57 protein-coding genes and 1 tRNA gene (1 of these 58 cut by a window edge) are annotated in these 55,201 nt (G+C 66.6%); 40 read left to right on the top strand and 18 right to left on the bottom strand.

The genetic code is table 11. The features are described from left to right. The 4 genes from N5K27_RS23210 to N5K27_RS23195 form a co-directional block, all read left to right on the top strand. A protein-coding gene (locus tag N5K27_RS23210) for a 3-oxoacid CoA-transferase subunit B (protein ID WP_087839373.1) crosses the window boundary here: on the top strand, positions 1 to 572 show its 3' portion. Its footprint begins 73 nt before the window's first position; 572 of the gene's 645 nt are visible here — the last part of the coding sequence; its start codon lies off the left edge, out of view; its stop codon occupies positions 570 to 572. 175 nt (positions 573 to 747) lie between these two features. After that, positions 748 to 1,710: a tripartite tricarboxylate transporter substrate binding protein gene (locus N5K27_RS23205; RefSeq protein ID WP_087839374.1), complete on the top strand. Its 963-nt coding sequence runs from the start codon at positions 748 to 750 to the stop codon at positions 1,708 to 1,710. 99 nt (positions 1,711 to 1,809) lie between these two features. Then, a complete protein-coding gene (locus tag N5K27_RS23200) occupies positions 1,810 to 2,694 on the top strand; it encodes a GGDEF domain-containing protein (RefSeq protein ID WP_279819309.1) in 885 nt (294 codons plus the stop codon). A gap of 26 nt (positions 2,695 to 2,720) precedes the next feature. Further along, positions 2,721 to 3,260 carry a DUF488 domain-containing protein gene (locus N5K27_RS23195; protein ID WP_087839376.1) on the top strand — a complete coding sequence of 180 codons (540 nt, stop codon included), beginning with the start codon at positions 2,721 to 2,723 and terminating at the stop codon, positions 3,258 to 3,260. Positions 3,261 to 3,318: 58 nt separating this feature from the next. On the opposite strand, the gene N5K27_RS23190 is transcribed toward N5K27_RS23195, so the two are convergent. After that, positions 3,319 to 4,086, bottom strand: a complete 768-nt coding sequence (locus N5K27_RS23190) for an SDR family oxidoreductase (RefSeq protein WP_279819307.1) — start codon at positions 4,084 to 4,086, stop codon at positions 3,319 to 3,321. A 183-nt stretch (positions 4,087 to 4,269) separates the two neighbouring features. Between N5K27_RS23190 and N5K27_RS23185 the strand changes: the two genes are divergently transcribed. From N5K27_RS23185 to N5K27_RS23170, 4 genes are all read left to right on the top strand, one after another. Next, positions 4,270 to 5,292, top strand: coding sequence for a tripartite tricarboxylate transporter substrate binding protein (locus tag N5K27_RS23185; RefSeq protein WP_087839378.1), 1,023 nt, complete (start codon positions 4,270 to 4,272; stop codon positions 5,290 to 5,292). Positions 5,293 to 5,326: 34 nt separating this feature from the next. Next, positions 5,327 to 6,157 (top strand): phytanoyl-CoA dioxygenase family protein, encoded by an 831-nt coding sequence (locus tag N5K27_RS23180; RefSeq protein WP_279819303.1) that lies wholly within the window; start codon positions 5,327 to 5,329, stop codon positions 6,155 to 6,157. 195 nt (positions 6,158 to 6,352) lie between these two features. Next, positions 6,353 to 7,516 (top strand): GGDEF domain-containing protein, encoded by a 1,164-nt coding sequence (locus N5K27_RS23175; protein ID WP_279819301.1) that lies wholly within the window; start codon positions 6,353 to 6,355, stop codon positions 7,514 to 7,516. A gap of 106 nt (positions 7,517 to 7,622) precedes the next feature. Then, complete coding sequence (locus N5K27_RS23170) at positions 7,623 to 9,728, top strand: EAL domain-containing protein (RefSeq protein ID WP_279819299.1); 2,106 nt, start codon at positions 7,623 to 7,625, stop codon at positions 9,726 to 9,728. Here N5K27_RS23170 and N5K27_RS23165 read toward each other — a convergent pair. Beyond that, complete coding sequence (locus N5K27_RS23165) at positions 9,684 to 10,511, bottom strand: IclR family transcriptional regulator C-terminal domain-containing protein (protein WP_279819297.1); 828 nt, start codon at positions 10,509 to 10,511, stop codon at positions 9,684 to 9,686. The genes N5K27_RS23170 and N5K27_RS23165 overlap by 45 nt on opposite strands. Before the next feature lie 115 nt (positions 10,512 to 10,626). Between N5K27_RS23165 and N5K27_RS23160 the strand changes: the two genes are divergently transcribed. The 4 genes from N5K27_RS23160 to N5K27_RS23145 all read left to right on the top strand — a co-directional run bounded on the left by N5K27_RS23160 (position 10,627) and on the right by N5K27_RS23145 (position 15,297). Continuing rightward, positions 10,627 to 11,613: a tripartite tricarboxylate transporter substrate-binding protein gene (locus tag N5K27_RS23160; protein ID WP_279819295.1), complete on the top strand. Its 987-nt coding sequence runs from the start codon at positions 10,627 to 10,629 to the stop codon at positions 11,611 to 11,613. Between the two features lie 19 nt (positions 11,614 to 11,632). After that, positions 11,633 to 13,390, top strand: a complete 1,758-nt coding sequence (locus N5K27_RS23155; RefSeq protein WP_279819294.1) for an FAD-dependent monooxygenase — start codon at positions 11,633 to 11,635, stop codon at positions 13,388 to 13,390. Beyond that, positions 13,387 to 14,364 (top strand): 3-carboxyethylcatechol 2,3-dioxygenase, encoded by a 978-nt coding sequence (locus tag N5K27_RS23150; RefSeq protein WP_243724557.1) that lies wholly within the window; start codon positions 13,387 to 13,389, stop codon positions 14,362 to 14,364. Before N5K27_RS23155 ends, N5K27_RS23150 begins: the two co-directional genes overlap by 4 nt. Before the next feature lie 63 nt (positions 14,365 to 14,427). After that, positions 14,428 to 15,297, top strand: coding sequence for an alpha/beta fold hydrolase (locus N5K27_RS23145; protein ID WP_279819291.1), 870 nt, complete (start codon positions 14,428 to 14,430; stop codon positions 15,295 to 15,297). 21 nt (positions 15,298 to 15,318) lie between these two features. Here the strand turns inward: N5K27_RS23145 and N5K27_RS23140 are convergent, their stop codons facing one another. From N5K27_RS23140 to N5K27_RS23120, 5 genes are all read right to left on the bottom strand, one after another. Further along, entirely contained in the window at positions 15,319 to 15,999 is a 681-nt protein-coding gene (locus N5K27_RS23140; protein WP_279819289.1) for an isochorismatase family protein, read from the bottom strand. A 137-nt stretch (positions 16,000 to 16,136) separates the two neighbouring features. After that, entirely contained in the window at positions 16,137 to 17,900 is a 1,764-nt protein-coding gene (locus N5K27_RS23135) for an alpha/beta hydrolase (RefSeq protein ID WP_279819286.1), read from the bottom strand. Positions 17,901 to 18,028: 128 nt separating this feature from the next. After that, positions 18,029 to 18,283, bottom strand: a complete 255-nt coding sequence (locus tag N5K27_RS23130) for a GlsB/YeaQ/YmgE family stress response membrane protein (RefSeq protein WP_279819284.1) — start codon at positions 18,281 to 18,283, stop codon at positions 18,029 to 18,031. 95 nt (positions 18,284 to 18,378) lie between these two features. Then, positions 18,379 to 18,663, bottom strand: a complete 285-nt coding sequence (locus N5K27_RS23125; protein WP_132979992.1) for a hypothetical protein — start codon at positions 18,661 to 18,663, stop codon at positions 18,379 to 18,381. Between the two features lie 103 nt (positions 18,664 to 18,766). After that, positions 18,767 to 18,967, bottom strand: coding sequence for a hypothetical protein (locus N5K27_RS23120; RefSeq protein WP_132979993.1), 201 nt, complete (start codon positions 18,965 to 18,967; stop codon positions 18,767 to 18,769). Between the two features lie 166 nt (positions 18,968 to 19,133). Here N5K27_RS23120 and N5K27_RS23115 point away from each other — a divergent pair, with 166 nt between their 5' ends. After that, positions 19,134 to 19,493 carry a hypothetical protein gene (locus N5K27_RS23115; protein ID WP_279819281.1) on the top strand — a complete coding sequence of 120 codons (360 nt, stop codon included), beginning with the start codon at positions 19,134 to 19,136 and terminating at the stop codon, positions 19,491 to 19,493. Between the two features lie 41 nt (positions 19,494 to 19,534). Beyond that, positions 19,535 to 19,924 (top strand): response regulator, encoded by a 390-nt coding sequence (locus N5K27_RS23110; protein WP_132979995.1) that lies wholly within the window; start codon positions 19,535 to 19,537, stop codon positions 19,922 to 19,924. Here the strand turns inward: N5K27_RS23110 and N5K27_RS23105 are convergent. Further along, complete coding sequence (locus N5K27_RS23105) at positions 19,921 to 21,114, bottom strand: MFS transporter (protein ID WP_279819277.1); 1,194 nt, start codon at positions 21,112 to 21,114, stop codon at positions 19,921 to 19,923. The two genes, N5K27_RS23110 and N5K27_RS23105, sit on opposite strands and share 4 nt — an antisense overlap. An 83-nt stretch (positions 21,115 to 21,197) precedes the next feature. Between N5K27_RS23105 and N5K27_RS23100 the strand changes: the two genes are divergently transcribed. After that, on the top strand, positions 21,198 to 21,476 hold the full coding sequence (locus tag N5K27_RS23100) for a hypothetical protein (protein WP_087839392.1): 279 nt from the start codon (positions 21,198 to 21,200) through the stop codon (positions 21,474 to 21,476). Between the two features lie 14 nt (positions 21,477 to 21,490). Here N5K27_RS23100 and N5K27_RS23095 read toward each other — a convergent pair whose 3' ends face one another. Together N5K27_RS23095 and N5K27_RS23090 are read right to left on the bottom strand one after the other, a co-directional pair. Beyond that, positions 21,491 to 21,970, bottom strand: coding sequence for a GNAT family N-acetyltransferase (locus tag N5K27_RS23095; protein ID WP_279819275.1), 480 nt, complete (start codon positions 21,968 to 21,970; stop codon positions 21,491 to 21,493). A 140-nt stretch (positions 21,971 to 22,110) separates the two neighbouring features. Then, positions 22,111 to 23,103: a LysR family transcriptional regulator gene (locus tag N5K27_RS23090; protein WP_087839394.1), complete on the bottom strand. Its 993-nt coding sequence runs from the start codon at positions 23,101 to 23,103 to the stop codon at positions 22,111 to 22,113. A 145-nt stretch (positions 23,104 to 23,248) separates the two neighbouring features. On the opposite strand from N5K27_RS23090, the gene N5K27_RS23085 reads away from it, so the two are divergent. Genes N5K27_RS23085 through N5K27_RS23075 form a run of 3 tightly spaced genes read left to right on the top strand, consistent with a single transcriptional unit; the run spans position 23,249 to position 26,407 of the window. Beyond that, positions 23,249 to 24,289: a 2-oxoglutarate and iron-dependent oxygenase domain-containing protein gene (locus N5K27_RS23085; protein ID WP_279819272.1), complete on the top strand. Its 1,041-nt coding sequence runs from the start codon at positions 23,249 to 23,251 to the stop codon at positions 24,287 to 24,289. 46 nt (positions 24,290 to 24,335) lie between these two features. Further along, entirely contained in the window at positions 24,336 to 25,292 is a 957-nt protein-coding gene (locus N5K27_RS23080; RefSeq protein ID WP_279819270.1) for a tripartite tricarboxylate transporter substrate binding protein, read from the top strand. 53 nt (positions 25,293 to 25,345) lie between these two features. Further along, on the top strand, positions 25,346 to 26,407 hold the full coding sequence (locus N5K27_RS23075; protein WP_279819268.1) for a porin: 1,062 nt from the start codon (positions 25,346 to 25,348) through the stop codon (positions 26,405 to 26,407). Between the two features lie 50 nt (positions 26,408 to 26,457). On the opposite strand, the gene N5K27_RS23070 is transcribed toward N5K27_RS23075, so the two are convergent. Continuing rightward, positions 26,458 to 27,420 (bottom strand): tripartite tricarboxylate transporter substrate binding protein, encoded by a 963-nt coding sequence (locus tag N5K27_RS23070; protein ID WP_087839398.1) that lies wholly within the window; start codon positions 27,418 to 27,420, stop codon positions 26,458 to 26,460. A gap of 38 nt (positions 27,421 to 27,458) precedes the next feature. Continuing rightward, positions 27,459 to 28,448 carry a dihydrodipicolinate synthase family protein gene (locus tag N5K27_RS23065; protein WP_279819264.1) on the bottom strand — a complete coding sequence of 330 codons (990 nt, stop codon included), beginning with the start codon at positions 28,446 to 28,448 and terminating at the stop codon, positions 27,459 to 27,461. A gap of 177 nt (positions 28,449 to 28,625) precedes the next feature. Here N5K27_RS23065 and N5K27_RS23060 point away from each other — a divergent pair, with 177 nt between their 5' ends. Further along, complete coding sequence (locus N5K27_RS23060; protein WP_176400766.1) at positions 28,626 to 29,249, top strand: TetR/AcrR family transcriptional regulator; 624 nt, start codon at positions 28,626 to 28,628, stop codon at positions 29,247 to 29,249. A gap of 110 nt (positions 29,250 to 29,359) precedes the next feature. Here N5K27_RS23060 and N5K27_RS23055 read toward each other — a convergent pair whose 3' ends face one another. Genes N5K27_RS23055 through N5K27_RS23045 form a run of 3 tightly spaced genes read right to left on the bottom strand, consistent with a single transcriptional unit; the run spans position 29,360 to position 31,836 of the window. Beyond that, positions 29,360 to 30,349 carry a tripartite tricarboxylate transporter substrate binding protein gene (locus N5K27_RS23055; RefSeq protein ID WP_279819258.1) on the bottom strand — a complete coding sequence of 330 codons (990 nt, stop codon included), beginning with the start codon at positions 30,347 to 30,349 and terminating at the stop codon, positions 29,360 to 29,362. A gap of 28 nt (positions 30,350 to 30,377) precedes the next feature. Next, positions 30,378 to 31,385, bottom strand: a complete 1,008-nt coding sequence (locus tag N5K27_RS23050; RefSeq protein WP_176400767.1) for an amidohydrolase family protein — start codon at positions 31,383 to 31,385, stop codon at positions 30,378 to 30,380. 34 nt (positions 31,386 to 31,419) lie between these two features. Beyond that, complete coding sequence (locus N5K27_RS23045; protein WP_087839401.1) at positions 31,420 to 31,836, bottom strand: RidA family protein; 417 nt, start codon at positions 31,834 to 31,836, stop codon at positions 31,420 to 31,422. 240 nt (positions 31,837 to 32,076) lie between these two features. Here N5K27_RS23045 and N5K27_RS23040 point away from each other — a divergent pair, with 240 nt between their 5' ends. The 4 genes from N5K27_RS23040 (at position 32,077) to N5K27_RS23025 (ending at position 34,511) form a co-directional block, all read left to right on the top strand. Beyond that, complete coding sequence (locus tag N5K27_RS23040; RefSeq protein ID WP_279819252.1) at positions 32,077 to 33,054, top strand: NAD(P)H-quinone oxidoreductase; 978 nt, start codon at positions 32,077 to 32,079, stop codon at positions 33,052 to 33,054. 124 nt (positions 33,055 to 33,178) lie between these two features. After that, the gene (gene tpiA, locus N5K27_RS23035; RefSeq protein WP_279819249.1) at positions 33,179 to 33,958 is read left to right on the top strand and encodes a triose-phosphate isomerase; all 780 of its coding nucleotides are present in this window, start codon (positions 33,179 to 33,181) and stop codon (positions 33,956 to 33,958) included. Then, on the top strand, positions 33,959 to 34,375 hold the full coding sequence (secG, locus tag N5K27_RS23030; RefSeq protein WP_279819246.1) for a preprotein translocase subunit SecG: 417 nt from the start codon (positions 33,959 to 33,961) through the stop codon (positions 34,373 to 34,375). Between the two features lie 51 nt (positions 34,376 to 34,426). Then, positions 34,427 to 34,511 (top strand) — tRNA-Leu (locus N5K27_RS23025). Between the two features lie 276 nt (positions 34,512 to 34,787). Here the strand turns inward: N5K27_RS23025 and N5K27_RS23020 are convergent. Continuing rightward, a complete protein-coding gene (locus N5K27_RS23020; RefSeq protein ID WP_132979996.1) occupies positions 34,788 to 35,219 on the bottom strand; it encodes an SRPBCC domain-containing protein in 432 nt (143 codons plus the stop codon). After that, positions 35,216 to 35,539 (bottom strand): metalloregulator ArsR/SmtB family transcription factor, encoded by a 324-nt coding sequence (locus N5K27_RS23015; RefSeq protein WP_132979997.1) that lies wholly within the window; start codon positions 35,537 to 35,539, stop codon positions 35,216 to 35,218. The genes N5K27_RS23020 and N5K27_RS23015 overlap by 4 nt, the downstream gene beginning before the upstream one ends. A gap of 128 nt (positions 35,540 to 35,667) precedes the next feature. Between N5K27_RS23015 and N5K27_RS23010 the strand changes: the two genes are divergently transcribed. Next, entirely contained in the window at positions 35,668 to 36,300 is a 633-nt protein-coding gene (locus N5K27_RS23010; RefSeq protein WP_279819325.1) for a UdgX family uracil-DNA binding protein, read from the top strand. A 25-nt stretch (positions 36,301 to 36,325) separates the two neighbouring features. Here the strand turns inward: N5K27_RS23010 and N5K27_RS23005 are convergent, their stop codons facing one another. Continuing rightward, on the bottom strand, positions 36,326 to 37,327 hold the full coding sequence (locus tag N5K27_RS23005) for an SDR family oxidoreductase (protein WP_132979999.1): 1,002 nt from the start codon (positions 37,325 to 37,327) through the stop codon (positions 36,326 to 36,328). A 115-nt stretch (positions 37,328 to 37,442) separates the two neighbouring features. Between N5K27_RS23005 and N5K27_RS23000 the strand changes: the two genes are divergently transcribed. From N5K27_RS23000 to nuoN, 16 genes are all read left to right on the top strand, one after another. Continuing rightward, positions 37,443 to 38,330, top strand: a complete 888-nt coding sequence (locus tag N5K27_RS23000) for an NAD(P)-dependent oxidoreductase (RefSeq protein ID WP_132980000.1) — start codon at positions 37,443 to 37,445, stop codon at positions 38,328 to 38,330. A 146-nt stretch (positions 38,331 to 38,476) separates the two neighbouring features. Beyond that, positions 38,477 to 40,141, top strand: coding sequence for a methyl-accepting chemotaxis protein (locus tag N5K27_RS22995; protein WP_132980001.1), 1,665 nt, complete (start codon positions 38,477 to 38,479; stop codon positions 40,139 to 40,141). Positions 40,142 to 40,518: 377 nt separating this feature from the next. After that, positions 40,519 to 40,878: an NADH-quinone oxidoreductase subunit A gene (locus tag N5K27_RS22990; RefSeq protein WP_087839409.1), complete on the top strand. Its 360-nt coding sequence runs from the start codon at positions 40,519 to 40,521 to the stop codon at positions 40,876 to 40,878. Positions 40,879 to 40,916: 38 nt separating this feature from the next. After that, the gene (locus N5K27_RS22985; protein WP_087779235.1) at positions 40,917 to 41,393 is read left to right on the top strand and encodes an NADH-quinone oxidoreductase subunit B; all 477 of its coding nucleotides are present in this window, start codon (positions 40,917 to 40,919) and stop codon (positions 41,391 to 41,393) included. Between the two features lie 90 nt (positions 41,394 to 41,483). Next, positions 41,484 to 42,077, top strand: coding sequence for an NADH-quinone oxidoreductase subunit C (locus N5K27_RS22980; RefSeq protein ID WP_132980003.1), 594 nt, complete (start codon positions 41,484 to 41,486; stop codon positions 42,075 to 42,077). A 2-nt stretch (positions 42,078 to 42,079) separates the two neighbouring features. Then, positions 42,080 to 43,333: an NADH-quinone oxidoreductase subunit D gene (locus tag N5K27_RS22975; protein ID WP_132980004.1), complete on the top strand. Its 1,254-nt coding sequence runs from the start codon at positions 42,080 to 42,082 to the stop codon at positions 43,331 to 43,333. Between the two features lie 31 nt (positions 43,334 to 43,364). Further along, positions 43,365 to 43,868 carry an NADH-quinone oxidoreductase subunit NuoE gene (nuoE, locus tag N5K27_RS22970; protein WP_132980005.1) on the top strand — a complete coding sequence of 168 codons (504 nt, stop codon included), beginning with the start codon at positions 43,365 to 43,367 and terminating at the stop codon, positions 43,866 to 43,868. Further along, a complete protein-coding gene (nuoF, locus tag N5K27_RS22965) occupies positions 43,865 to 45,184 on the top strand; it encodes an NADH-quinone oxidoreductase subunit NuoF (protein WP_132980006.1) in 1,320 nt (439 codons plus the stop codon). The genes nuoE and nuoF overlap by 4 nt, the downstream gene beginning before the upstream one ends. 76 nt (positions 45,185 to 45,260) lie before the next feature. Beyond that, positions 45,261 to 47,588, top strand: coding sequence for an NADH-quinone oxidoreductase subunit NuoG (gene nuoG, locus N5K27_RS22960; RefSeq protein WP_132980007.1), 2,328 nt, complete (start codon positions 45,261 to 45,263; stop codon positions 47,586 to 47,588). Further along, a complete protein-coding gene (nuoH, locus tag N5K27_RS22955; protein WP_132980008.1) occupies positions 47,588 to 48,661 on the top strand; it encodes an NADH-quinone oxidoreductase subunit NuoH in 1,074 nt (357 codons plus the stop codon). Before nuoG ends, nuoH begins: the two co-directional genes overlap by 1 nt. 41 nt (positions 48,662 to 48,702) lie before the next feature. Beyond that, positions 48,703 to 49,191: an NADH-quinone oxidoreductase subunit NuoI gene (gene nuoI / locus N5K27_RS22950; protein ID WP_132980009.1), complete on the top strand. Its 489-nt coding sequence runs from the start codon at positions 48,703 to 48,705 to the stop codon at positions 49,189 to 49,191. A 14-nt stretch (positions 49,192 to 49,205) separates the two neighbouring features. Beyond that, positions 49,206 to 49,853, top strand: a complete 648-nt coding sequence (locus N5K27_RS22945) for an NADH-quinone oxidoreductase subunit J (RefSeq protein ID WP_132980010.1) — start codon at positions 49,206 to 49,208, stop codon at positions 49,851 to 49,853. Then, positions 49,850 to 50,158, top strand: a complete 309-nt coding sequence (nuoK, locus tag N5K27_RS22940; RefSeq protein ID WP_087779243.1) for an NADH-quinone oxidoreductase subunit NuoK — start codon at positions 49,850 to 49,852, stop codon at positions 50,156 to 50,158. The genes N5K27_RS22945 and nuoK overlap by 4 nt, the downstream gene beginning before the upstream one ends. Before the next feature lie 27 nt (positions 50,159 to 50,185). Beyond that, entirely contained in the window at positions 50,186 to 52,222 is a 2,037-nt protein-coding gene (gene nuoL / locus N5K27_RS22935) for an NADH-quinone oxidoreductase subunit L (protein ID WP_132980011.1), read from the top strand. 11 nt (positions 52,223 to 52,233) lie between these two features. After that, complete coding sequence (locus tag N5K27_RS22930; RefSeq protein WP_165963206.1) at positions 52,234 to 53,721, top strand: NADH-quinone oxidoreductase subunit M; 1,488 nt, start codon at positions 52,234 to 52,236, stop codon at positions 53,719 to 53,721. Positions 53,722 to 53,739: 18 nt separating this feature from the next. Then, positions 53,740 to 55,201: NADH-quinone oxidoreductase subunit NuoN (gene nuoN, locus N5K27_RS22925; RefSeq protein ID WP_279819217.1), on the top strand; the 1,462-nt coding region annotated here is incomplete at its 3' end.

Here is a 55,201-nt window from a genome sequence, read left to right as displayed (position 1 = left end):
GGATCGGCATCCCGACCCTGGTGGCCAACCACGTGCCGGGCGATATCGAGGTCTGGCTGCAGTCCGAGAACGGCATGCTGGGCATCGGCCCGTTCCCGACCGAGGACCAGGTGGATGCGGACCTCATCAACGCGGGCAAGCAGACCGTGACCACGCTGCCGGGATCGTCGATCTTCGGCAGCGACCAGAGCTTCGCGATGATCCGCGGCGGCAAGATCAACCTGTCCATCCTGGGCGCCATGCAGGTCAGCGGGAAGGGCGACCTGGCCAACTGGATGATCCCCGGCAAGATGGTCAAGGGCATGGGGGGAGCGATGGACCTCGTGGCCGGCGTCGAGCGGGTGGTGATCCTGATGGAGCACGTGGCCAGGAAGAAGGATGGCGGCTACGAGCTGAAGATACTGCCCGAGTGCACGCTGCCCCTGACGGGCGTCGGTGTCGTGGACCGCATCATCACCGACCTTGGCGTGATCGATGTGACGGCGGACGGGCTGGTGCTGGTGGAGCTGGCGGAAGGCGTCAGCGCCGAGGAGATCCAGGCCAAGACGGGTGTGCCGTTGAAGATGTCGTAGGGGCCGCGTAGCGCCGGCATGGAAAGGACGGTACCCCCGTCCACAACCGGCCTGGCTGACGGCGAGTCCCCGCATGGCATCCCTTTCTGAAACGATCGTATAAAAAATAAATACGTATCCCAATATTTGGGATAAATTAATAGAAATAAAACGATCGTTTTAGAACGGAGGCGCCATGCGGTACATCACGGCGGTATTCGCGTTGTTGTCGTGCCTGGTCGCCGCCGGCGCCATGGCCCGGGACTATCCGGCGCATCCCATCCGGTGGCTGGTTCCCTATCCGCCAGGGGGCGGCGCCGACAACGTGGCACGTGTCGTCACGCAGCGGCTGTCGCGCACGCTCGGGCAGCCGATCGTGGTGGACAACCGGCCGGGCGGCAACACCATCATCGGCACGCAGGCGCTGCTGTCCGCCGCGCGTGACGGCTACACCGTGATGAACACCGCCGAGCAGATCGCCGTCAATGCCGCGCTGTATCCCGGCCTGAAGTATTCCGCGCAGCGTGACCTCGATTTCGTGGCGCTCCTGGTGCGCACGCCCTTGCTCCTGCTGGCGCGACGGGATCTGCCCGTCTCGGACGCCGCGGGGCTCTTCGCCTACATGAAGGAACGCGGCGACCGGCTCACTTATGGAAGCTGGGGGCAGGGCGGGATGAACCACTTGACCATGGAGGCCCTGGCCGCACGAGTGGGCGTGCATCCGACCCACGTGCCGTTTCCGGGGGCGGCGCCGGCCATGCGCGATCTCCTGGGCGGCCAGATCGACCTCTATTTTTCCGATCCCGCCACGGCGCTGCCCTACCTGCGCACGGGCAAGCTGAAAGTCTTGCTGGTATCCACCCGCGAGCGCCTGCCGTATCTTCCCGACGTGCCCACCGTGCACGAAAGCGGCTATCCCGGGTTCGACATGTACAGTTGGCAAGGCGTGCTGGCCCCCAAGGGTATCCCGCCGCGGGTACTGAAGACCCTGGCCGCCGCGATACGCGAGACGCTGCAACAGCCCGAGGTGGACAAGGAACTGCGCGAGCGCGGCTTCATTCCGGATCCCGGCACGCCCGAGCAGTTCCGGGCGTTCTTCCTGCGCAGCCAGGCGGAGCTGGGAGACATCGTGCGCAGGCGGAACATCCGGATCCAGTGACCGCGGGGCCGGCATGCGCGGCTGCCGCGAGTGCGCTATCTTAGGTCCCTGTCCGTCGACGGCGTGCCGCGTATGAGCCTGATAACAAGAAAACCCGCCATGGCCGGGAGCCTGCCCAGAACGCCCGTGCCGGCGGGGGTCTTCAGGTTTGCGCTGGATGCGCTGCCCGATGGCGTGCTGCTGGTCGATGCCGACAGGCGGGTGATCTATGCCAACAAGGCCTTCATGCTGCTGTGGCAGTTTCCGGAGGAGGCCTGGGAAGGATGGAGCGAAAGCCGGATGCTGGCCCACGCCAGCGACCAGCTTGCCGATCCCGGCCGCTTCCTGGAACACGTCGAGGCCCTTCATCCCACGGATGAGGCCTACCGCGACGAACTGCACTTCAAGGATGGACGCGTCTTCGCCCGCCGCAGCGTGCCCTTCGCTGCGGATGGATCCTTCCGCGCGCGGATCTGGATCTTCACCGACATCACCGACGCCAGGTCCTCGCTGCTGGATCCCTTATCGGGCGTTCCCAACCGCCGCGCCTACACGCTGGAGTTTCCCCCCTTCGTCGAAGCGGCCGACGACGGGTTGTTGAAGTGCGTGGCGATCCTCGACGTCGACAACTTCAAGGCCTACAACGACCGCTATGGCCATGCCGCGGGCGACCGGGTGCTCAAGCGCGTGGGCGGCCTGTTGCGCGGCATGCTGGGCCGGTCCGACGACCGGGTCTTCCGGATAGGCGGCGAAGAGTTCCTGGTGGCCTGCCGCCTGAGAGAGGACGCCGAGGGCGAGTGTTTCTGCGACGGGATGCGCACGGCCATCGCGGGCATGGGGATTGCTCATCGGGGCAATCCGCCGCATGGCGTCGTGACGGCGTCGATGGGGTTCGGCATCTTCCGGGGCGAACGCCGCACGGCCGAGGTCTTCGACCGTGTGGATGCCGCGCTCTACCAGGCCAAGGCCGAGGGGCGCAACACCTTGCGGCGAGCGAGCTTATAGCGCAGACACGCGAAAGGACGAGGAGCATGGCGATGGAAACGGCAGGGCTGGAAGTGTGGACGGTGGGACATTCCACGCATTCCCTGGAAGCGTTCCTGGCGATGCTGGCCGCCCATGACATCGAGGCGATCGCCGACGTGCGGCGGCACGCGGGTTCACGCAAGTATCCTCACTTCAATCCGGATGCGCTGGGCCGCGCGCTGGCGCAGGCCGGGGTGGAGTATGTGCCGCTGCCGGAACTCGGCGGCCGGCGTTCCCCCCTTGCGGATTCCCATAACACCGTATGGCGCAACCCATCGTTCCGCGGGTATGCGGACTACATGGAGACCGAAGACTTTCGCCTGGGCGTCGATCGGCTGCTGGCATTGGCTCGCCGCCGGCGGACCGCCGTCATGTGCGCGGAAGCCGTGTGGTGGCGATGCCACCGGTCGCTGATCGCCGATTACCTGAAGGCGAGGGGCGTCTGTGTCAGGCACATCCTGGGGCCCGGGAAGAGCGAGGTTCATCCGTATACGTCGGCAGCTCGGATCCGGGACGGCGCGTTGACCTACATGCCGGACGCCTGAAACGCCGGCACGCACGGACAGGAGGAACCGCCATGGCGCGGCGCATAAGGGGTCGGCGCTACACCGCCGTATACCCGCCATCGGCCAGCAGGTCCGTGCCCGTGACGAAGGCCGCCGCGTCGCTGGCCAGGAACAGCGCCGCCTCGGCGATCTCGGCAGGGGTGGCGATGCGGCCCATGGGATGGCGGGGCGCCAGTTGGGCGCTCGCGGCCGCTTCGCTGCCGTACCGGCGAGTGAGCCGGCTGGTCATCACCGATCCCGGCGACAGGCTGACGGCGCGGATACCCTGCTGCGCGTAGTCCACGGCGATCGAGCGGGTCAGGCCCAGCAGGGCCGCCTTGCTGGTGCTGTAGGCGCCCGCGCCGGGATTGGTCACGTGGCCGAGCTGGGACGCGACGTTCAGGACGAACGCGCCCGGCGCGCCCAGCAGGTGCGGAATGGCCCACTTGGCCATCAGGAAGGCGCCGGTCACGTTCACGTCCAGCGCCTGTTGCCAGTCGTCCACCCCCAGTTCGGCCAGCGGCAGCCGTGGCGACACGATGGCCGCGTTGTTGACCAGGACGTGCAGCGCGCCGAAATGGGCAACCGCGGCTTCGACCGCCTGGCGCGAAGACCCGGCGTCGGCCACGTCGCAGCCCAGTGCCAGGCTGCGTTCCGGGCAGGGTCCCCGGCCGATGCGCGCCTCCGCCTCGGCCTGGTTCCGATCCAGCCATGCCACGCTGGCGCCGGCCAGCAGGAAGCGGCCGGCGATCGCCGCGCCCAGGTCGCCCGCGGCGCCGGTCACGATCGCGACCCGACCGGACAGCGGGAGGTGGGAAGAGTCCATGGGTTGCTCCGAGCTTTGGTTAATGTCGACACTTTTTCTTGATTGTCGGATATTTCGTCCTGTGGATTGACGTTTTTGGCGATTTTATAGGGGTAAATATCTAGTTATTGGATAAAGTGTTGATAGTTTTGTGAGTCAAGGTTTATCCTGAACCGGAAAATTCACTTTTCCTCAAGGCCGTCCATGGGTACCGCTTCCGATCCGTCTCACGTCAATACGCGCCGGCGCCTGCTGCTGGCAGCGGCGCCCCTTGCCGCTTCGGCCTTTTCGGGCGGCGCGCGCGCCGCCGCGGCCGGGGCGGACTATCCGACGCGCCAGTTGACGCTGGTCTGTCCGTTCCCCGCGGGCGGGTCGGCCGACACGGTCAGCCGCCTGGCGGCGCACGCCCTGGCAGCCGAGCTGGGGCAGTCGGTGGTGGTCGAGAACAAGGCCGGGGCGGGCGGCAACATCGCCGCGGACTATGTCGCGCGGGCGCCGGCCGATGGCTACACCCTGCTGGTGGCGGGGCAGGCCATCCTGGCCATCAACAAGCCGCTCTACCGCAAGCTGCCGTACGACGCGGAAAAGCAGTTCCGCTTCGTGTCCATGATCGCGTCCATGCCGAACGTGCTGGTCATCAATCCCAAGACGGTGCCGGTGGCCGGCATCAAGGAGTTCGTCGCCTATGTGAAGGCCCATCCGGGCGACGTCAGCTACGGCTCGAACGGCGTCGGCTCGCTGTCGCACCTGACGACCGAGATGCTCGCCAAGGCGGGGGGCATGAAGTTCCTGCATGTTCCGTACAAGGGCAGCGCGCCGCTGATGGTGGACCTGGTGGCGGGGCGCCTGGGGTTCTGCTTCACGGGATCGGCGCTGGCGGCGCAGATGGTGAAGGAGGGCAGCGTGAAGGCCCTGGCGGTCACGACGAGCGAACGGATCCGCGCGCTGGCGGACGTGCCCACGCTGGTCGAGTCGGGCTTCCCGGAGCTCAACGCGCCGAGCTGGTTTTCGATCGTGGCGCCCTCGGGCGTCAAGCCCGAGGTTTTCGCGCGGCTGAGCAAGGCCATGGCCCGCGTGACCGCCTCGCCGGACTACATCGCCGCGTTGGACAAGGCGGCCAGCATCGTCGAACCGATGGATCCGGCCGCGGGCGAGGCACGTTTGAAGCGCGAGCGCGCGTTCTGGACCGAAGCGGTGACCATGACGGGGGCGACGGCCCACGATTGATTCCGGGCGGATGCCGGGAACGCAAGGAGCACAGATGGGCAGGATGCTGAGCGCCGGACAGGTCGACGCGTACGCGCGCCAGGGATACGTCAGCCCGGTGGAGGCCTTTTCCCCGCGGCAGGCGCGTGTCTACCGCGACCTGCTGGAGTCCGCCGAGCAGGCAGGCGGAGGGCTGTCCGCGGACCGGCGCCGCAAGATGCATCTCTACCTGAAGTGGGCGGACGAGATCGTCCGCCATCCGCGCGTGCTCGACGCCGTCCAGGACCTGATCGGCCCGGACATCCTGGTCTTCCACCTGACCTGCTGGATCAAGGAACCACGCACCGGCGCGTTCGTCAGCTGGCACCAGGATTCGACCTACTTCGGCCTGGAGCCCGCCCAGCATGTGACCGCATGGGTGGCGTTGTCCCCCAGCAATGAGGAAAGCGGCTGCGTGCAGGTGGTGCCGGGCAGCCACGCGCGAGGACAGCAGCGGCACTCGGCGGGCGGGGATGCCGCCAACATGCTGAATACGGGCCAGCGGATAGACGTGCCCGACGATGCCTGCATCGACCTGATGCAGCTGGAGCCCGGTCAGTTCTCGCTGCACCACACCCATCTTTTCCACAACTCCATGCCCAATCGCTCCGCGGACCGGCGCATCGGCCTGGGCATCAGCTACATACCCACCCACTGCCGGTGCGACAGCCGCCAGCGCCTGTCGGCCAGCCTGGTGCGCGGCGTGGATCGCCACGGTAACTTCGACCTGGACCCGGCGCCTGTCGCCGATTTCGACCCCCAAGGCTTGCGTTGCCATGAAGCGGCGATGCGTCGCTGGCACGCCGCCCGCGCGGAGCTGATTCCGAAGGCGAACGCCGCCGCGTAGCCGCGGCGCGCGCGCCGTGTTCCAGTCGGAGTTTCCCCGGTGTTGCGCCGGGGGTACTGGCTGAACCGCGACCGCCTGGTATCGCTATCATTGTCTTCCTGGAGGCAGGTCGTCGGCCATGGGCACCGACCCGGCCATGCTCCCGGGAGACCGGCGTGGGCCGGTCGGCAGCCGTCCCATACCGAGTGCGGCATCATGAACAACAACGACACCTTGCTTGCCCTCGCCCATCCCCTGATCGCGCTTCTGCTGGCGGCCGTGTTCTACGGCGCCTGGCGCTACGCGCATCGCCAGGCGCAATTCCTGTTCTTCGCGATGGGCTTCGCCTGCTACGCGGGCGGCATCTCCATGCAGATCCTGCTGTGGCCGCCTTGGCTCCTGGCCAACATCGCCTTGACGGGAGTGGCCTACGCGTGCGCGATCTTCTGCTTCGCGCGGGGCCTGACGGCGCTGGAGGACAGGCGGCTGCCCGGGCTGCCGGCCGTGCTCGTGCTGGCGGTCATGCTGGCCATACGCATGGCCAGCGCGCACGACGAGTCGCTGTTCCGGCTGCGCGTGGCCACGACGCACGTTGCCGCCGCCCTGGTGTTCCTGCTGGCGCTGTGGCAGGTCCGCCATATGGCGCGGGGAACCGCCCTGGAGCGGCTGCTGTTCTGGTGTGTCGCGGCCTGCACGGCCAGCCTGCTCCCACGGGCCATGCTGGCCACGCGGCCGGCGGACCGGTACGGCTACGACCACTCGCTTTATTGGGAGGTCATGCAGACCAGCTTCTATTTCTTCGGCATAGGCGTGGCGTTCCTGATGCTGGGCCTGACGTCGGTGCGGACCATCTCCAGCCTGAGCCAGGCCAGCCGCCGGGATCCGCTGACGGGAATGAACAACCGGTCGGGGCTGGGCGAATTCCTGGCGGCGCGCCTGCCGCGGTGCGCGCGCTATGGCCTGATCATGGTGGACGTGGATCATTTCAAGGGGATCAACGACCGCTACGGCCATCCGGCGGGGGATGCGGTGCTGAAGCGGCTGGCGGCGATCATGGAGCAGGGCATACGGGCGGACGACGCGGTGGGCAGGTTCGGGGGCGAGGAGTTCATGGTGGTGCTTCCCGAAGCCTCGGACGACGAGGCGAGGCGGGTGGCCGAGCGGCTGCGTGTCGCGGCGGCCGCCCAGGATTTCTCGGACATCGCGCCGGGATTGCAATGCACCGTGAGCCTGGGCGTGGGCAGCTTCGAGCATGGCGTCTCGTTCGAACTGGCCTATGCGACGGTGGACGAACGGTTGGCCCGGGCCAAGCGCCTGGGCAGGAACCGCGTGGTGGGGAAGGAGCCCGGCTGGGCGGTAAGGCGCAGCTCGGGGGCTTGAATTCCCGCGGCAAAGGCGTGACTGGCCGAGGGATGTTTTGCTATAAGGAGGACGGGTCTCTTCGCCTTCCTGGCAACAAGATAGATACGCATCCGGGAATACGGTCGTGCACGGTGTCTATAACCCCTTGCTGGTATTTCTTTCCCTGGTGGTCGCATCGCTGGCCGCCTACACGGCGCTGGAGCTGACCGGCCGCATCGCGTCGCTGCCGGGATGGAAGCGTCGGCTGCCGTGGCTGATGGGCGGCGCGGTCGCCATGGGGGTGGGCATCTGGTCGATGCACTTCATCGGGATGATGGCTTTTTCCCTGCCCATTCCCCTGGGGTACGCGTTCGGGCCCACGGCGCTGTCCCTGCTGATCGCCATCCTGGTGTCCGGTTTCGCGCTGGCGGTATCGGCCAGCGGCCGTGTCCGGCTCCGTTGCTGCCTGGCGGGCGGGGCGGCCATGGGAGCGGGCATCGCGGGCATGCACTACACGGGGATGGCCGCTCTGGACATGGCGCCCGCGGTGAGCTACGTGCCCTGGATCGTGCTGGCCTCCATCGGCCTGGCCATCGCGGCCTCTGTCGTGGCGCTGTGGCTGGGCGTCGCGCTGCGAGGTTCGGACGAACCCTATATCGCCTTCAAGCGCCTGGGTGCGGCGCTGGTGATGGGGGGCGCCATCACCGGCATGCACTACACCGGCATGAGCGCGGCGCAATTCGCCCCCGGCAGCGTCTGCCTGTCGGCCAGCCAGCTGGATCCCAACTGGCTGGCGATGATGGTGTCCGGCTCGTCGCTGGCCGTGCTGCTGGGGACCCTGCTGGTGCTGGGCTGGCGCGCCAACAGCCTGGCCGACTCGCTGCGGCGGGCCAACCGGCAACTGCAATACCTGAGCATGCACGATGCGCTGACCGGCCTGCCGAACCGGTTGATGCTGGTCGAGCAGATGAACCTGGCGATCCAGGACGCGGTTCGCGACAAGACGGCATTCGCGGTCTTCTTCCTGGACCTGGACGGGTTCAAGACGGTGAACGATTCGCTCGGGCATGCGGTGGGCGACGACCTGCTCAAGGGCTGCGCCCAACTGCTGTCTTCGCACGTGCGCAAGGACGACCTGGTCGCGCGCATAGGCGGCGACGAGTTCGTCATGCTGTTGCGGGGCATATCGGCACCCGGGGATGCGGCGTCCGTCGCCAAGAAGCTGCTGCGGGTGTTGCGGAACGACATGATCGGTTGCCAGGCGCGCCTGCGGATCAGCGCAAGCGTGGGGATAGCCATGTATCCGGGAGACGCCCGGGACGGCGAGGCATTGCTGGACTGCGCCGATGCCGCCATGTACAGCGCCAAGCAGGCGGGCCGGAACACCTATTGTTTCTTCGAGCCGGGCATGCACGCCAACGCCGCCCGCACGCTGATGCTGCAGCAGGACCTGCAGGCCGCGCTCGACGCAGGGCAGTTCAGCCTGGTGTTCCAGCCCAAGTTCAGCGTGGCCACCCGCGCGATCTGCGGCGCGGAGGCGCTGATACGGTGGCATCACCCGACCTTCGGCAGCGTGGCGCCCATGGAGTTCATCACCATCGCCGAGCGCTCGGGCCAGATCGTCCAGATCGGCGACTGGGTGATACGGGAAGTCTGCCGCTGCGTGAGCGACTGGCGGCGGCGCGGGCTGGAGCCGGTCCAGATCTCGATCAACCTGTCGCCCATCCAGTTCAACGTGCCCGACCTGATCGGGCGCGTCGAGGACATCCTGGACGAGATGGACGTGCCGCCCCGTCTGGTGATGTTCGAGATCACCGAGACCGTGGCCATGCTGAACGCGGGCCGTACGGCCGAGATCGTGAACCGCTTCCGCGCCCGCGGCTTCGACATCGCGATCGACGACTTCGGTGCCGGCTATTCGAGCCTGGCCTATCTGCACCGGTTCAAGGTCAAGCAGATCAAGGTCGACCGGCTGTTCACGTCGGAACTGGACCGCAATGAAGCCGAGGCCAGGGCGCTGCTGTCGGCCATCGTGACGCTGTCGCACGCGCTCCACATGGAGGTAGTGGCCGAGGGCGTGGAGAACGAGGCGCAGATGCGTTTCCTGACCGAGCTGGGGTGCGACGAGGCGCAGGGCTTCCTGTTGGCGCATCCGCTGTCCGAAGAAGCCTTCCGCAGCCTGCTGCAGCCCAGGGCGTCGTTCGCGCTAAGACGGATCGCCGCGCTGGGACAGCCGCGTCGCGCCGATTGATATCTCTTCGGCCAGGAGGCGCAGCAGCGGTACGTAGCGGTTCGAGATCTCGCGGTCCGGAACGACGTTGCGCTGCAGGACGAGATTGATGGCACCTATGGCGTGGCCGCGCAGGCGTACAGGGAAGGCGATGGCGGCGACGCTTTCTTCGTTCACCAGTTCTCCCTTGTTGACGGCATAACCGCGGCGCCGGGTCTCGCGCAGCACGCGGCCGACATATGCCTTGTCGCGGGCAACGGCGCCGATGGCATCGCCGCGTTCCCGCAGCAGGGTCAGGGTGGCTTCCCGTTCCTCGTCCGAACAATAGGCCAGCCAGGCACGGCCTATGGCCGAGGTCAGCATCGCGATGCGTGTACCGATGGTGGCCCGGTGCTGGGACAGCAGGCTGGAGCGATGCGTCGATTCCCGCACGATCATGAAGCCGCCGTCGGGCGTGGCGAGATCGCTGGGCCAGGACAGGGCGCTGAGGTGCGCGCTCATGGCGGGCGAGGCGATCCTGTCGATCCAGTCCGCGCCGACATAGCCTTCGGCCAGCCGCCGCACCTCGAAGCTGAGCGCGTACTGCGCGCCGTCGTCCTTGTGGTGGACCAGGCCTTCCTGCCTGAGCGTCTCCAGCAGGCGTTTGACGGTCGTGCGATGCAGGCCGGTCAGCCGGGCCAGCTCGACCACGCCGCCCATGCCCCCGGGCATGCCGTTCAGCGCCCGCAACACCGCCAGCCCCCGGCTTAGTCCACGGACTTCCTTGTAGGCGGAGTCCTCGGGTTTTCCCGTAAGCAGATACATGGTTTTCCGTTCGAAGGTGCACCAGGTGCACCTACTATACAGGGGTATGGGGTGGCATCAGACTTCCTCCCGCATTCGACACGGCGGCATCGCCGGCGAGAACCAAGGAGACGACATGAATGCCATTCGACGTGCGTTCTGCACGATGGCGGCGTTGGCCGCCGCGACCCTCACGCCCGCGTTCGCGCAGGAATGGCCGGCCAGGCCGATCCGCATCGTGGTGCCGTATCCGGCGGGCGGCAACGCGGATTCGGCGGCGCGGGCACTGGCCGAGGTGGTGTCGGTCAGCCTCAGGCAGACGGTCATCGTCGACAACCGCCCCGGGGCCTCGACGATCATCGGGACGGACGCGGTCGCTCGAGCGCCGGCCGACGGCTATACCATCGGCCTGGTCACCGATTCGCATGCCATCAACGAGGCCATGGCCCACCTGCCGCATGCCAACGAGGTGCTGGGCGCGAAAGTGCCCTACGACGCGGTCAAGGATTTCATGCCGGTGTCGGGCGTGGCCCTGGTACCCCTGGTGCTGGTGGTCAACCCCAAGGTGCCGGCGCGGTCGGTGAAGGAACTGGTGCGGCTCTCGACCACGGGCAAGGGCGTTGATTTCGGCACCATGGGGCCGGGCAGTCCCTGGTTCGTGCACCTGCACCAGCTGCGCAAGCTGACCGGGGCGGATTTCGTGGACGTGCCCTACAAGGGGCTCGCGCCGGCGAACACGGATCTCCTGGCAGGGCAGATCCAGACGATGCTGATGCCCGTCCACTTCGCCCAGCCCTATATCAAGACGGGCAAGCTCGTACCGCTGGCGACGCTGGGCGGCAAGCGCCATCCGCTGCTGCCTGACGTGCCCACGCTGGCCGAGAGCGGCTATCCCGGCCTGGAGATCACCAATTACTTCATGTTCGTCGTGCCGGCGGGCACGCCGCAGCCGGTGGTCGACCGGCTGACCCGCGAGTTCAACGCGGCGCTGCGCCAGCCGGCAATGAAGGAGAAGTTCGCGCTGACCGGCGATCCCTATCCGGCCGAACCGGCCGAACTCTCGGCCCGTCTGCGCCACGACATCAAGGCCTACGGCGACGTGCTGCAGGCCACTCTCAAATAGCCCACGAAGGGAAACGACAGTGAAGAAGGATGCATTTCAGACCGACGTGCTGGTGGTCGGCTCCGGTCCCATGGGCGCCACCACGGCGCTGGCGCTGGCGACCTACGGCGTGCGTGTCCAGGTGGTGAACCGATACAACTGGACCGCGAACACGCCCCGCGCGCACATCACCAACCAGCGCGCGATGGAAGTCTTGCGCGACCTGGGCCTGGAGGATGAAGCGCGCCGCCGGGCCACGCCCTGGGAATGGATGGGCGACACCTTGTTCACCACCAGCCTGGCCGGACCCGAGATCGCACGGCTGCGCACCTGGGGAACCGGCGACGAACGCATCGGCGACTATCTGCAGGCCAGTCCCTGCCCGATGCTGGACCTGCCGCAGAACAAGATGGAGCCCATGCTGGTCACGCATGCCGCCGCGCGCGGCGCGGTCTTTTCGTTCAATACCGAGTACCTGGGCCACGAGCAGGACGCGGACGGCGTGACGGTCAGCCTGCGGGATGTGCCGTCGGGCCGGGAATATGCCGTTCGCTCGCGGTACCTGGTAGGTGCGGACGGCGCGCGCTCCAAGGTCATGGACGACGCGGGGCTGGAGCTGCGGGGACAACTGGCGCGGGCGGCCACCGCCTACGTGCTGTTCCGGGCGGACCTGTCCCGGTATGCGGCCCACCGGCCCAGCATTCTGTATTGGATCGCGACCTCCAATGCGGCGTTCGGCGAGATCGGCCTGGGCCTGCTGCGCGCGATCGAACCATGGGACCAATGGATAGCGGGCTGGGGCTTCGACATGGAGAAGGGGGAGCCCGATTTCTCTCCCGGGGAAATCCTGAAGAAGGTCCGTATCCTGGTGGGCGACCCGGACCTGGAGATCGAGATCGACAATGCCTCGGTCTGGTACGTGAACCAGGCGCACGCGCCGGTCTATTCGAAGGGAAGGGTCTTCTGCGGCGGGGATGCGGTGCATCGCCATCCGCCCTCCAGTGGACTGGGATCCAACACCTGCATGCAGGACGCCTTCAATCTCGCCTGGAAACTCGCATTCGTGCTGCGCGGCCACGCCGGGACGGGCCTGCTGGATTCCTATTCGCTGGAACGCGCGCCGGTGGGGGCGCAGATCGTTGCCCGGGCGAACCAGTCCAGGCTGGACTACGGTCCGCTGAACGAGTGCTTCCGGGAAGCCGGCGCCGAGGATCCGGTCGCGGCTGGCCTGGCGCGGCTGGCCGCGCCCGATGCCGAAGGCGTGGCGCGGCGCGCGGCCCTGGCCGAGGCGCTCAGGCTCAAGAACTACGAGTTCAACGCGCAGGGCGTGGAGCTGAACCAGCGCTATGCGTCGGCGGCGATCATTGCCGAACCGGACGCGGGCGAGGAAACCTGGAGGCGCGACCCGCAACTGCATGCGCAGGCCAGCACGCGCCCCGGCGCCAAGCTGCCCCATGCCTGGCTGGTGGGGAGCGACGGACGCAGGGTGTCGACGCTGGATGTCGTGGGCCGGGGCAAGTTCACCCTGCTTACCGGCCTGGCGGGGCAGGCGTGGAAAGAGGCGGCCGCCGCGATGGACCTGCCTTTCCTGAGGACCGTCGTGATCGGCGAGCCGGGCGCGCTCGATTCCTACTGCACGTGGCACGCGCTGCGCGAGATCGAGGAGTCCGGGGCGCTGCTGGTGCGCCCGGACGGTATCGTGGCGTGGCGCCGGCACAGCGGCGAAGGGCTGGACGCGGCGGGAGCGGGTGTCGTTCTCGAGACGGCCCTGGCGAAGCTGCTGGACCGCGCGCGGTGACGAGGACGGACGCCATGGGCGAGCGGGCCTTCCTGGGCATGTCGCATTCCCCGTTGATGGGGCTGAACCCCGTGCCGGCACAGGCCGGGGCCGAGTTGCAGGCGGCCATCGCGCGAGTGCGCGATCAGGTCCTGGCCTATGCGCCGGACCTGGTCGTGCTGATAGCGCCCGACCACTACAACGGCTTCTTCAACCGGTTGATGCCGCCATTCTGCATAGGCACGCAGGCCCGGGCGGTGGGCGACTACCTGTCTCCCGAGGGCCGCTTGCAGGTTGATGCTTCGCTGGCGCTGGAGATGGCCGATGCCCTGATGGACCGGGGGTTCGACGCGGCCGTCTCGCGGCGCATGGAGGTGGACCACGGTTTTGCCCAGCCGCTGCAATTGCTTTGGGGAGGGCTGGATACGCCGCCCGTGGTGCCGGTGTTCGTCAATGCCGTCGCGCCGCCCGGCATTCCGCGCCTGTTCCGGTGCCGGGACCTGGGCCGGGCCATCGGCGATTTCCTGGACGGCGTGCCGCGGCGCGCGCTGCTGATCGGCTCGGGCGGACTGTCGCACGAGCCGCCGGTCCCGACGCTGGATCATCCCGATCCCGAGGTGCGCGAACGGATCACCGTGCCGCGCGCGGCCACGCCCGGCGAGCGCGAGGCCAAGACCCGGCGCGTGATGGCCGCGGGACAGGCCTTGGCCGCGGGCGCCGGGACGGTCAAGCCGCTGGCGCCGGACTGGGACCGCCGCTGGATGGATGCGCTGGCAGGTCCGGCAGCCGCCCTGGACGAATTGTGCGCGTGGCCGGAGGACGCCATCGCTCGCGAGGCGGGCGCATCGGCGCACGAATCGAAGACGTGGCTGATTGCGCGCGCGGCGCTGACCGGGCGCATCGGGGCGCCGGTCTTCCGGTACTACCGGGCCATTCCCGAATACATCGCCGGTTTCGGCCTGATGCTGATGACGCAGCAGGGCTTGATGAACTAACCCATGCCCGCCGCGCACGCGGACGGGACCTTTCACTGCATTGCCTACGAACGAGAAATGACCATGACGCAAACGATCTCCCCGCTGACCGAAGCCGCCACCAGCCGCTACGTGCAAATCACCGAGAACGGCCAGCCGCTGCGCCTGCACTACAACGACACGGGCGTGGGCGGCGAGGCCGTGATCATGCTGCACGGCTCGGGCCCTGGCGCCAGCGGCTGGGCCAATTTCCACCGTAACGTCCAGCCGTTCGCCGATGCCGGCTACCGGGTCATCCTGCTGGACTTCCCGGGCTGGAGCAAGAGCGACGCCATCGTCTGCGCCGGTTCGCGCTCGGACCTGAACGCGCGCGCGCTGGCCGGCCTGATGGATGCGATCGGACTGGAGCGGGCGCACCTGGTCGGCAACTCCATGGGCGCCCACAGCGCCGTCGCCTTTGCCCTGGCGCATCCGGCGCGCGTGGGCCGGCTGGTCCTGATGGGCGGCGGGACGGGCGGGGTCAGCCCCGTCGTTCCCATGCCCACCGAAGGCATCAAGCTGATCGGCGCGCTGTACCGCGATCCGACCATCGAGAACCTGAAGCGGATGATGAACGTGTTCGTCTATGACGCCGCCAGCCTGACCGAGGAATTGTTCCAGGCTCGGCTGGACAACATGTTGTCGCGCCGCGATCACCTGGAGAACTTCGTCAAGAGCAGCCAGGCCCATCCCCGGCAGTTCCCCGACGTGGGCGCGCGGCTGGGCGAGGTCGCGGCCCGGACCCTGGTCATCTGGGGCCGGGACGACCGCTTCGTGCCGATGGACACCGGACTGCGCCTGCTGGCCGGTCTGCAGGACGCCGAGCTGCACGTGTTCAGCCGCTGCGGCCATTGGGCCCAGTGGGAGCACGCGCAGAAGTTCAACCGCATGGTGCTGGATTTCCTGGCGGCCTGAGAAGGCCGCCAGGGGCGGCGATTACGCGCGCTGCGAGTCCAGCGTCTCGTTATTCTTCACCACCTCCTGAGCCTTCGTGTAGCTTTCGATCAGCAACTGGTAGGCGGGGAAGATCTTGGTGTAGACCTCGGCCCACTGCAGGGCGTCGTCGCGATGCCAGGTCTTTTGCAGCTCGGAGGCTACCGCCGCCGTGTCCATGGGCACCACGCCCGCCTGCACCACGCGCGCCAGCGTGATCTCCTGCGCCATCTTGCTGTAGGTGCCGGAGGCGTCGACCACCGCGAACACCTTGTAGCCGTCGGCGACCGCGCTGATGGCGGGGAAGGCCATGCACACGCTGGTGATGGTGCCGGCGATGATGAGGGTCTTGCGTCCGGTGGCCTTGACGGCGGCTACGAAGTCCGGGTTGTCCCAGGCGTTGATTTCGCCCTTGCGCGCCACATATTGGGCATGCGGTGCGTTGGCGTGGATTTCCGGGATGAGCGGGCCGTTGGGACCCTGGGGCACCGAGGCGGTGGTGATGACGGGCAGCTTGCTCAGGGTGGCCATTTTGGCCAGCGCCGCGGCGCGGGCGCGCAGCTCGGGCATGGGCATGTCGCCCACGGTCTGGAACAGGCCGCTTTGGTGATCGATCAGCAGCATGACGGCGTCTGCGGGGTCGATGACGGGACGTTGGCCCTGGAAATTGGCGGGGGTGCTCATGATGCGCTCTCCTTGGTGGTCGGCGGGCAGCGGATTGCTTGTGCCGTGGGAAAGAGCATATCCACGATGCCAAAAGACTTTTAGTAGGCAAAAATGGCATGCATCGTTCCTTTTTAGGAACGATGCATGCTTTCGGATCAAAGCCCCTGCTTGCCCGCGCCGGCCAGGATCTCCTGGATCCGATCCAGCAAGGCATCGGTGCGCGCCTGGTCGGGCGCCGCCATCCGCTTCAGGCTGCCCAGGGCCGCCACGTCGCCGTAGAACGGCACCTGGTCGCAGTCGGTGCGGCGGGCAGGAAGCGCGTCGTCAAGGAAGAAGGCCGTCACCCGGTGGTCCACGCACGGGCTCATGTAGGGGAACACGCCATGCGAGTACTCCCCCTTCACATACAGCAGCCGGGCCGTGGGCAGGGCATCGACGAAGCGCAGCGCGTTCTCGGTCAGGGTCAGCGCGTCGAACTGGCTTTGCACGACCATCAGCGGCCCCGCCTTGGCGGTGTCCTGCACGGCGGGCTTGGCGGTGGTCGGACCGCCCCAGTACAGGCAGGGCGCCTCGGTCATCGAGCCGCCGGTCACCGGATGGCTGATCGCCATCTCGTTGCCCAGGCTGATCCAGTACTGGGGATCGGTCCGGCTCGCCACGTCGTTGCAGACGACGGCGACGTAGGTGGCCTCTTCGGGCGGCATCAGCAGGGACCGCGGCTCGGGGAAGCGGATCGCGGCGAACTGGTCGAGCAGGCGTGTCGCCGCGCGCAGGGCCGCTTCGACGTCGAACGGAGCCCGGTCGCGGATCGCGGTGTCCACCGCGATGCGCAGGTCGGCATCGCTGATGTCGGGATCGGTGGCCAACCGGTCCCTGGCGATGCCCGCCGCCAGCATGACGAAACCCGACGACACCAGGCCGCGGCTGCTGTTGAACGCCAGCGTCGCGCCCACAGCCGCCTTCAGGGGCGAGGGCAGCGTGCCGAACAGCGCGCGGATCCGGCTTTCGTCCGCGCCCAGCCGGTAGAGGTCCGGATGGCGGGCGAAATAGGGGCTCATGACCTCGTCCAGCACGCGCTGCTTGCCGATGGACTGGCCGATCATGGCTTCGTCGAAGCCGGCGGTGAAGTCGACGGCGCTGTCCAGCACCAGGTGGCCGGCCTGTCCGGGGAAGCGGGCGGCATACCAGGCGCCCAGCCAGGTGCCGTACGAATAGCCGATGTAGTTGAGCTTGGCGTCGCCGATCAGATGGCGGATCAGGTCCAGGTCCCAGGCCGTCTGTTCGGTGTTGATGTAGGGCGTCAGGGGGTTGTTCTTGCAGGCCTTGGTCGCCAGCCGCAGGTTGTACAGCATGGCCTCGATGTTGGCCGGGCTGCGGTCGTCGGACGGGAAGTTCACCTCGCGCGAGGGTTCGTTGGCCGTGCAGGTGATGGTGGTGCCGGCACCGGTGCCGCGCGGCGAGAAACCCACCATGTCATAGTGCCGCGCCAGTTCCTGCAGCGCCGCACGCGTGGGCGAGTCGCTGGGAGGCTGGGAGAACAGCGCGCCGAAGTTGGCCGCGATCTCGAGTCCGTCGCCGCCGGGGCCGCCGGGATTGAAGACGATGGAGCCCTTGCGGACCTTGGGCTCGGCGGTGGCGACCTTCAGCAACGCGAGGCGGATGTCGCCCCGGTCCGTCCTGGCGTAGTCCAGCGGCGCGCGTATGGTCGCGCACGACACTTTGTCTCCCAGTTGCTGGATGAGGGCGCTGTTCGGACCCAGGACGTTCGGATCGCAGGGGGCCCATGCCACCGCCTGGGATTTGTAGGCGGCCAGCGGGTCGTCCGGCGCGGGGGCATCACCTCCGCCGCCGCAGGAAGCCAGACCGGTCAATAGGACGGCGGCGCCGTATCGCCATGCCGAGCGGCCGTGGATATGCATGTATGCCCCCATTCTTGAGAATGTCTTTCATGGAGGCGCAAGCATAGCCGCATTCGTCACATGCGGATACGTTTTGTTACGTGGGGGCGGGGGCGGAAGGGAGGGCGCCGGCGATGCCGGCGCGGAACTCAGGCGGACTTTTTCCTGATCATGCCGTAGATCAGCAGCAGCACGATGGCGCCGACCACCGAGGCGATCCATCCGGCCGGCTCGCCCGGCTGGTACCAGCCCATCGCGCGGCCGGCATATCCGGCGATGAGCGAACCGGCGATGCCGAGCACGATGGTCATGATCCACCCTATGCTGTCGTCGCCTGGCTTGATCGCACGTGCAAGCAGGCCGACGACCAAGCCTACCAGAAGACTTCCGAGAAGAGACAGCATGGCGTACCTCCGGGCAAGATTCCAGTTCCCCTGGCGGGGCGTGCGCGCATCATGCCATATTTCGAGGCGGCCGGCGTAGCCCGGCCGGTGGGCCGTCAGCGCAGGGTGTAGCCCTTGGCGCGCATGCAGTCGTTGGCCATGCCCGACTGGCGTTCGGCGTTGGCCAGGCCGTCGCTCACGCCGGATCCGCCGCCGGCATTGATGCCGCGGTACGAGGGGGTGCTCGAGCCCGGCGAATTGATGCGAGCCTGGCGTTCGCACTGGATGCGGTCGCGCTCGGCCTGGTCGGCCGAGGAGGTCTCGCGGTACCAGGAAGTGGGGCTGGAGGCACACGCGGTCAGCGCCAGCACGCAGAGCAGGGCGGCGGGGTTCTTGTTCATGATGTTCTGTTCCGTTTGAGGCCCCTGGGGCGTGGCCCGCATCGCGGGGAATGCATCGATTGTATTCAAACGCGAAGGCGCGCAGAACGAGGGGCGGAGTCTGTCAGACCTCGTCGTCGTACTCGAGTTCGGACAGCCGGCGCCGCAGCGCTCGGGCGTCCACCTCGGTGGCGTGGTAGTTCAGCGGCAGCTGGCGCAGTTCGCCGTCGTAGGGATCGCCGTCCGCCGCGTCGTTCAGCGACAGTTCGAATACGGCAAGGCGGCGCTGCCTGAGCTGGCGCATGTATTGAAGAATGTTTTTCATGAATGGGGATGGTTGCGGTTCCGCGGACCGCCTGGACACGATGCGCTATGCTCCCTGCGTTATAGACGCTTTCGGCGGGACTGGCTAGCGCCGGCGCGGCGGCTTGCCCCGGGGTCGCGCCGGGTATGCGGCTTGCTGAGCGAGGCATCCGGACAGGAGATACCGCATGACTACCGCTCCCCACGACGGTTCGGCCCCGCATCATGCCTATCGGCTCTACGCGGCAGGAGACGGCTTGTATGCGCGGGACGGCGCCGGCAAGGCCGTTCGCCTGGGCGCCGTGTCCGAGCGGGACGGCGTGCTGGGCTATCGGCTGGAAGTGGACGATCTGCGGGCCGAGGGGTTCCTGACCTCGGAAAAGCTCTTGCAAGACGTGGCGGCCAAACTGGCCTATGCGTCGCTGCACCGGTTCTTCGGCGCGGCTCCGGCCACGCCGATCCAGGAGGGCGAGGCCAATTTGCCGTGCCTGCTGTTGGAGAACGAGGAGCCCGGCGATTATCCGCCGGCTGGCAGCGCGGCCGAGTAAGAGGCCGGCGCGCCCGTCCGCAAGTACGTCAGGAGGACGGAGTGGGACAGATTATGCCTTGCCGGGTGCTGGTCGTGGACAACTACGTCAGCGCCGCCGAAGCGCTGGCCGAAGCCTGCGGCCGGTTTCATGAAGTCAGGTACGCCGACGGCGGTTCGGCGGCGATGGAGGTGGCACTGGACTGGCGGCCAGACGTCATGGTCCTGGACATCGACATGCCGCCGCCGAACGGATTGGAGGTGGCCACCATGATCCGGGACATCTCGCACCTGAAGCCCGTCACGCTGATCGCGGTGACCGGCCGCAGCGCGGCCTTCGGGCAGGAAGAGGCCATCGCGCACGGTTTCGATGACTACCTGACCAAGCCGGTGGATATCGACAGGCTGTTGTCGGTGATCGCCGCGGCCCGCCGGTTGCCGGCGGATACCTAGACGGTCCGCGCGCGGCCCGCGCCGTAGGCCACCCATGCCTGCGCGCCGGCCATCGCCACCATCAGGCCCAGCGCCGGCAGCCAACTGCCGGTCCAATCGCGCAGCACGCCGCACACGACCGGACCGGTCGCGCCTATCAGGTAGCCCAGGCTTTGCGCCATGCCCGACAGCGAGGCCGCCTGCTGCGTGGAGGCGGCACGCAGGCTGATATAGGCGAGCGACAGCATCAGGCTGCTGCCCAGACCCGCGCCGGCCACGCATATCCAGACGATGGTCCAGGCCGGCAGCAGCGCCATACCCGCGAAGCCCGCCACGCACAGCAGCGAGATGGCCAGCCCGAGGACTTTCTGGTCGCGGACCCGGCCCGACACCCAGGATGTCGCGATATTGCCCAGCAGGGCGGCCAACTGCATCAGCGACACCATCCATCCGGCCTGGCCGGGACTCATGCCGGTCTCGTGCAGCATCGAGGGCAGCCAGGCCACGAGTATGTAGAAATTGAAGGCCTGGATGCCCGTGAACAGGGTGACCTGCCACGCCAGCCACGAACGCCAGACATTCGCGGTTTTCGGGGTGTGGGTGCTGGCCGCGGCGGGCGCCGCGGCATGGTTGCGCGAACGCGCCAGCCAGACCAGGGCCGCGGGAATCGTGATGACCAGCACGCAGGCCAGGGACGTACGCCAGCCGCCGGGCAGGTTGTCCGCCAGCGGTACCGCCACGCCCGCCGCGGTGCCGGATACGAGGGTCATCACGACCGAGTACAGGCCGGTGAGCGGGCCGATGCGTTGCGGGAACTCGCGCTTGACCAGCGCCGGCAGCATCACGTTGCCGACGGCGATGGCGATGCCGCCTATCGCCGTACCGATGAACAGAGGCGCGATGCCGGGCATCGAGCGCACGGCGATGCCGACGCACAGTGCGACCATGGCGGCGAACAGCGCGCGCTCGAGCCCCAGCTGGCGGCCCACGGCGGGCGCGACCACGGAGAACAGGCCGAACGCCAGCAGCGGCAGCGTATTGAGCAGCCCCGCGCTGCCCGCGTCCAGGCCGGTGGAGGCGCGGATATGGCCGAGCAGGGGGCCGACGCCGGTCAGCGGCGCGCGCAGCGTCGCCGCCACCAGCAGGATGCCCAGGAGGGCCATGGCGGGCGTGACGGCGCGGGACAAGGCTGGGTGGGGTGCTGAGCTCATGACTTGGTGTCGGACGATGCGCTGGCGTATAAAACATGCTGGAAGGATCGGATACGCCCAGGGCGGATGAACGGAGACGCGCCATGCCACATCGACTCGCTGCGGGAACGACGCCGCTGGCCACCCGGGACGGCGTGCGTTTCACGCTTTTCCACGAGACTCGCGGGCCCCAGGTCTACGAGGTCGATGCACAGGTCCTGCGCACCTGCTTCGGGGCGCCAGACGATCGCGTCGATCATCTGCTGACCGCCTACCTGGCGGGACAGGCCGAGATCCACGACGTCGCCGCGGGAGTGCCGGGCGGGCCGCACGGATCGGTCACGCGCCTTGGCCCCGAGGACTTCGCGGGCCGCCAGGCCTGACCTCGCGCCGGCCTTCAAGCCGCTCCCGCCGGCGGTTCGGCCGGCAGGTCCGGCGCGCGATCGTCCAGGCGCAGGCTCATCAGCACGTGCACGATGCCGGCCTCCAGGAATTCGTCTCCTTCGGCCTGGAAGCCGCGCGTTTCGTAGAACGCCTGGGCCCGCGTCTGCGCGTGCAGCAGCAGGCGGCCGTGCCCGCGCCGCCGGGCCTCGTCGATCAGGGCATCCAGGATGGCGCCGCCCACGCCCAGTCCGCGTCCGTGGCGGTGGACGGCCATGCGGCCGATGTGTCCGTCCGGCAGCAGCCGGCCCGTGCCCAGGGGCGTGCCGTCGGCGTCGTAGGCGACCGCATGCAGCGAGATCGCGTCGGCAGCATCGTATTCGAGTTCCAGCGGGACCGATTGCTCGTGGACGAAGACGGCCTGGCGGATGGACGAGGCGTCGTGTCTCAGGTCGTCCCAGGCGCCGACGACGAGGCGGATGCCGGGCCGGGTCATGCCGGCAGGCGCGGGGCGGGCGCCCGCGTGGAAACAGGGGAAAAAGGAAGCGGGGGCGTTGCGTGTGGTGTCATGCCGGCAAAGGGGCCGCGGCCAGTGCGGGTGCAAAGCCTCTAGCTTAGACCATCCTGGTGATCCCATCACTTGGCCGGGCGCGCATTTGCGCGGGGCCGGCGCGCTCCTTTCGCGCGCAGCCGGTCCACCACCGCGTCGAAGGCCCGCAGCTGCCGGCGTATCTCCGCCTGGCCGTGGTCGGCCAGGAAGTCCTGGAAGGCCGATGCAACGGGCGGGAGGCGGGCGGTGGACAGGTGCAGCACGTACCAATCGTGTTCGACCGGGTTGCCGGGCAGCGGCAAGAGGCCGATCAGGCCCGCCTGGAATTCCAGGGCGCAGGCATGCAGGGACAGGAAGCCTATGCCCAGGCCCGCCGCCACCATCTGCTTGATGGCTTCGTTGCTGGACAGCTCCGATCCGGGCGAGAACCGCAGCCCCGCTTCTTTGAACAGCCGCTCCGCCGTGTTGTGGGCGCCCGAACCGTGTTCGCGCACGAGGATGTTCTCGCCCGAGAGGTCGCGCAGTGCCAGGTCCCGCCTGGCCATCAGCGGATGATGGGGCGAGGCGATGAAGGCCATCGGATGCTTGGCGAAAGCCCGCGATTCCGTGCGCACGTCGCCCGGAGGCTTGCCCATGATGGCGATGTCGATTTCATGGCGGGTCAGCATGCGTACCACTTCTTCGCGGTTACCCACGCTGAGCTTGACCTTCACGCCGGGCCGGCCGGTGTTGAAGGCCACGAGCAGCGGGGGCAACAGGTACTCGGCGGTGATCAGCGCCCCCACGCGCAGCGTGCCGGCCAACTGGCCCTTCAGGCTGGCGACTTCGTCCGAGGCGTGGCGCCAGAGCTCGAGGATCTGGCTGGCGTAGCCGGCCACGACTTCGCCGGCGGGCGTGAGCAGCAGGCCGCGCCCGGAGCGCTGGACCAGCGCGGCGCCGGCGGCTTCCTCGAGCAGGCGCAATTGCAGCGATACCGTGGGCTGGGTCAGGTGCAGCGCCTGGGCTGCGCGCGAGACGCCGCCCAGGCGCGCGACGGCGTCGATGGCGGTGAGCTGGCGGAACGTCGTGGTCTTGTACATCGTGGCGGCCTCGGCGGATGTTTCATAGAAGATAACCTATGGGATGAACTTATTTTTTAATTTTTAAATATATCTCCACGAACTTAAAGTTCTTCGCATGGACATCGAACCAGGCGCCACCAGGGCGCCATCCGTGGAGACGAACATGCTGCCCGCCACCCGCAAGCTGGATTTTTCCGAAGTGCCCGTCATCGACATGTCGCCCGAAAGATTCGCGACGCCCCAGTCCCGGAAGCGCCTGGCCGACGAACTGGCCGAGGCCTGCGCCACCGTCGGTTTTCTGTACCTGAAGAATCATCCGATCCCGCAGGCGCAGATCGACGGCGTCTTCGAGGCCGCCAAGGCGTTCTTCGCGTTGCCGCAGGCGGCCAAGGACGCGGTGTCGATGGCCAGGAACCATCATTTCCAGGGTTATCTGCCCATGCTGACGAAGGGGGAGGGCAACGCCGAGCGCGGCGGGGTGATCACCGCCAACAAGCAGGAGGCCTTCCAGTTCCGCCGGCCGCTCGATCCCGACGACCCGGACCTGCTGACCGGCGCGCGCCTGGCCGGAACCATTCCCTGGCCCCGTGAACTGCCGGCGCTCAAGGAGGTGCTGCTGGCCTATCACGCCCGCATGTGCCGGTTCGGCGAAAGCATGATCGAGCTGTTCGAGCTTGGCCTGGACCTGCCCAGGGACGCCATTCGCCAGCATTTCCACAAGGACATGAACGCGCTGCGCATCATCCACTACCCGCCGCAGCAGGTGGATGAATCCGGCGCCCACCTGGGGACCCGCGCCCATACCGACACGGACGCGTTCACCTTCGTCTACCAGGACGCGACCGGCGGCCTGGAGATCCGCAACCGGGATGGGGAATGGATAGGCGTGCCGCCGATTCCCGGCACCTATGTGCTGAACATCGGCGAGGTCATGAAGGTCTGGACCGACGGGGTCTTCTCGTCCACGCCGCACCGGGTCATCAACCGCTATGGGAAGGAGCGCTATTCGGTGCCATTCTTCATGTTCCCCACTTACGACGAAGTGATCGCGCCCAAGATCCGCAACCCCGACCCGTCCAATGTGGCGCCCGAGGATTTCCATACCTCCATGCCGCGGGACAAGCCTTTCGTCTGGGGCGAGTTCAAGAAGGCCAATTACGCCCGCATCAATCCCACTGCCCCGGAGCGCGCCATGGCGGATTAGAGGCGGGGGAGGAGACACGTGATCGTGGTCAGCCAAGGAGATTCCCGTGCGCTTGTCGAGATTGTTGTGGATGGTCGTATTGTTCTCCTGTGCCGGCGCATCGCTGGCCCAGGCATATCCGGACCGGCCCTTGCGCCTGATCGTGCCTTTCGGGGCGGGCGGCAATTCGGATTTCGCCGCCCGGCAGATCGGCAAGAACCTGGGCGAGGCGCTGGGCCAGACGGTGGTCGTGGAGAATCGCGGGGGCGCCGGCGGCGTACTGGGGGTCAAGGAAATGCTGGGCTATCCGGCCGACGGCTACACGCTGCTGCTGGGTACCGTCGGTACGCAGATCGTCAATCCCCTGCTGTACAAGAGCCTGCCCTACGATCCGGACAAGCAGCTCGCGCCGGTGGGCCTGGCCACGAACACGCCTTCGGTGCTGGTCGTGCGGGCCAGCCTGCCGGTGCGGAGCCTGGATGAACTGGTCGCCTATGCTCGGGCCCGGCCCGGGGTGTTGAACTATGGCGCGGCGGGAACCCTGCACCTGGGCATGGAGACGCTGAAGGCGAGCTATGGCCTGGACATCGTCAAGGTCCCGTACAAGGGAAGCGGCGAATCGGTCACGGCCGTCGCCGGCGGCCAGATCGACGTGCTGATGGACAGCAGCCAGGTGGTCGGCCCGCAAGTGGCCGCCGGCAAGCTGCGCGCGCTGGCCGTCATGTCCGACCAGCCGCTGGCTTCCGTACCGGGCGTGCCGACGACCGCGCAACTGGGCGTGCCTGACCTGAAGGCGGGCAACTGGACCGCGCTGTATGTGGCGGCGGGCACGCCGGCGGCCATCCAGGAAACCTTGAGCCGCGCCTTGCAGAAGGTCGTCGCCTCGGCCGAGCTGAAGGCCCGGCTGGCCGAGTACGGCACCCAGCTCTACAAGGGTTCGCCCGAGGAATACCGCGCCTTCATCGCCGCCGACAAAGCCAAGGTCCGCCGCCTGGTCGAGATCGCCGGACTTCAGGCGCAATAGCCGCGTTCCGGCGCAGCTTGCCCGCGCCGCCCATTCCTCTATTGGAGAAATCGATGACCACGATGCGGTCTCTTGCCGGCGTCGCGCTGGCCGTCGTCCCCTGCGCCGCCGCGTTGGGCCAGGGCAGCGTGACGATGTACGGGATTTTCGATAATGGCTACCTGTCCGACAAGACTCAGGGTAAGGGTACGATCAATGCGATCAATCCCTCGCTCAGCGTGGCCTCGCGCTGGGGGCTGCGCGGCACCGAGGACCTGGGCAACGGCTGGAAGGCCAACTTCGTGCTGGAGAACGGCTTCACGGGCGACAACGGGCAGCAGGCTTTCGGGCGACTGTTCGGCCGGGCCAGCCATGTGGGGCTGTCGAACCGGCAACTCGGCGAGATCCAGCTTGGGCGGATGGCCAATCTCGGGCTGCTGTTCACCGCCGGCATGATGAGCCCGTTCGGGCCCAGTTTCCAGCAGGCCGCGGTGACCACGACCGCCGCCTACAACACCGGCGATTTCGGCACCACCGCGCGGGTCAACAACGCCGTCTACTATTTTTCGCCCCGCTGGGCGGGCATGCAGGCCGGCCTGGGCTACAGCGTGCAGACGGCAGATGCCGAAATCGCCGGCGGCAGCCGCAACAACCGGATGGCGGACCTGGGACTGCGATACGACGGCGGCCGCTTCAAGGCGGCGGTCAGCTACCAGTACGTCATGCCCGCCAGCACCGCCGGTGCGCGGGGCAAGCCCAGCAACCTGCAGGTGGGCGTGAACCATGACTTCGGCGCGTTCACCCTCTACGGCGGATACGGCCGGCTGAACGATCCGACGGTGGATCCGGGGGCCAACGGGGCGACCCATTTCGCGGCCACGCACGATCGCGACCATGCCTATCAGGTTGGCGTGAAGGTGCCGGTGGGAGCGGGGAGGGTGCTGCTGGGATACCAGCGGACGACCGGTTCGAAGATCGAGAACTACGGCCTGGCCTATGTCTACGACCTGTCCAGGCGGACCTGGCTGTACGTGTACGCCAACCGGACCGAGTTCCGGCTTTTCTCCGCGGCGGGAGCGACGGCGGGCGATGCCTGGCGCAGGCAGATCGCGATGGGGATCGCGCACCGGTTCTGACCGGTGCGCGGAATGCGTCTTGGTCGATGCGGACGTCTGGACGGGCACGGCTAGTCTTTCAGCTTCAACTCGTCCAGCAGGCGCCCCTTTGAAGCATGATCGGCCGCCACCCGCCGGCTGAACGCCGGCCTATCCAGATACGTGGCAGTCTGCTGCAACTGGTCCGCCATTTGTTGATAGGAGGGGCTGCTGACGATGTCGCGGCATGCTCCTTCGAGCGTGACGAGTACGTCTTGCGGCACGTCCTTGCGTATAAAGATGCCGCCATAGGTGGATGAGTGGACCTTGGAGCCCAATTCGGCGGTCGTCGGCACGTCGGGGAACTCCTTGGTCCGCGCCGTACTGAACACGACGAGCGGTCGGTAGTTGTGCTGGAGCAGCACTGAGGTGGTGACGAGCCCTCCGTCGATCTGTCCCGAGGTGAGATCCGGGAGCAAGGCCGTCTCGCCACGATAGGAAATTTCGGTTGCTCGGACGTTGAGGTCCCGCAGGAATTCCTCCGTCATCAAGTGCGGAGCTGAACCTATGCCCGAATGTCCGTAGCTGAATCGGCCGGGATCCTTCTTCAGCCTGTCGACCAGTGCCCGGATATCTTTAATGTCCGAGCCAGGCGACGCGGCGAGATAGAAAATGTTCTCGAACGTCTGGCATAGCGGTACGAACGATTCGAGTGTGTAGCCGGCATTCTTGTGACGATGGGTCTGTATCGACAGCGGCGTCGCCGGCGTGAAGGCCAGGGTATAACCGTCGGCAGGCGCGTTTGCTACATTTTGCATGGCCAACATGAGACCCGCACCCGCTTTGGTCTCCACCACCACGGGCGTCTTGAGGCGTTGGCTCAGCTGTTGCGCGAACGCTCTCGCCAAAACGTCTACGGTCGACCCGGCGGGAAGCGGCGTGACGATGTTGATAGGCTTGGTCGGGTAGGGCTGAGGGGCGGCGTGAACCGTGAGTGCCGTAGCGGCAATCCCCAACGCGGCGGACAGGCCAAGCCGGGCAAACTTGGGTCTCATGCTTGTCTCCTATTGGTGTTGTCGTTCGTTTTGTCCGATCAGGCCAGGCGCATGGCATCCTTCCTGTCGATTACCGAGAAGCCGGCTTCCTGCAGCAGCTTGTAGATGGTCTCTATCTCCGCTTTCTTAGGTGCGGGCATCGGTGGCCGCATGAAAGGATTGGGGATCAGCCCCCGCAGCCACGTCGCGACCTTGTAGCGCACGTGCAGCCGCCCCATGTCGGCTACGTATTCGTGAAGTTGCGAGAGGCCTCCCTGCCAGATCCGGCACGCGCGTTCAAGATCCCGCTGGTCCCAGGCGTCCAGGTGATCCAACATGTTTTCCATTCCGTAATTCCAGAAACCGCTGAGCGTGCCGTCGAAGAGATCCGTCGCCCGGTATTCATGGAAACGTGAAGCCAGGGCCGCCATGACCGATACGCGCCGGGGCAGCGTTCGCAAGGCTTTGCCTACGATGCGGTAGCCCTCGTAGCCATAGGTCATTTTCCAGCCCACGATATTCGGTATTTCTCGACAGATGGCCAGCGTTGCCTCGACCGGCAGGCCCGGCGTGAAGGGGGCTGCCGACCCGGAAACAGGATGAGTGATGATGGGCAGGTCGACCGCCCGGTCCTGCGCCTTGATCTGATCGGCCCAGACCTCGGGATACTTGTCCGCGTCCCAGCACGAGGTGATGTCTTGAGCTCCCCCAGGGGGGGTGACGAAAATGCCGTCCACGCCCAGCGCCTTGGCGTCTCGGGCGGTCTCGACGACTTCTGCAGTTGTCAGCGCCCACGTGCCCGCGATCAAGGGTACCGCGCCATTGTTTTCTTCGACCGCAATTTCGAGCACGCGTCTTTTTTCCTCGCGGGTCAACGTGAAAATCTCGCCCGCCTCGGGATTGATGCAGAGTCCACCCCGTGCGCGAAAGCGGTCGTTCTTCAGGAAATTCTGCAGGAATTTCCGGTACGCCGACTCGTCCACCTTGAGGTCTTCCGTAAATGGCAGTAGCACTGCTGCATAGCACACGTCACCCAGGGTTTTCTCCATCACCATCTCCATTTCCCTACAGAAATTTGTAGTGACTACAATTATGAGCACAGTCGGTTTTTGTGAAGATTGGTATTTCCACCTAATCAAGGAAGATGGCCCGGGAGAGCCGCGCAGAGGGTCTGGTATCCTGGGCGCGGCCGCTATTTAGAACCTATGGACAAGCACACTGCAGGCGTGAGCCCCAAGCTGGGACTGCGCGAGCGCAACAAGCTCGAAAAGCTCGACCGCATTCGACGCGCGGCGCAAGAATTATTCGAACAGCAAGGCTTCGATGCGACGACGACTCGGGAGATTGCCGAGCGGGCGGACGTAGGAATCGGCACCCTGTTCATGTATGCGGTGGACAAGCGGGATCTGCTGTTCCTGATTTTCAACGATGCGCTGGACGTGATGGTCGATGAAGCGTTTGCCCGGGTCGACCGGCGCAAGACATTGAGCGCGCAGGCGGCGGCGGTGTTCGCACATTTCTATCAGGTCTTTCATTCCCGCGCAGCGCTCGCCAAGATCCTGCTGCGTGAATTGGTGTTCTTTTCAGAGGGCAGGCAGGCTGCTCAGTATTTGGCGAACCGGCAGCGCATCATGGCCGGTCTGGAGGACTTGGCGAAGGAGGCGATCAGGCGGGGAAGGATCCGGACCACCGAAAGTCCGGAGCAGGTCGCAAAAGTGTTCTTTTTCCTGTATTCGGGCGAGATTCGCCTGTGGCTAAGTGCCGATGAGCCGGACCTCGCGCAGGGTATCGAAACCTTGCAGCGGACCTTCGCGTCATATGGGAGGGGACTTGGCGAGACGGTGCGTTGAGCCGACGGCGCGACGCGTGTCCATGATGTCTTACGCCACCGGCGTGGCGGAGGGCCGCAGGCCGCGGCTCAGCAGCCGCGGCCTGGATGGATGACGAAGCCCTCCTCCGGCTAGTCAATCCGTACGTCGGCCTGCTTGATGATGGCCCGGTATTTGGTGGCTTCGGCCTTGACGAAATCGGCGAAGGCTTGACCTTTCAGGTCCTTGGGCACCGCGCCCATGTTGCGGATGTTGGTCAGCACCGCTTCGTTCTTGAGCGCCGCGGCGGCGGCCGATTGCAGTTTGGCGATGGCCGGGGCCGGGGTTCCGGCCGGCACGAACAGGCCGAACCAGGCTTCGGTGTTGTAGCCCTTGAGCCCCGACTCGTTCAGCGTCGGCACGTCGGGCAACGCCGGTGAACGCTCCAGGCTGCTGACCGCCAGCGCCCGCAGCTTGCCGGCCTGGATTTGCTGCGACACGGTCGGGATGTTGATCATCAGCGCCGAGATTTCCCCGCCCATGACGGCGGTGACGGCAGGCGCAGCGCCTTTGTAGGGTACGTGCGGGATATCTATGCCGGCCATGGAGTTGAAGAGAATGGCCGAGAGGTGCGACAGGCTACCATTGCCGCCCGATCCGACGTTGAGCTTGCCGGGGTTGGCCTTGGCGTAGGCAATGAACTCGCCGATGTTCTTGACCGGCAGCGCGGGGTTGACGACCAGCACATTGGGCGCGCTGGCCAGCAGCGAGACGGTGCTGAAGGCTTTCTCGGAATCATAGGGCAGCTTGCTATAGAGCCCCGGCGTGACGGCGTGGGTACTGGCGTTGCCCAGCAGCACCGTATAACCGTCGGCGGCTGCCTTGGCGGTGATGTCCGAGGCGATGCTGCCGCCTGCGCCTGGCTTGTTTTCGATCACCAGGCTCTGACCCAACACTTCGCCCATGGCCTTGCCTACGTTGCGGGCAAGGACGTCCGATCCGTCGCCCGGGGGCGAGGGGACGATCAGGCGGATCGGCCGCTCGGGGTATTCGGCATGGGCGCTATGCATACTCGCGCCGGCCAGGGCCAGGCCGGCGGCCATAGCGACCGATGTGCGCCGCAACGCAGTGACGAAACTCATGGCATTTCCTTGTGGGGGTGGGAAGAGGTCAGCGTACCAGGGCTTGCAGGCCGAAGAATTCGACCGCGTTGTCGGCGTAGATCGCGCGCTTGTCGGCGTCGCTGAAGCCGGGCTGTTCGGCCACCAGCTTGCCGATGGACTGTTCGCCCAGCGGGAAGGGATAGTCCGAGCCCAGCATGATGCGGTCGGTGCCCATCACGTCGGCCAGCAGGCGCAGCGCGCCCGGATCGAACACGGCCGAGTCGACGTAGAAGCGCTTGACGTATTCCGAGGGCAGGCGCGGGCAGTCCTTGCGGATGATGTCGCGATGCTTCCAGGCGTTGTCCACGCGGCCCAGCATGAAGGCGAACGAGCCGCCGCCGTGGGCGAAGCAGATCTTCAGCGATTCGGGGATGCGCTCGAAGGCGCCCGACAGGATCAGCGACAGGATGCCCAGCTGCGTTTCGGCGGGCATGGCCACGAGCCAGGGCAGCATCCATTGCTTCATGCGGTTGCCGCCCATCATGTCCCACGGATGCACCAGCAGCGGGATGCCTTCGTTCGCGCAGTGCTGCAGGAACGTGACCAGACCCTCGTCATCGAGGTCGCGGTCGCCCAGGTGGTTGCCGATCTGCACGCCGTGGTGGCCCGTGGCCTTGGCACGCGAGGCTTCGCGGCAGGCGGCGTCGATGTCCTGCAGCGGCACCTGCGCCAGCGCGACCAGGCGCTTGGGCGCGGCGGCACAGAATTCCAGCGCCAGGTCGTTCATGCGCTGGGCCCAGGGCAGGACCTTCTCGGGCGTGAACTCGTAGCCGAACATGATGGGCGTGGCGCAGGTGATCTGGATGTCCACGCCCTGGGCGTCCATCTCGGCCAGGCGTGCCTGCGGGTCCCACAGCGCGTCGTAGACGGGGCGGAAGGGTTTGTCGGCTCGCATGATGTCGCCGGTCTTGCCGTCCGGCGCCACCTGCAGCCAGGGCGCGCGCTCGACGCTCAGGGCGGCGGCTTCTTCCCGCGTGATGCGCGGGAAGTGGTGGGCGTGCATGTCGATTTTCATGATGGGCTTGATGTCTGGTGTTGTCGTGGCGGGATCAGAGCGGCTTGTAGGCGACCGCCTTGATCTCGATGCGCAGGTGCGGGTGGGGCAGCTGGTGCACGGCCACCGTGGTGCGGGCCGGGCCGTCGTAGTCGAAGAATTCGCCGTAGACCTCGTTGTAGCCACCGAAGTCGCTCATGTCGACCAGGAAGGTGCCGATCTCGACGACGTCGGACAGCGAGGCCCCGGCGGTGCCCAGGATGTCGCGGATGTTTTCCAGCACCGCGCGGGTCTGGGCGCGGATGTCGAACTTGGTCGTGCCCATGGCGTCCACTTCCACGCCGGCCAGCGAGTTGTCGGAACGGCGCGAACTGGTGCCCGAGACGAACAGGAAATCGCCGGCGCGCTTGATGTGGGGATACTTGCCGCGGGGAGTGGCCTTGCCTTCGACGACTTTGGCTTGTGTGCTCATGTCTACTCTCTTGTGGGGATGCGCCCGGAGGGGATGCGGGCGGAATACTGACCGGTGCAAGTCTAGGCAATCCTTTACCGAAAAGAGAATGAATTTATCCGTCGCCGGTATTCGACTTGGCTATGGTGGCTCCACGGAGGACGCATGCCGCTTCGCGGGCCCCAAGACCCTGATAGGAGTAGGGGTGGCATAGCCGTATATGATGACCGCCTTCAGACCAGAAAAACGGGAAGCCGCGCCATGATCGCCATCGAAATCTCCCGCCCCGGCGGGCCCGAAGTCCTGCAAGCCGCCGAGCGCCCCACGCCAGTGCCCGGCGCCGGCGAAATCCTGATCCAGGTTGCCGCCGCCGGCGTCAACCGGCCCGACGTGGCGCAGCGCCGCGGCACCTACCCGCCGCCTCCGGGCGCCTCCGACCTGCCCGGGCTGGAAGTGGCCGGCACCGTGGCCGCGCTGGGCGAGGGCGCCTCCGGTTTCGCCGTGGGCGACGCGGTCTGCGCGCTGGTCAATGGCGGTGGCTACGCCGAATACTGCACCGTGCCGGCCACCCAGTGCCTGCCCGTGCCCAAGGGGCTGAGCATGGTCGAGGCCGCCGGCCTGCCCGAGACCTACTTCACCGTATGGAGCAACGTCTTCATGCGCGGCCGGCTGTCGGGGCAGGAATCGCTGCTGGTGCACGGCGGCGCGAGCGGTATCGGCACCACGGCCGTGCAACTGGCCAAGGCCCTGGGCCATCCGGTGTATGCCACGGTGGGCAGCGACGAGCGCGTCGCCGCCGTCGAGAAACTCGGCGCGACCGCCGGGATCAACTACCGCACCCAGGATTTCGTGCGGGAAATCAAGCGCCTGACCGACGGCCGGGGCGTGGACGTGATCCTGGACATGGTGGCCGGCGACTACGTCGCCCGTGACATCCATTGCCTGGCCGAGGACGGCCGCATCGTGCTGATCGCGCTGCTGGGCGGCGCGAAGGGCGAGATCGACTTTGCCCGCGTGCTGAGCCGGCGCCTGACCATCACCGGCTCCACGCTGCGCCCGCGCTCGGCCCAGTTCAAGGGCGAGGTCGCCGCCGCGCTGCGCCAGAACGTCTGGCCGCTGTTCGAGTCCGGGCGGCTGAAGCCCGTAGTCTATGCCACCTTCCCGCTGCGCGAGGCGGACAAGGCCCATGCCATGATGGAGTCGGGCGAGCATGTCGGCAAGATCGTGCTGACGGTTTAGCCCCTAAGCGCTTCGCGCGCCCGGCATTTTTTACGACATTGGCTGCAGCGGTGCGCTGGAGCCGATACAATCGAGGTTTTGCCCGCATATTTTTGTCCACGCGGGCATTTTTCGATTCTTGTCGATGGCAACTAAACAGAATATCCGCCGCCTGGTGCTCGGCAACTGGAAGATGCACGGCAGCCTGGCCGCCAACGGCCAGCTGCTCTCGGCCATACGCAGCGGCTGGAACCAGTCCTCCGGCGCCGCCGCCTGCGACGTCGGCGTCTGCGTGCCGTTTCCCTACCTGGCCCAGGCCGAGTCGGCGCTGACCGATTCCGACATCGCCTGGGGCGCCCAGGACATCAGCGTCCATGCCCAGGGCGCCTACACTGGCGAGGTGTCAGGCGCGATGCTGGCCGAATTCGGCTGCCGCTACGTGCTGGCCGGCCATTCCGAGCGGCGCAGCCTGCACGGCGAAACCAGCCAGCTCGTGGCCGACAAGGCCAAGGCCGCGTTGGCCGCCGGCCTGACTCCCGTCGTCTGCGTGGGCGAGACCCTGGCCGAGCGCGAAGCCGGCCGCACCCTGGCTGTCATCGACGAACAGCTCGAGCCGGTGCTAGCCCTGGGCCGCGAAGCCGTGGCCGCCATGGTCATCGCCTACGAGCCCGTTTGGGCGATCGGCACAGGCAAGACCGCCAGTCCCGGGCAGGCCCAGGAAGTGCATGCCGCCATCCGGGCCGCGCTGCGGGGCGTCGACTGCGCCGGCGTGCGCGTGCTGTACGGCGGCAGCGTCAAGGCGGCCAACGCGGCCGAGCTGTTCGTCATGCCCGACATCGACGGCGGCCTGATAGGCGGCGCCTCGCTGGTGGCCGAAGACTTCCTGCGCATCGCCGAGGCGGGCGCGACAACCCGGAGTGCTTGAATGTCCGTAATGCTTACCGTCCTGCTGATCGTGCAGGTCATTTCCGCCCTGACGATCATCGTCCTGGTCCTGCTGCAACAGGGCAAGGGCGCCGACATGGGCTCCGCCTTCGGCGGCGGCTCCGCCGGCAGCCTGTTCGGCGCCGCCGGCGCGGCCAACTTCCTGTCGCGCACCACCAAGTGGGCGGCGGTCGTCTTCTTCATCTCCACTGCCGCGCTGGCCTATCTGGGCCGTCCGGCCCCCGCCGCCTCGCAGGGCGGTGTGATGGAGAACCATCCCAGCGACCTGTCGGTGCCCGCCGTTCCCGGCAGTACGCCCGCACCGGCTCCGGCCGCGCCCGACGCGTCGGTCCCGTCCGTGCCCGCTACCCCGCCGGCCGCGCCCGCGCAGCCCGAGGCGCCCCCGCAGAAAAACTAAGGCAGTTCTCTGAGGAGCCCGCAAATGTTATATACTAGCGGGCTCACGCAAGCCGTCGTGGTGAAATTGGTAGACACGCTATCTTGAGGGGGTAGTGGCGAAAGCTGTGCGAGTTCGAGTCTCGCCGACGGCACCAGGATTTTTCCAGGACATCCCTGGCATATCAAAAACCCGCACATTCCTTACGAGATGTGCGGGTTTTTTTGCCGCCGGGCCGCCCCAAGGCAAAAAAGCGCCCCCTCGGGGGGGCAGCGCCGCCGCGTAGCGGGAAGCGTGGGGGCCTTTCTTGCCGTCACGGGATGTTCGCCTACAGCCGCTCCCCGGCAACTGGCTGGCCTGTGCCACCCGGTCGGCTAACTGGGCCTGGCCGAACTGGCCATCGTGCGAGTTCCATTTGACCGCGCCCTTGGCTTCAAGCCGATTTCTCCAATACCTGTTGCAGTTTCTCGAAGAACTGCGGCCATCCGGCCCTGGCGCCGCCGTATGCCTGCTTCTGGTCGGGGCGGAAGCCGGCCTGTTCCATGCGCAGGCGGGTGCCCGTGCCGGTGGGCGTGAGCGTGAAGGTAACGACGCTGCGCAAAGCGAAGGCTGGATCGGCGTGCGTGAAGTTCCAGGTATAGGACAGCGCCTTGTCCGGCTCGACGACCAGTACCTCGCAATCCAGCGTGCCGCCCCATTCGCCCTGGAGCTTGAAGCGGTGGCCCACGGCGGGGTGGAAGTCATTCTTCATCAGCCATTCCTCGATCAGGTGCGGCTGGGTCAACGCGCGCCAGAGCCGGTCCGGCGGGTGGGGGAATTCGCGCTCGACGACGACGGAGCGGGTTTCGGTCGGAGTATCGCTCATTGGTCCATCCTGTTGAGTAGGTTTTCAAGATCATCGAATCGCTGTTCCCAGAACCCGGCCATCTGGCTGGTCCAGTCGAGCAGCGGAACGAGTGCGCGGCGCCGGGCGCTGTAGTGCGTCTGGCGTCCCTCATGGCGATCGAGTACGAGGCCGGCCTGTTTCAGCAAACGCAGGTGCTTCGATACGGCCGGCTGCGAGACGCCGGCCTGGGCGGTCAACGCCGCAACGGTCTGTTCGCCGTGGTGGCACAGGTGTTCGAAAAGGGCGCGCCGGGTGGGATCGGCAAGGGTCCTGAAGAGCAGGTCTTGAGAAGTGGTCATGGGTTAATAAATAACCATGTAGTTATGAATAAATAATAACTACTTGGCTATGAATTCGTCAACAACCCATCCTTGCCGTGCTGGGCATGGGACTTGCGCCGGTCGAGCTGACGACCCGGGAGCAGACGATGAGCACGCATGCCGAAGCCGATTTGTCCGAGGTGCTGGTGGTGCCGGACCAGCATCCGGCCACGCTGGAAGCCTGCCGGCGTTGCCGGCTGTGGCACGACGCCACGCAAGGGGTCGGCGGCGAAGGCCCGCGCCATGCGCCCATCATGATGGTGGGCGAGCAGCCGGGCGACAAGGAAGACCTGGCGGGCCGGCCCTTCGTGGGGCCCGCCGGTGCGTTGCTGGATGCGGCCCTGGCCGAGGCGGGGGTGGACCGGGACGAGGTATTCGTGACCAACGCGGTCAAGCATTTCAAGTGGGCGCAGCGCGGCAAGCGGCGCATGCACAAGACCCCCGGACAGCGCGAAATCGAGGCTTGCCGCTATTGGCTGGAGAAGGAGTACGAGGCCGTGGATCCGCGCGTCGTGGTGGCGCTGGGCGCGACGGCGCTCAAGTCGGTGTTGCATGACTATCGCTCGGGCCTGCGCGACAAGCTGGGCGACGTGCTGGAATGGGAAGGGCGGTTGATCGTGCCCACCTACCATCCTTCGTATGCGTTGCGTGCGCCCGATGAGAGCGCTCGCAAGCAGGCCTACGACACCATCGTCTCCGCGCTCAGGCAGGCAAGCCGGCTGGCGCGCGCACGGGCGTAGCCGAAGCCTCCGGCGTAGGCAGGGTTCAGGACCGCCGGGCGTGGGCAACTCCCAGCACGGCACCCACCAGTACCACCGCGCAGGCGGCCAGCATGGGCGCGCGGCCACGGGTCGCCATGTGCGTATAGGCGCTATGGCGCCGCCCGCGTTGGGGATAGGCGGGAGTATCGTCCCGGCCCGGGGATTCCAGCCCATCGTCTCGCGAGCGGGATGGGATGCCGGTGCGCTGGTGCTTGATCAGCCAACTCCCCATGCGGTCGGCCAGGCCGGGCATGCGCTGCCCGAATTGTCCGATCGCCTTGGCGGCGCTGCCTACGTAAAGGTCGCGGCGCGGATGCTCTGCGGCGTACAGGATGGCGCGGGCCGCTACCTCGGGAGCGTAGACCGGGGGCGGCAGGCGCGGTTCGACGTCCATGTAATTGCGGGCATGGGCGGTGAAGCCCGTCGCGATGGATGCCGGCTTGATCAGCGTGACCGAGACGGGCGCGCCTTCGTTTTCCAGCTCCATGCGCAGCGCATCGGTGAAGCCCTTGACCGCGTGCTTGGAGGCGGAATACGCGCCTTGCAGCGGCACGGCGCGGTCCGACACTTCGCTGCCCACGTTGATCAGGGCGCCGCCATGTTCGCGCAGATGTCCCACGGCCACGATGGAGCCGTAGACCACGCCCCAGTAATTCGTGTCGAAGAGTTTGCGCTGGTCTTCGACCGGCACGTCCTCGATCCTGCCGAAGATCGAAACGCCGGCGTTGTTGATCCAGGTATCCACGGTGCCATGGGCTTCCAGCGCCGCCTGCAGCAACCGTTCGTGGTCTTCACGCTTGCCGACGTCCATCTGCACGGCAATGGCCTGGCCGCCGTCAGCACGAAGTTCCTCGACCAGCGTGTTCAGGCGCTCCTGGTCGCGGCAGGCCAGTACCAGGCGGGCGCCGCGCCGCGCGGCCTCGCGGGCCGTGGCCAGGCCTATCCCGCTGCTGGCGCCGGTAATGACGACGACCTGGTCCGACAGTTTTTTCAGGCGATATTTCATGGGGACGCTCCTTGCTTGCTCGTCGCTGTGCTTGCGCAGGAAGCGTGCCCGCCGGCGGACGGCTATCATCCCTCGCATGCGGCGCGGGCCGCCCCTCGGACTGGAGCAGCGTTTCATGAGTACATCCCGTCATTTCGGCTTCCTCGGACTCGGCAACATGGGGCTGCCCATGGCGCGGCGCCTGCTTGCGGCGGGCCATGCGCTCACTGTGTGGAACCGCAATGCCGGCAGGGCGGCCGAGCTGGTCGCGGCCGGCGCGAATCTGGCAGGCACGCCCGCGCAGGTGCTGCAGGCGGCGGACGTGGTGGGGATTTGCGTCAAGGATGGGGCGGCGGTCGAGTCGGTGGCGTTCGGCCCGGATGGCCTGGCCAGTGCCGGCCGGCAGGGCGCGGGGAAGGTGGTGATCGATTTCTCGACCATAGAGCCCGGGCAGGCGCGCGATTTCGGCCGCCGCCTGCGCGACCGGACGGGCGCGTCCTGGCTGGATGCGCCCGTGTCGGGCGGCGTGCCGGGCGCCGAGGGCGGCACGCTGATCTGCTTCGTCGGCGGCGAGGCCACGGATCTCGAGAAGGCGGGGCCGTTCCTGGCGCCGCTGACTTCGCGCGTGACCCATATGGGACCGGCCGGTGCGGGCCAGACCACCAAGATATGCAACCAGATGATCGTCGCGGTGAACGTGCTCACGATCGCCGAGACCTACGGCCTCGCGCAGCGCGCCGGCGTGGACGTCGAGCGCCTGGCGCCGGCGCTGGCGGGCGGTTTCGCGGATTCGCAGCCCTTGCAGATCTTCGGGCCGGCGATGGCCGCCGGCCGTTTCCAGCCCACGCGCACGGCGGTCGAGCTGATGGCCAAGGACATCGGTATTTCGCAGCGCATGGCGGCCGAGTTCGATGCGCGGACGCCGGTCTCGGCGTTCTGCTCGGGGCTGTACGAACAGGTTCGGGAGCACGAGCCGGAGGTCTTCATGGGCGATGTGGCGGGGCTGGTGCGGCGCTACGAGTGAAGGCGGCGCTGTCACCGAACCGTCATTGATGTAACGCTGCTAAAGCGCCGTCCGGTCCGGGCCGATAAACGGAATGACGCGCAACGGCGGGGTTCTCCGGAACCCCGCCGTTGCCGTTTGTGGCCTAGGATTTTCATCAGGACGTCATGAAGATACGCAGCAAATTGTTCGCCTTGGGGGCCGCCGGCATCGTGGCGATCGCGGTCGTGGCCGGTTGCTCGGTGGTGGGGCTGTTGCGCCTGAGCGCGGCGGTGGACGACTACGCGCAGCGGCGGGTGCCGGCGCTGGTGGCGCTGGGCGCGCTGAGGGAAGGGCAGGTGCAGATCGCCCGCCACAGCCTGGAGCCGCTGCAGTGGGCAGACGAGTATTCCATCGAGGCGCGCAACGAATGGGAGCGCATGCTGCAGTCGAAGGGCCGCACCTGGGCAGCGATGGAAGCCGCGCGGGCCGCCCTGTCCGAAGCGCCCGCCACCGATGCCGAGGCCGAGTCGCTGCGCACCTTCGATGCGGCGTTCCATGCTTGGGCAGAAAAGGAAAAACCGCTTACCGATCTGCTCAAGCAACTGGTGGAGGTGGACAGCGAGGAGCGACAGCGCTTCCTGCTCCTGAAATACCTGGCCGCCTACTCGGCGCAGGAGTCTTACTACGTGCAGGCGCAGCAGGCCATGCAGGCCCTGGCGGAGGCCGGCGCGCAGGCAGCGGCCGAGAGGGCGGCGCAACTGCGGCAGGCCAGCCGGGGCCTGGCAAGCCTGATCGCAGGCGTGGGACTCGCGGCCATCCTGTTGATGCTGGCCGGCGCCTGGCGCGCGGGGCGCGCCATCGTGGGCGCGATCGACGGCATGCGCGCGCGCCTGGCATCGATCGCTGACGACCTGGATTTCCGCCCCCGCGCGGATGTGCGCGGCAATGACGAGGTGGCGGACATGGCGCGCGCGCTGGACCGGCTGGTGGCGCGCATGCGTACGTCGCTGGCGGCGATGCAGGGTTTGTCGGCCACCATGAACGCGGCCGGGGACGAGGTGTCCGCCGGCGCGGCCGACGTGGCCGCGGGGGCCGCCCGCCAGAACGACGCCGCGGAACGCATGGCCGGATCCATGCAGGCGGTGGCCGCCAGCATGGCGCAAGTCGCGGCGTCGGTCGAGGAGGCGATCGGCCTGTCCCGCGATGCCTGTGGCCTGGCGCAGCGCGGCGGCGAGCTGATCGGGACGGCAGGCGGCCGGATGGACGCGATCGCAGGCCGGATGGCGGCGGCGTCGCGAGCCCTGGATGCGCTGGGCCGTCATGGCGAGTCGATCCGCCACGTGGCTCGCCTGATCTCCGACATCGCGGGGCAGACCAAGCTGCTGTCCCTGAACGCGGCGATCGAGGCGGCGCGGGCGGGCGAGGACGGCCGGGGTTTCGCGGTCGTGGCCGAGCAGGTCAGGACGCTGGCCGAGAAAAGCGCGGCCTCCAGCCTGCAGATCGGCCAGACCGTGGAACGTATCGCCGATGAAACGATGGCTGCCGCCGAATTGATGCGGGAAGTGGTGGAGGCGGTGGCGGTGGGACAGGCCAGCGCCGAGGAGGCGGGCCGTTTCATGGGCGAACTGCACTCGGGCTCGGAACGGGCGGCACGGGTGGTCGCCGCCATCGGGCAGGCGCTGCGCGAGCAGTCGTCGCTGAATGACGGGGTCGCGAGCCGCGTGGGCGACGTGGCCGGCATGGCCGGCCATTACCGGCAGGCGGCGGGCGCCATGGCGGCACAGGCAGCCAGCCTGCGGGAAACCGTTCGCACGGTCGACGCAACCGTCAATGCGTTCAGGGTGTCGTAAGCCTTGCCGCACGCGGTTTTTCCTGGGGCGCAGGGGTAGGGCGGCGTTTCGGTTGACTCAGGGTTTGCGCTATACTTTCGGTCGGACGAGCGTGGGTATGAAACATGCGTGTCCGACAGTTACCGCAGTAGCCGGTAAGACAGTTTTGGTTTTGCGCCATGCGCGCTGGCTTCACAACGCAGCGGTCCGCGCAAAAACATACATCCTTGCATGTAAGCACACGCAGGTGGTCTAGAATGGCGCCGGCTCCGGACGGGGCGGCAACAGGCGGCATTCGGCATGCCCGCCGCAAGGAAGTCTGGTCCGCATCCTGCCGATTTTGCAAATGACGCCTCGGGCATCCTCAGGCCCGTGGCGTGACTCGAACAGGTTACCTGATGAATATCGAGAGTTACCTTCCTGTCCTGCTGTTCATCATCGTGGGCAGCGTCATCGGTTTCGCGCTGATGTTCCTTGGCTCCGTGATCGGCCCGAACCGGCCGGACAGCGAAAAGCTCTCTCCGTACGAATGCGGCTTCGAGGCCTTCGAGGACGCGCGCATGAAGTTCGACGTGCGCTACTACCTCGTCGCCATCCTGTTCATCCTGTTCGACCTCGAGATCGCGTTTCTGTTTCCGTGGGCCATGGCCAACGAGCAGGTAGGCCTGCTGGGTTTCGGGACCGTGGCGGTATTTCTGGCCGTTCTCGTGATCGGCTTCATCTACGAATGGAAAAAGGGCGCGCTCGACTGGGAGTGATCCCAGCAGCACGCCGAAGGACACACCGGGTTTCATTCATGGCTATCGACGGAATTCTCAACGAAGGCTTCATCACCACGACCGCCGACAAGGTCATCAACTGGGCGAAGACGGGGTCGCTGTGGCCCATGACCTTCGGCCTGGCCTGTTGCGCGGTCGAAATGATGCACGCGGGCGCGGCGCGCTACGACCTTGACCGCTTCGGCATCATCTTCCGGCCCAGCCCGCGCCAGTCCGACCTGATGATCGTGGCCGGCACGCTGTGCAACAAGATGGCGCCGGCCTTGCGCAAGGTCTACGACCAGATGCCCGAGCCGCGCTGGGTGGTCTCCATGGGCTCGTGCGCCAACGGCGGCGGGTACTACCACTATTCCTATTCGGTGGTGCGCGGCTGCGATCGCATCGTGCCGGTCGACGTCTACGTCCCGGGCTGCCCCCCTACCGCCGAAGCGCTGGTGTACGGCTTGCTGCAACTGCAGAACAAGATCCGCCGCACCAATACCATCGCGCGTTGACCTCGATGCCGGTGTGCGCACTCTCCACTTCCATTTTCCCGACCGGACCGGCCCAGGCCCGTCCGGCGCCGTCTTTTGATCCGAGCGCTCATGACCAAGCTTGAAACCCTGCGCCAGAATCTGCTCAGCGCCTTGGGCGAAGATATCCGCCTGACACTCGCCCTGGGCGAGCTGACGCTCGAAGTGCCGGTGGACCGGTACGTGGAAGTGTGCCGGACGCTGCGCGACGATGCCGGGCTGCGCTTCGAGAGCTGCATCGACCTGTGCGGCATGGACTATTCCACCTACGGCAACGAGGTCCGCGAGACCGGACGCTTCGCCGTGGTGCTGCACCTGTTGTCGATCACGCACAACTGGCGCCTGCGCGTGCGCACCTGCGCGGCCGACGACGACATGCCGGTCGTGCCTTCCCTGGTGGACGTCTGGCCCGGCGTCAACTGGTACGAGCGCGAGGCCTTCGATTTCTTCGGCGTGCTGTTCGAGGGGCATCCCGACCTGCGCCGCATCCTGACCGACTACGGCTTCATCGGCCATCCCTTCCGCAAGGACTTCCCGCTGTCGGGCAACGTCGAGATGCGTTTCGACCCCGAGCAGAAACGGGTCATCTACCAGCCCGTCACCATCGAGCCGCGCGAGGTCACGCCTCGGGTCATCCGCGAAGACGGTTACGGAGCAGGGCGCTAATCATGGCAGAGATCAAGAACTACACCCTCAACTTCGGTCCCCAGCACCCGGCCGCGCACGGCGTGCTGCGGCTGGTGCTGGAACTGGACGGCGAAGTCATCCAGCGCGCCGACCCCCATATCGGGCTGCTGCACCGGGCCACGGAAAAGCTGGCCGAGCACAAGACCTTCCTGCAGGCCTTGCCCTACATGGACCGTCTCGACTACGTGTCCATGATGTGCAACGAGCACGCCTACGTCATGGCGATCGAGAAGATGCTGGGCGTGGAAGTGCCGCTGCGGGCGCAATACATCCGGGTGATGTTCGACGAGATCACCCGTATCCTGAATCACCTGATGTCCCTGGGCTCGCACGCCCTGGACGTGGGCGCGATGGCGGTGTTCCTGTACGCCTTCCGCGAGCGCGAGGACCTGATGGACTGCTATGAAGCGGTCTCGGGGGCCCGCATGCACGCGGCCTACTACCGCCCGGGCGGCGTCTATCGCGACCTGCCCGAGCGCATGCCGCAGTACCGCCCCAGCAAGCTGCGCAGCGAAAAGGAAATGAAGGCCCTGAACGAGGACCGTTCGGGTTCGCTGCTCGACTTCATCGAGTCCTTCACCAATCGCTTCCCGGCCTACGTCGACGAATACGAGACCCTGCTGACCGACAACCGGATCTGGAAACAGCGCCTGGTCGACGTCGGCATCGTCAGCCCCGAGCGCGCCAAGGCGCTGGGCTTCACCGGCCCCATGCTGCGCGGCTCGGGCATCGAGTGGGACCTGCGCAAGATGCAGCCCTACGAGGTCTACGACCTGGTCGACTTCGACGTGCCGGTGGGCGTGAACGGCGACTGCTACGACCGCTACCTCGTCCGCATCGAGGAAATGCGCCAGAGCAACCGCATCATCAAGCAGTGCGTGGAATGGCTGCGCAACAATCCCGGCCCGGTCATGACGAGCAACCACAAGGTCGCTCCGCCCAGCCGCGCCGAGATGAAGACCAGCATGGAAGAGCTGATCCACCATTTCAAGCTCTTCACCGAAGGTTTCCACGTGCCCCCGGGCGAGGCCTATGCCGCGGTCGAGCACCCCAAGGGCGAGTTCGGCATCTACCTGGTGTCCGACGGCGCGAACAAGCCGTACCGCCTGAAGATCCGCGCCCCGGGCTTTGCCCACTTGCAATCGCTGGACGAGATGGCGCGCGGCCATATGATCGCCGACGCCGTCACGATTATCGGCACGCAGGACATCGTGTTCGGCGAGATCGACCGCTGAACCCATGACCGCGTCCCAACCGGATACCACCATGCAGCTTTCCGAACAGGCCCTCAAGAAGATCGACCGCGAAGTCTCCAAGTACCCGGCCGAACAGAAACAGTCCGCCGTGATGGCGGCGCTGGCCATCGCGCAGGACGAGAAGGGCTGGCTGTCGCAAGAGGTGATGGAAGAAGTCGCGAACGTCCTGGGCATGCCGCCCATCGCCGTGCAGGAGGTCGCGACCTTCTACAACATGTACAACCTCAAGCCCATGGGCCGGTACAAGATCTCGGTCTGCACCAACCTGCCCTGTGCCCTGCGCGACGGAGAGAAGGCCGGGCATCACCTGAAGCAGAAGCTGGGTATCGATTATCGGGAAACGACCCCGGACGGCGTGTTCACGCTGATCGAGGGCGAATGCATGGGAGCCTGCGGCGACGCGCCCGTGCTGCTGGTGAACAACAAGCGTATGTGCATTCAGATGTCCGAGGCCAAGCTCGACGCGCTCGTCGATGAGTTGAAGGCCGAGGCGAATGCCGGAGGTGCAAAATGAGCGTGGCCGAACCGGTCATCAGCACGGCGTTCCACAACCGCCACATCGACCCGCAGATCATGGCGGGGCTGGACGGCGGCAACTGGCGCCTGAACGACTACGTCGCGCGCGGCGGCTACGAGGCCCTGCGCAAGATCCTGTCCACCGGCATGACGCCCGAGCAGGTCATCGCCGAGGTCAAGTCCTCGGGACTGCGCGGCCGTGGCGGCGCGGGCTTTCCGACCGGCCTGAAGTGGAGCTTCATGCCGCGCACCTTCCCGGGCCAGAAGTACCTGGTCTGCAATTCCGACGAAGGCGAGCCGGGCACGTTCAAGGATCGCGACATCCTGCGCTACAACCCGCACATCGTGATCGAGGGCATGGCCATCGCCGCCTACGCGATGGGCATCACCGTGGGCTACAACTACATCCACGGCGAGATCTTCGAGGTGTACGAGCGTTTCGAGGAAGCGCTGGAAGAGGCGCGCGCCGCCGGATTCCTGGGCAACAACATTCTCGGCTCGAGCTTCAGCTTCCAGCTGCATGCCCACCACGGCTACGGCGCCTACATCTGCGGCGAGGAAACCGCGCTGCTCGAATCGCTGGAAGGCAAGAAGGGCCAGCCGCGCTTCAAGCCGCCGTTCCCGGCCAGCTTCGGCCTGTATGGCAAGCCGACCACGATCAACAACACCGAGACCTTCGCCGCGGTGCCCTGGATCATCCGCAACGGCGGCGACGCCTACCTGCAGGTGGGCAAGCCCAACAATGGCGGCACCAAGCTGTTCTCGGTCTCGGGCGACGTCGAGTACCCGGGCAACTTCGAGGTGCCGATGGGCACGCCGTTCTCCAAGCTGCTGGAACTGGCCGGCGGCGTGCGGGGGGGCCGCAAGCTCAAGGCGGTGATTCCCGGCGGCTCCAGCGCTCCGGTGGTGCCCGCCGACATCATGATGGACTGCACGATGGACTACGACTCGATCGCCAAGGCCGGGTCGATGCTGGGCTCGGGCGCGGTCATCGTGATGGACGAGACGCGCTGCATGGTGAAGTCGCTGCTGCGCCTGTCGTACTTCTATTTCGAGGAAAGCTGCGGCCAGTGCACGCCGTGCCGCGAAGGTACGGGCTGGCTGTACCGCGTGGTCCATCGCATCGAGAGCGGCAAGGGCCGCCCGGAGGACCTGGACCTGCTCGATTCGGTGGCCGGCAACATCATGGGCCGCACGATCTGCGCGCTGGGCGATGCCGCGGCCATGCCGGTACGGGGCTTCCTGAAGCACTACCGCGACGAGTTCATGTACCACATCGAGCACAAGCACTGCCTGGTGCCCGAGTACCTGTAGCCGCCGGTCCGCGCGCAAAGCAAGTATTTACCGAAACGCACACGCCCCGCCCGATGACGGGGCAAACGGAAATAAGATGGTTGAAATTACGATCGACGGCAAGACAGTGGAGGTGGCCGAGGGCAGCATGATCATGCATGCCGCCCAGAAGGTCGGCCTTTACGTGCCGCATTTCTGCTATCACAAGAAGCTGTCGATCGCGGCGAACTGCCGCATGTGTCTGGTCGACGTCGAGAAGGCCCCCAAGCCGCTGCCCGCCTGTGCCACGCCGGTCAGCAACGGCATGGTGGTCCATACCGCTTCCGAGAAGGCCATCAACGCCCAGAAGGGCGTGATGGAGTTCCTGCTGATCAACCACCCGCTGGATTGCCCGATCTGCGACCAGGGCGGCGAGTGCCAACTGCAGGACCTGGCCGTGGGCTACGGCGGCTCTTCCTCGCGCTACAGCGAGGAAAAGCGCGTCGTGTTCCACAAGAACCTGGGCCCGCTGGTGTCGGCCGAGGAAATGGCCCGCTGCATCCAGTGCACCCGCTGCGTGCGCTTCGGCCAGGAGATCGCCGGCGTCATGGAGCTCGGCATGATCAACCGTGGCGAGCATTCCGAGATCACCACCTTCGTGGGCCGCGCGGTCGAGTCCGAACTGTCGGGCAACATGATCGACATCTGCCCGGTCGGCGCGCTTACGTCCAAGCCGTTCCGCTACAGCGCCCGGACCTGGGAGCTGGCCCGCCGCAAGTCGGTCAGTCCGCATGACAGCATCGGCGCCAACCTGATCGTCCAGGTCAAGAACGACCGCGTCATGCGCGTCGTGCCGTTCGAGAACGAAGCCGTCAACGAGTGCTGGATCAGCGACCGCGACCGCTTCTCGTACGAAGGCCTGAACAGCGAGGACCGCCTGTCCGTCCCGATGGTGCGCGGCACCGACGGACTGTGGAAGGAGGTCGAGTGGGCCGAGGCGCTGGACGCCGTGGCGGCCGGGCTGCAATCGGTCAAGAACAGCTACGGCGCCGGCCAGATCGGCGCGCTGGCGGCGCAATACGCCACGACCGAGGAATTCGCCCTGCTGGCGCGCCTGGTGCGTGCCCTGGGTTCCGACAACATCGATTTCCGCCTGCGCCAGACCGACGCGGGTTTCGACGCCGCGCGCAGCGGCGCCCCGTGGCTGGGCATGGCCCTGGCCGACATCGCCACGCTGGACCGCGTGCTGGTGGTCGGCTCGTTCCTGCGCAAGGACCACCCGCTGCTGGCCCAGCGCTTGCGCCAGGCCGCCAAGGCCGGCACGCAGGTCATCCTGGTCGACGTGGCGGCCGACGATCCGCTGATGCCCGTGGCCGGGCGCGTCACGGTCGCGCCGGCGGCGCTGCCGTCGGTGCTGGCGGAGATCGCCGTGGCGCTGGCCCAGGCCAAGGAAGCGGCCGTCGCGCCCGAACTGGCCGGCGTGCAGCCGGGCGAAGCGGCTCGCCGCATCGCCGAGCTGCTGGCTTCCGGCGAAAACACCGCCGTGCTGCTGGGCAACCTGGCGGTACAGCATCCGCAGGCCTCGACGCTGGCGGCCAACGCGCAACTGATCGCGCAGGCCACCGGCGCCCGCCTGGGCTTCACCACCGAGGGCGGCAACACGGTGGGCGGCTACCTGGCCGAAGCCGTGCCGGTGCGCGGCGGCAAGACCGCGGCGCAGATGTTCGCCGAGCCGCTCAAGGCCCATATCGTCGTGCATGCCGAGCCGGCGCTGGACGCGGCCGACGGCGTGGCCGCGCTGCGTGCGCTGCGCGCCGCGCAATTCAACGTCGCGCTGACCTCGTTCCGTTCCGCGGCCGAGGACTGGGCCCATGTGATGCTGCCCATCGCGCCGTTCACCGAAACCTCGGGCACCTTCGTCAATGCCGAGGGCAGGGCGCAGAGCTTCAAGGGCACGGTCCGCCCGCTGGGCCAGACGCGCCCGGGCTGGAAGGTGCTGCGCGTGCTGGGCAATGCGCTGGAACTGCCGGGCTTCGACGACGAGACTTCCGAATCCGTGCGCGACGCGGTGCTGGCCGGCGAGATCGCGCCGCGCCTGTCGAACGCCATCGGCGCCAAGCCTGGCGTGGGCGAGTCGGTCCAGGGCCTGCAGCGCGTGGCCGACGTGCCGGTGTTCTTCAGCGACGCCATCGTGCGCCGCGCCGGAGCGCTTCAGGCCACCCCGGCCGCCGACGTGCCCGAAGCCCGCGCCAACGCGGCCACCGTGGCCGGTCTGGGCCTGGCCGACGGCGACCGCGTGCGCGTGAAGTCGGCGACCGGCTCGGTCGAACTCTTTCTTTCCGTGGATGACGCAGTGCCCGCCGGCGCCGTGCGCATCGCCGCCGCCCATGCCTCGACCTTCGCGCTCGGCGGCGCATTCGAACAACTCAGCGTGGAGCGTGCCTGATGCAGTGGATCGACGTCATTCAGGCTCATGGAACGGAGCTGATCGGCCCGGCAGCCTGGTCGGTGGTGTGGAACATCGTCAAGATCGTCTGCATCGCGGTGCCCATCATCCTGTGCGTGGCCTATCTCACGTACTGGGAACGCAAGATGATCGGCTGGATGCACATCCGCCTCGGCCCCAACCGCGTGGGCCCGAAGGGGCTGCTGCAGCCGTTCGCCGACGTGCTGAAGCTGCTGACCAAGGAAGTGATCGTTCCCAGCAACGCCAACAAGGTGCTCTACATCGTGGCGCCCGCGGTGGTGCTGATGCCGGCGCTGGCCGCCTGGGCGGTGGTGCCGTTCGGTCCCGAGGTCGTGCTGGCCAACGTCAATGCCGGCCTGCTCTACATCATGGCGATCACCTCGCTGGGGGTCTACGGCGTGATCATCGCCGGCTGGGCCTCGAACTCGAAGTACGCCTTCCTGGGCGCGCTGCGCGCCTCGGCGCAGATGGTGTCCTATGAGCTGGCCATCGGTTTCGTGCTGGTGACGGTGCTGCTGGTGTCCGGCAGCCTGAACATGAGCGAGATCGTGCTCAAGCAGGCCGACGGACGCTTCGCCGGCATGGGGCTGACCTTCCTGTCGTGGAACTGGCTGCCGCTGCTGCCGCTGTTCGTGATCTACGTCATTTCCGCCGTAGCGGAAACCAACCGCCACCCGTTCGACGTGGTCGAGGGCGAGTCGGAAATCGTCGCCGGCCACATGGTGGAATATTCGGGCATGACCTTCGCCCTGTTCTTCCTGGGCGAATACGCCAACATGATCCTGTTGTCCGCGCTGGCCTCGATCATGTTCCTGGGCGGCTGGCTGCCTCCGGTCGATGTGGCGCCGCTGACCTGGGTGCCGGGCTGGATCTGGCTGGCGGTCAAGACGTTCTTCGTGGTCTCGTTGTTCATCTGGTTCCGTGCGTCTTTCCCGCGCTACCGCTACGACCAGATCATGCGCCTGGGCTGGAAGGTCTTCATCCCGCTGACGCTGGTCTGGCTGCTCGTGGTGGCGGTCTGGATGCAGACGCCCTGGAACATCTGGAAGTAATGCCCGCCCTGTGCGAGCCCAAGAATAGGCAGGACTGAATCATGCAAGCGATCAAGGAATTCTTCGGCAGCCTGATGCTGACCGAACTCCTCAAGGGATTGCGCCTGACGGGGCGGTACATGTTCGCCCGCAAGATCACGGTGCAGTATCCCGAGGAAAAGACCCCGATGTCCCCGCGCTTCCGGGGCCTGCATGCCTTGCGCCGCTACCCCAACGGGGAAGAGCGCTGCATCGCCTGCAAGCTGTGCGAGGCGGTCTGTCCGGCGGTGGCGATCACGATCGAATCCGAGGTGCGCGACGACGGCACGCGCCGTACCAACCGCTACGACATCGACCTGACCAAGTGCATCTTCTGCGGCTTCTGCGAAGAAAGCTGCCCGGTGGATTCCATCGTCGAGACGCACATCCACGAATATCACGGCGAACAGCGGGGCGACCTGTATTTCACCAAGGAAATGCTGCTGGCGGTCGGCGACCGCTATGAAGCCGAGATCGCGCAGAACCGTGCGCAGGACGCGAAATACCGGTAAACGAAACCCACACCATGACCGCCATACTGTTCTATATATTCGCCGCGATCCTCGTCGTGGCCGCCTGCCGGGTCATCGTCGCGCGCAGCCCCGTCACCGCCGTCATGCACCTGGTGCTGTCGTTCTTCACCGCCTCCATGATCTGGATGCTGCTGAAGGCGGAGTTCCTCGCCATCCTGCTGGTGCTCGTGTACGTGGGCGCGGTGATGGTGCTGTTCCTGTTCGTCGTGATGATGCTGGACATCGACAGCGCCAAGCTGCGCCAGGGCTTCAAGACCTACCTGCCGCTGGGCATCGTGGTGGGCGCCATCATGGTCGGGGAAATGGCCTTCGTGCTGGCCAATGCCTATTGGGACCCCAGCGTGCCGCAGGCGCCGGCCGACTTCAACAACACGCGCGCCATCGGCGTGGCGATGTACACCGAGTACATCTACGCCGTCGAGATCGCCGCCGTGATCCTGCTGGTGGGCATGGTCGCCGCCATCGCGCTCACGCTGCGCCGCCGCTCCGACGTCAAGGTGACCCGGCCGTCCGAGCAGATCCGCGTGCGTCGCCAGGACCGCGTCCGCCTGGTATCGATTCCGTCGCAAACCGAAAATTCCCGGGAAGGCGAGGGCGCCCAGGCGCCTGCCGCCACCGAACCCAAGGGAAGCCAACCATGACCCTGACCCTAGGCCACTTCCTCGTGCTGGGCGCGATCCTGTTCGCGATCAGCATCGTCGGCATCTTCCTCAACCGCAAGAACATCATCGTGCTGCTGATGGCGATCGAACTGATGCTGCTGGCGGTGAACATGAATTTCGTCGCTTTCTCCAGCTGGATGGGCGATCTGAGCGGGCAGGTGTTCGTGTTCTTCATCCTGACCGTGGCGGCCGCCGAGTCCGCCATCGGCCTGGCGATCCTGGTTGTATTGTTCCGCAACCTGAACACGATCAATGTTGATGAACTTGACCGGCTGAAGGGCTGACGGTCCGGGCTACGAGAAAATCAAGACATGTCGGTACCTAAGCTCTATCTCCTCATCGCTTTCGCCCCGCTGGTCGGGTCCGCCATCGCCGGCCTGTTCGGCACCGGCTTCCTCGGACGCTGGGTCGGCCGCGCCGGCGCGCACTGGGTCACGATCCTGGGCGTGCTGGTCTCGGCCATCGGCTCGGCCTTCGTGCTGCAGGACGTCCTGGCGGGCAACACCTTCAACGGCACGCTCTACACCTGGAGCGCGATCGGCGGCATCAAGCTGGAAATCGGCTTCATGATCGACACGCTGTCGGCCATGATGATGGTGGTGGTCACCTCGGTGTCGCTGATGGTGCACATCTACACCATCGGCTACATGAAGGACGATCCCGGCTACCAGCGCTTCTTCGCCTACATCTCGCTGTTCACCTTCTCGATGCTGATGCTGGTCATGTCCAACAACATGCTCCAGCTCTTCTTCGGCTGGGAAGCCGTGGGCCTGGTGTCCTACCTGCTGATCGGCTTCTGGTACACCCGTCCCACCGCGATCTTCGCCAACATGAAGGCCTTCCTGGTCAACCGGGTAGGGGACTTCGGCTTCGTGCTGGGCATCGGCCTGTTGTTCGCCTACGCCGGCTCGATGAACTACACCGAAGTGTTCTCGCAGTCCGACAAACTGGCCGGCCTGACCTTCCCGGGCACCGACTGGATGCTGCTGAGCGTGGCCTGCATCGCGCTGTTCGTGGGCGCCATGGGCAAGTCGGCGCAGTTCCCGCTGCACGTCTGGCTGCCCGATTCGATGGAAGGCCCGACCCCGATCTCCGCGCTGATCCACGCCGCCACCATGGTGACGGCGGGCATCTTCATGGTGGCGCGTTTCTCGCCGCTGTTCGAGCTGTCGCCCACCGCGCTGTCGTTCATCATCATCATCGGCGCGATCACCGCGCTGTTCATGGGCTTCCTGGGCATCATCCAGAACGACATCAAGCGCGTGGTGGCCTATTCCACGCTGTCGCAGCTGGGCTACATGACCGTCGCGCTGGGCGCCTCGGCCTACTCGGTGGCGATCTTCCACCTGATGACCCACGCCTTCTTCAAGGCGCTGCTGTTCCTGGCGGCGGGCTCGGTCATCATCGGCATGCACCACGACCAGGACATCCGCAACATGGGCGGCCTGCGCAAGTACATGCCCATCACCTGGATCACCTTCCTGCTGGGTTCGCTGGCGCTGATCGGCACGCCGTTCTTCGCCGGCTTCTACTCGAAGGAAAACATCATCGAGGCGGCCAAGCTGTCCCACGTCTGGGGGTCGGGCTTCGCCTACTTCGCGGTGCTGGCCGGCGTTTTCGTGACGGCGTTCTACTCGTTCCGCCTGTACTTCCTGGTCTTCCACGGCAAGGAGCGCTTCGACACCTCGGGCGCGCACGGGCATGGACACGACGACCACGCGCACGATGGCCATGACGACCACGGCCACGACGACCACCATCACGGCGGCGTGCCGCACGAGTCGCCCGCCGTGGTGACGGTGCCGCTGGTGCTGCTGGCCATCCCGTCGGTGGTGATCGGCGCGATCGCGATCGGCCCCATGCTGTTCGGCGACTTCTTCAAGGGCGTGATCTTCAATTCGCCCGATCGCCCCGTCATGGAGCACCTGGCCGAGGACTTCCACGGCTGGGTGGCCTACGGGCTGCATGCGTTCAGTACCGTGCCGTTCTGGCTGATGCTGGCCGGCGTGGTCCTGGCGTGGTTCTTCTACATGGTCAAGCCGGCCATTCCCGCCGCCATCAAGGCTCGCGCAGGCTGGTTGTACAACCTGCTCGACAACAAGTACTACATGGACAAGATCAACGAAGCCGTGTTCGCGCGCGGTGCCCGCGCGCTGGGCGGCGGCTTCTGGAAGGTGGGCGACAAGTCCCTGATCGACGGCCTCCTGGTCAACGGCAGCGCCCGTCTGGTGGGCTGGTTCGCCGGGGTGGTCCGCCACCTGCAATCGGGCTACATCTATCACTACGCCTTCGCCATGATCATCGGCATCATGGCCCTGGTGACCTTCTTCGTCCTGCTGAACAATTGATGGCAAGCGATATGGCTCAAACTTCTTTTCCGTGGCTCTCGCTTGCGATCTTCACCCCGATCGTCTTCGGCATCCTGGTGCTGGCGGTGGGCCGAGACAGCAACCCCACCGTCGCCCGCGTGCTGGCGCTGATCGGCGCGATCGCCGGCTTCCTGGTCACCCTGCCGCTTTACACCGGCTTCGACGCCTCGACGGCGCAGATGCAGTTCGTCGAGAAGGCCGCCTGGATCGCCGAGTACGGCGTGTCCTATTACCTGGGCGTGGACGGCATCTCGCTGTGGTTCGTCCTGCTGACGGCCTTCATCACCATCATCGTGGTGCTGGCCGGGTGGGAAGTCATCACCAGCCGCGTCGCCCAGTACATGGGCGCCTTTCTGATCCTGTCGGGCCTGATGATAGGCGTGTTCGCGGCACTGGACGGCCTCCTGTTCTACGTGTTCTTCGAGGCCACGCTGATCCCGATGTACATCATCATCGGCGTGTGGGGCGGCCCCAACCGGGTCTACGCGGCGTTCAAGTTCTTCCTGTACACGCTGCTGGGTTCGCTGCTGACGCTGGTCGCGTTCATCTACCTGTGGCATTCGGCCGGCGGCACGTTCGACATCCTGGCCTGGCACAAGCTGCCGCTGGGCCAGACCGAGCAGATCCTGATCTTCCTGGCCTTCCTGATGGCTTTCGCGGTGAAGGTGCCGATGTGGCCGGTCCACACCTGGCTTCCCGACGCCCACGTCGAGGCGCCCACGGGCGGCTCGGTGGTGCTGGCCGCCATCATGCTGAAGCTGGGCGCCTACGGCTTCCTGCGGCTGTCGCTGCCCATCGTGCCCGACGCCGCGCATAGCCTGTCGGGCCTGATGATCGCGCTGTCGCTGATCGCCGTCATCTACATCGGCCTGGTGGCGCTGGTTCAGGACGACATGAAGAAGCTGGTCGCGTATTCGTCCGTGGCGCACATGGGCTTCGTGACCCTGGGCTTCTTCATCTTCAACACCGCCGGCGTCGAGGGCGCCATCGTGCAGATGGTCTCGCACGGCTTCGTGTCGGGCGCGATGTTCCTGTGCATAGGCGTGCTGTACGACCGCGTGCACTCGCGCCGCATCGCCGACTACGGCGGCGTGGTCAACACCATGCCGAAGTTCGCCACGTTCTTCGTGCTGTTCTCGATGGCCAACAGCGGCCTGCCGGCCACCAGCGGCTTCGTGGGCGAATTCTTCGTCATCATGGGCTCGGTCGAGTACAACTTCTGGATCGGCCTGCTGGCCGCCACGGCCCTGATCCTGGGCGCCGCGTACTCGCTGTGGATGGTCAAGCGCGTCGTGTTCGGCGACATCACCCACCAGCACGTGCGCGAGCTGGCCGACGTCAACGCCCGCGAGTTCTTCATCCTGGGCGTGATGGCCATCGCCGTGCTGTACATGGGCGTCCATCCCGCGCCCTTCACCGACGTGATGCACGTCTCGGTCGACGCGCTGCTCAAGCATGTCGCCATTTCGAAACTGTAAGACGCCGGACGTTACGCAATGGAATTCGCCAATCTGAACCTGTCTCTCGTCGCGCCGGAGATCACACTGCTGGTGCTGACGTCCGCCATCCTGCTGATCGACCTGTTCGTCAAGGATGAAGGCCGCGCGGTGACGCACATCCTGTCCCTGGCCGCACTGGTGGCGCTGACCTGGATGAGCCTGTCGGACCTGGCCTCGGGCGTGCAGGGCACGGCCTTCGACGGCATGTACGTGGCGGACAGCCTGGGCCACGTGCTCAAGGTGTTCTCGTATATCGCGGTAGGCGTGACGCTGATCTACGGCAAGGCTTACGCCAAGGACCGCGGCATGCTGCGCGGCGGCGAGCTGTACGTGCTGTCGCTGCTGGCGCTGCTGGGCCAGATGGTCATGATCTCGGCCGGCAACATGCTGACGATCTACCTCGGCCTGGAGCTGATGTCGCTGTCGTTCTACGCGCTGGTCGCGCTGCGCCGCGAGCACACCGTGTCCACCGAGGCCGCCATGAAGTACTTCGTGCTGGGCGCGCTGGCCTCGGGCTTGCTGCTGTACGGCATGTCCATGATCTACGGCGCCACCGGCACGCTGAACCTGGCCGGCATCGCCCGCGCCACCTCCGGCGCGACCGACAACCACATGATCCTGGTCTTCGGCCTGGTGTTCCTGGTCGCGGGCCTGGCGTTCAAGCTCGGCGTCGTGCCGTTCCACATGTGGGTGCCCGACGTCTACCAGGGCGCGCCCACGGCCGTGACGCTGCTGCTGGGCGGCGCGCCCAAGCTGGCCGCGTTCGCCATCGTGCTGCGCCTGCTGGTCGACGGCCTGTTCGGCCTGGCGGCCGACTGGCAGCCCATGCTGGCGATCATGGCCGTGCTGTCGCTGGCCATCGGCAATCTCGCCGCCATCATGCAGTCCAACATCAAGCGCATGCTGGCCTATTCGACCATCTCGCACATGGGTTTCGTGCTGCTGGGCCTGATGTCCGGCGTGATCGAGGGCAGCGCCTTCAACGCCCAGAACGCCTATACGTCGGCCATGTTCTACGTGGTCGTCTATGTGCTGACCACGCTCAGCTCGTTCGGCGTGCTGATGCTGCTGTCGCGCTCGGGCTTCGAGTGCGAGAACGTCGACGACCTGAAGGGCCTGAACCGCCGCAACCCGTGGTTCGCCGGCGTAATGCTGGTGCAGATGTTCTCGCTCACCGGCATTCCGCCCACGGTCGGCTTCTACGCCAAGCTGGCGGTGTTGCAGTCGCTGATCCAGACCAACCACGTCGTGCTGGCCGTGGTGGCCGTGCTGTTCTCGCTGATCGGCGCCTTCTACTACCTGCGGGTGGTGAAGGTCGTGTACTTCGACGATCCGGTCGACCAGGCCCCGCTGCAGGGTTCGGCCGGTTTCCGCACCGTGCTGTCGGTCAACGGCGTGCTGCTGTTGGTCCTGGGCGTGTTCCCCGCGCCGCTGGTCGCCCTGTGCGCCCAGGCCATCT

Origin of the sequence: Pigmentiphaga sp. GD03639 (genome assembly GCF_029845405.1) — a bacterium.
In the GTDB taxonomy this organism is placed as follows: domain Bacteria; phylum Pseudomonadota; class Gammaproteobacteria; order Burkholderiales; family Burkholderiaceae_B; genus Pigmentiphaga; species Pigmentiphaga daeguensis.
Note: the sequence above shows the minus strand (reverse complement) of the source record. Positions and strands in the feature narration are given on the sequence as shown.

Bases quoted from the DNA above. Each gene is read 5' to 3' on its own strand.
- N5K27_RS23095 (WP_279819275.1), bottom strand. From the start codon at position 21,970: ATGACCCGGCCCGGCATCCGCCTCGTCGTCGGCGCCTGGGACGACCTG.
- N5K27_RS23010 (WP_279819325.1), top strand. From the start codon at position 35,668: ATGAGCACGCATGCCGAAGCCGATTTGTCCGAGGTGCTGGTGGTGCCG.
- N5K27_RS23190 (WP_279819307.1), bottom strand. From the start codon at position 4,086: ATGGACTCTTCCCACCTCCCGCTGTCCGGTCGGGTCGCGATCGTGACC.
- N5K27_RS23045 (WP_087839401.1), bottom strand. From the start codon at position 31,836: ATGAGCACACAAGCCAAAGTCGTCGAAGGCAAGGCCACTCCCCGCGGC.
- nuoK (WP_087779243.1), top strand. From the start codon at position 49,850: ATGACCCTGACCCTAGGCCACTTCCTCGTGCTGGGCGCGATCCTGTTC.
- N5K27_RS23040 (WP_279819252.1), top strand. From the start codon at position 32,077: ATGATCGCCATCGAAATCTCCCGCCCCGGCGGGCCCGAAGTCCTGCAA.
- N5K27_RS23005 (WP_132979999.1), bottom strand. From the start codon at position 37,327: ATGAAATATCGCCTGAAAAAACTGTCGGACCAGGTCGTCGTCATTACC.
- N5K27_RS23145 (WP_279819291.1), top strand. From the start codon at position 14,428: ATGACGCAAACGATCTCCCCGCTGACCGAAGCCGCCACCAGCCGCTAC.
- N5K27_RS23200 (WP_279819309.1), top strand. From the start codon at position 1,810: ATGGCCGGGAGCCTGCCCAGAACGCCCGTGCCGGCGGGGGTCTTCAGG.
- N5K27_RS23140 (WP_279819289.1), bottom strand. From the start codon at position 15,999: ATGAGCACCCCCGCCAATTTCCAGGGCCAACGTCCCGTCATCGACCCC.
- N5K27_RS23090 (WP_087839394.1), bottom strand. From the start codon at position 23,103: ATGTACAAGACCACGACGTTCCGCCAGCTCACCGCCATCGACGCCGTC.
- N5K27_RS23015 (WP_132979997.1), bottom strand. From the start codon at position 35,539: ATGACCACTTCTCAAGACCTGCTCTTCAGGACCCTTGCCGATCCCACC.
- N5K27_RS23070 (WP_087839398.1), bottom strand. From the start codon at position 27,420: ATGAGACCCAAGTTTGCCCGGCTTGGCCTGTCCGCCGCGTTGGGGATT.
- N5K27_RS23125 (WP_132979992.1), bottom strand. From the start codon at position 18,663: ATGAACAAGAACCCCGCCGCCCTGCTCTGCGTGCTGGCGCTGACCGCG.
- nuoI (WP_132980009.1), top strand. From the start codon at position 48,703: ATGCAAGCGATCAAGGAATTCTTCGGCAGCCTGATGCTGACCGAACTC.
- nuoG (WP_132980007.1), top strand. From the start codon at position 45,261: ATGGTTGAAATTACGATCGACGGCAAGACAGTGGAGGTGGCCGAGGGC.
- N5K27_RS23075 (WP_279819268.1), top strand. From the start codon at position 25,346: ATGACCACGATGCGGTCTCTTGCCGGCGTCGCGCTGGCCGTCGTCCCC.
- tpiA (WP_279819249.1), top strand. From the start codon at position 33,179: ATGGCAACTAAACAGAATATCCGCCGCCTGGTGCTCGGCAACTGGAAG.
- N5K27_RS23185 (WP_087839378.1), top strand. From the start codon at position 4,270: ATGGGTACCGCTTCCGATCCGTCTCACGTCAATACGCGCCGGCGCCTG.
- N5K27_RS23055 (WP_279819258.1), bottom strand. From the start codon at position 30,349: ATGAGTTTCGTCACTGCGTTGCGGCGCACATCGGTCGCTATGGCCGCC.
- N5K27_RS22945 (WP_132980010.1), top strand. From the start codon at position 49,206: ATGACCGCCATACTGTTCTATATATTCGCCGCGATCCTCGTCGTGGCC.
- N5K27_RS23195 (WP_087839376.1), top strand. From the start codon at position 2,721: ATGGCGATGGAAACGGCAGGGCTGGAAGTGTGGACGGTGGGACATTCC.
- nuoL (WP_132980011.1), top strand. From the start codon at position 50,186: ATGTCGGTACCTAAGCTCTATCTCCTCATCGCTTTCGCCCCGCTGGTC.
- N5K27_RS23130 (WP_279819284.1), bottom strand. From the start codon at position 18,283: ATGCTGTCTCTTCTCGGAAGTCTTCTGGTAGGCTTGGTCGTCGGCCTG.
- nuoE (WP_132980005.1), top strand. From the start codon at position 43,365: ATGCAGCTTTCCGAACAGGCCCTCAAGAAGATCGACCGCGAAGTCTCC.
- N5K27_RS23180 (WP_279819303.1), top strand. From the start codon at position 5,327: ATGGGCAGGATGCTGAGCGCCGGACAGGTCGACGCGTACGCGCGCCAG.
- nuoH (WP_132980008.1), top strand. From the start codon at position 47,588: ATGCAGTGGATCGACGTCATTCAGGCTCATGGAACGGAGCTGATCGGC.
- nuoF (WP_132980006.1), top strand. From the start codon at position 43,865: ATGAGCGTGGCCGAACCGGTCATCAGCACGGCGTTCCACAACCGCCAC.
- N5K27_RS23105 (WP_279819277.1), bottom strand. From the start codon at position 21,114: ATGAGCTCAGCACCCCACCCAGCCTTGTCCCGCGCCGTCACGCCCGCC.
- N5K27_RS23175 (WP_279819301.1), top strand. From the start codon at position 6,353: ATGAACAACAACGACACCTTGCTTGCCCTCGCCCATCCCCTGATCGCG.
- N5K27_RS22980 (WP_132980003.1), top strand. From the start codon at position 41,484: ATGACCAAGCTTGAAACCCTGCGCCAGAATCTGCTCAGCGCCTTGGGC.
- N5K27_RS23115 (WP_279819281.1), top strand. From the start codon at position 19,134: ATGACTACCGCTCCCCACGACGGTTCGGCCCCGCATCATGCCTATCGG.
- N5K27_RS23205 (WP_087839374.1), top strand. From the start codon at position 748: ATGCGGTACATCACGGCGGTATTCGCGTTGTTGTCGTGCCTGGTCGCC.
- secG (WP_279819246.1), top strand. From the start codon at position 33,959: ATGTCCGTAATGCTTACCGTCCTGCTGATCGTGCAGGTCATTTCCGCC.
- N5K27_RS23000 (WP_132980000.1), top strand. From the start codon at position 37,443: ATGAGTACATCCCGTCATTTCGGCTTCCTCGGACTCGGCAACATGGGG.
- N5K27_RS23085 (WP_279819272.1), top strand. From the start codon at position 23,249: ATGCTGCCCGCCACCCGCAAGCTGGATTTTTCCGAAGTGCCCGTCATC.
- N5K27_RS22975 (WP_132980004.1), top strand. From the start codon at position 42,080: ATGGCAGAGATCAAGAACTACACCCTCAACTTCGGTCCCCAGCACCCG.
- N5K27_RS23100 (WP_087839392.1), top strand. From the start codon at position 21,198: ATGCCACATCGACTCGCTGCGGGAACGACGCCGCTGGCCACCCGGGAC.
- N5K27_RS23160 (WP_279819295.1), top strand. From the start codon at position 10,627: ATGAATGCCATTCGACGTGCGTTCTGCACGATGGCGGCGTTGGCCGCC.
- N5K27_RS23065 (WP_279819264.1), bottom strand. From the start codon at position 28,448: ATGGAGAAAACCCTGGGTGACGTGTGCTATGCAGCAGTGCTACTGCCA.
- N5K27_RS23135 (WP_279819286.1), bottom strand. From the start codon at position 17,900: ATGCATATCCACGGCCGCTCGGCATGGCGATACGGCGCCGCCGTCCTA.
- N5K27_RS22990 (WP_087839409.1), top strand. From the start codon at position 40,519: ATGAATATCGAGAGTTACCTTCCTGTCCTGCTGTTCATCATCGTGGGC.
- N5K27_RS23020 (WP_132979996.1), bottom strand. From the start codon at position 35,219: ATGAGCGATACTCCGACCGAAACCCGCTCCGTCGTCGTCGAGCGCGAA.
- N5K27_RS22995 (WP_132980001.1), top strand. From the start codon at position 38,477: ATGAAGATACGCAGCAAATTGTTCGCCTTGGGGGCCGCCGGCATCGTG.
- N5K27_RS23165 (WP_279819297.1), bottom strand. From the start codon at position 10,511: ATGTATCTGCTTACGGGAAAACCCGAGGACTCCGCCTACAAGGAAGTC.
- N5K27_RS22930 (WP_165963206.1), top strand. From the start codon at position 52,234: ATGGCTCAAACTTCTTTTCCGTGGCTCTCGCTTGCGATCTTCACCCCG.
- N5K27_RS23120 (WP_132979993.1), bottom strand. From the start codon at position 18,967: ATGAAAAACATTCTTCAATACATGCGCCAGCTCAGGCAGCGCCGCCTT.
- N5K27_RS23050 (WP_176400767.1), bottom strand. From the start codon at position 31,385: ATGAAAATCGACATGCACGCCCACCACTTCCCGCGCATCACGCGGGAA.
- N5K27_RS22985 (WP_087779235.1), top strand. From the start codon at position 40,917: ATGGCTATCGACGGAATTCTCAACGAAGGCTTCATCACCACGACCGCC.